This window comes from Burkholderia multivorans ATCC BAA-247 (assembly GCF_000959525.1).
Lineage (GTDB): Bacteria > Pseudomonadota > Gammaproteobacteria > Burkholderiales > Burkholderiaceae > Burkholderia > Burkholderia multivorans.
On the sequence record NZ_CP009832.1, the window covers coordinates 2,053,746 to 2,109,633 of the forward strand.

Sequence of the window (55,888 nt, forward strand, 5' to 3'; positions counted from 1 at the left end):
CAATTTTCGATTAACACCAAAGTGAGGATGGTTATGCGGCTTTCAAGCGGAACTCGGGTCGATACAGCGCAAAAAAGTGTCGGCGGCGGCAGGCATGCGCATGCGCGGACTCGGGCCGCGAGCGCGGCGCGCTGCACGGCCGTGTCGGCCGGCGTGCCGAGCGCGGCCCCGGGCTACTCGGTCGAGCCTGCTGCGTGCGGCGCGCGCGCGACCGCGATCGGCCGGATGCCGAGCAGCGACACGAGCGCCGGAGCGGGCTCGGCCAGCTCGGCGAGCGTATGGCGCTCGAGCTCGGCGAAAAAGGCGTCGCGGGCGGCAGCCAGCACACCCTTCAGCCGACACTGCGGCTCGATCACGCAGCCGCGCGTATCGTCGCCGGCTACGAAGCAGCCGACCAGCGCGAAGTCGGTCTCGGTCGCGCGCACGACTTCGCCGACCGTCAGCTTCAGCGACGCGGGAAAGAGCCGCAGCCCGCCGTTGCGGCCGCGGACCGTGTCGACCCAGCCGAGTTCGCCGAGCCGCTGCACGACTTTCATCAGATGATTCTTCGAGATGCCGTAGGCATCCGATATTTCCTGAATCGTCGCCAGCCCCTCGCCGCGGACGGCCAGGTAAAGCATCACGCGCAGCGAATAGTCGGTGTAGTCGGTCAGTCTCATGAGCCAATAGGATGATTGAAGATCGTGCCCCGATTACGCGGGCAGGACGGAAGGCGGCATGCGTCGGACCGGTTCTCCGCGCCGCTTGCGCTCGCCCGGTTGCCGGGATCGCGCGCAAGCAATAAGATGCCTGATGTTTGCACGTTTTTCATGGGTGAATGGACGCTATTTTGCGGCAAAATCGTGCCCGCGTCCCGTGCGCCGTCTTGCGCATCGCCCGGATTTCCGCCCCAGGTTCACATGACTGCCCCATCCGCCTTGCCCGATTCGGCACCCGCGCGCCTGCGCGACGCCGAGCCGACCGAAGACAATATCCGCGACCTCGTCTATGCGTTCTACGATCGTGTGCGCGCCGACCCGCTGCTCGGGCCGGTGTTCGACGCGAAGCTCGCGGGACGCTGGGACGAGCATCTGCCGAAGATGGTCAGCTTCTGGTCGAGCCTCGTGCTCGGCACGAAGCGCTATCGCGGCAACGTGCAGCAGGCGCATCAGCCGCTCGAAGGCATCGAGCCCGCGCACTTCAGCCGCTGGCTGTCGCTGTTTCTGAACACCGTCGACACGCGCTATGCGCCCGCGGCGGCGATCCGCTTCATGGAGCCCGCGCTGCGGATCGCGCAGAGCCTGCAATTGAGTCGATTCGGCTGGGATTACCGGATTCCGCCCGAGCAGCAGGCGCTGCTCGACGCGATCGCACCGCGCCGGCCCGATGCCGGCGACGATCCGCATGCGTTGCCGTCGCGCGCGCGCGGCGAGCCGTTTCCGGCCAAGATCATCGGGCGCGGCGCCGACGACTAACGGCCGTGCGGGCCGATGCCGCCCCGCCGCGTTGGCCATCCGCGCCGCCCTCGTCGGCTTTCGGTGCAGCACCGCCCGCGCAAGGCCGGCCCGGCATCGCGCAGCCGCGGCCGCACAACTGCACTCAGCGCGCCGCGTTGCGCGACTCGATCCCCCAGCGCGCCAGCGCCGCATCGTCGGTGCTGCGCGCGTCGACCCAGCGCTCGCCGTCCGGCGTCGTCTCCTTCTTCCAGAACGGCGCATCGGTCTTCAGGTAATCCATCACGAATTCGCATGACGCGAACGCGTCGCCGCGATGGGCCGCGACCGTCGCCACCATCACGATCTGGTCGAGCGGATACAGCTTGCCGACCCGGTGGACGATCGCCACGTCGATGCCCGGCCAGCGCCGGCCGGCCTCCGCCGCGATCTTCTCGAGCGCCCTCTCCGTCATGCCCGGATAGTGCTCGAGCTCCAGCGCCGCCACCGCGTCGCCTTCGTTCAGGTCGCGCACGGTGCCGACGAAGCACGCGACTGCGCCGATCTTCGGATTGCGCGCGCGCAGCGCCGCCACCTCGGCGTTCAGATCGAAATCGTCGGTCTGCACTCGTACGGTCGCCATCATTCGCTCCCTGCCGGCGCGCCGCCGGCCACCTGTACCGAACGCATCGCTCAGCCGCCCGTGACGGGCGGAAAGAACGCGACTTCGCAGCCGTCGGTGATGCGCGTGCCGGCGTCGGTCATCTCGTGATTGCAGGCCATGCGCAACGCGCGCCCTTCGGCGAGCGTCTCAGCCCAGGCGCCGCCGCGCATGCGCAGCCACGCGCGCACGTCGCCGACCGTCGCGATGCCATCCGGCACGTCGACCTGTTCGTCGGCGACGCCCAGCGCCTCGCGCACGCTCGCAAAGAATTTCAATTGAATCTTCATGTCGGGAAGCGGTCGCGTTACGACAGCAGTTCGGAAAACGGAATGAAGCGCACGGTCTCGCCCGCGCTGATCGCGTGCTGCGGCGGATTGTCGATCAGCCCGTCGCCCCAGACGGTCGAGGTCAGCACCGCAGAGCTCTGGTTCGGGAACAGATCGAGACCGCCCGCCGCGTTGACGCGCGCGCGCAGGAATTCGTTGCGCCGGTCGCCCTTGCTCTGCGAGAAGTCCGCGCGCAGCGACAGCGCGCGCGGCGCGACGTCGCGCACGCCGGACAGACGCAGCAGGAACGGCCGCACGAACAGCAGGAACGTGACGAAGCTCGACACCGGGTTGCCGGGCAGCCCGATGAAATGCGCGTCGGGCAGATCGTCGCCGCGCCGCACCGCGCCGAACGCGAGCGGCTTGCCGGGTTTCATCGCGATCTGCCACAGCGCGAGCCGCCCTTCCGCCTCGACGGCCGGTTTCACGTGATCCTCGTCGCCGACCGACACGCCGCCGCTCGTCAGGATCACGTCGTGATCGCGCGCGGCTGCGCGCAGCGTGTCGCGCGTCGCCGCGAGCGAGTCGGGCACGATCCCGTAGTCGGTCACCTGGCAGCCGAGCCGCTGCAGCAGGCCGCGCAGCGTGAAGCGGTTCGAGTTGTAGATCGCGCCCGGCTTCAGCGGCTCGCCGGGCATCGTCAGTTCGTCGCCGGTGAAAAACACCGCGACACGCACGGGCCGTGCGACCGACAGCGTGGCGCAGCCGACCGACGCGGCGAGGCCGAGCGCCTGCGGCGTGAGCCGCGTACCGGCCGGCAGGATCACCGCACCGCGGCGGATGTCGGCGCCCTGCGCGGTGATCCATTCGCCGGGCTTCGGCGTATGCAGGATCTCGACCGCGTCGCCGTCGGCCGCGGCCTGCTCCTGCATCACGACCGCGTCGGCGCCGGGCGGCACCGGCGCGCCGGTGAAGATCCGCGCGGCGGTGCCGGCGGCCAGCGGCGCAGCCGGATGGCCGGCCGGAATCCGCTGCGACACCGGCAGCCGCCGCTCGCCGTGCAGCAGATCGGCGACGCGCACCGCGTAGCCGTCCATCGCGCTCGTGTGCATCGGCGGCACGTCGAGCGGCGAGCTCACGTCCGCCGCGAGCACGCGTCCGAGCGCGTCGAGCGTCTCGACCGTTTCGGTTCCGGGCAGCGGCTTCGCGGCATCGAGCAGCGCGGCGAGCGCCTCGGCCGTCGACAGCATCGGCGCGCGCGGCGCCGCGGGGTTCGGATTCGACATCGTGAAATCGGGGGATTGAACGCAATACGTCATTGTAGCGACGCCGTCGCGCGCACGCGCGATATGGCCGGCATGCGGAAACTGTGATCGGCGCCGGCGCGCCGCACTGATGCTGCACTGAAGCGCCGGTGGCTATCGATCGAGCGGCGCCGCCAAACGAAACGGCCGGAACGCGATCCGTTGGACGAATCGGCGTTCCGGCCGTGCCGCGCTGCCCGGGCGTCGCGCCCGGCCGCCCGTCAGGCGCGCGTGTGCGCGGCGATGAAGTCCTTGACCTGCTGCGCGTCGGCCTTCACGACCTCGAAGCGCTGCGGCAGCGACTCGAGCCCGTCGAACGCCGCGGGCCGCTCGGGTTCGCGTTCGAGCGCCTCGCGGATCGTCTCGCCGAACTTGATCGGCTGCGCGGTCTCGAGCACGATCATCGGCACGCCGGCATCGAGATGCTCGCGCGCGACCTTCACGCCGTCGGCCGTATGCGTATCGATCGTCGTGCCGTAGCGCGAGAACACGTCGCGGATCGTCGCAATACGGTCGGCGTGGCTGCTGCGGCCCGACACGAAGCCGAACTCCGCGACGCGCGTGAAATCGCCGCTCGCCGCGAGATCGAAGCCGCCCTTCTCCTCGACGTCGCGGAACAGCTGCATCACGCGCGCCGGATCGCGGCCGAGCAGGTCGAACACGAAGCGCTCGAAATTCGACGCCTTCGAGATGTCCATGCTCGGGCTGCTCGTGTGATAGGTGTTCTCCGCGCTGCGCACGCGGTACGCGCCGGTGCGGAAGAACTCGTCGAGCACGTCGTTCTCGTTGGTCGCGACGACGAGCTTCGCGATCGGCAGCCCCATCATGCGCGCGATGTGGCCCGCGCAGACGTTGCCGAAGTTGCCCGACGGTACCGTGAACGACACGCGCTCGTCGTTCGAGCGCGTGGCCGCGAAATAGCCCTTGAAGTAGTAGACGACCTGCGCGACGACGCGTGCCCAGTTGATCGAGTTCACCGTGCCGATCTTGTGCTGCGCCTTGAACGCGTGATCGTTCGACACGGCCTTCACGATGTCCTGGCAGTCGTCGAACACGCCCTCGACCGCGAGGTTGAAGATATTCGGATCCTGCAGGCTGTACATCTGCGCCGTCTGGAACGCGCTCATCTTCTTGTGCGGCGACAGCATGAACACGCGCACGCCGGCCTTGCCGCGCATCGCGTATTCGGCCGCGCTGCCCGTGTCGCCGGACGTCGCGCCGAGGATGTTCAGCGTCTCGCCGTGCTTCGCGAGCGTGTACTCGAACAGATTGCCGAGCAGTTGCATCGCCATGTCCTTGAACGCGAGCGTCGGCCCGTTCGACAGCTCCAGCAGCGCGAGCGGCGCACCGTGCTCGGTGCCGAGCGTCTTCAGCGGCGTGATGTCGTGCGCGTTCTCGCCGTGGCGCGTGTGGCGGTAGACGTCGGCCGTATACGTGCGGCGCGCGATCGCACGCAGATCGTCGGCCGGCACGTCGTCGCAGAACTTCGACAGGATCTCGAACGCGAGATCCGCGTACGGCAGCGCGCGCCAGCGCGCGAGCTCGTCGGCCGACACCTGCGGATACTCGGCCGGCAGATAGAGCCCGCCGTCCTTCGCGAGACCGGCGAGCAGGATGTCGGAGAACGTGTGGCGCTCGCCGATGCCGGCGCCGCGCGTGGAGATGTAGTTCATTGCGTCGTCCTCAGTTCAGCGCTTCCATGCGCAGCTTCGTCACCTTCGACACGACCGTCGACAGGCTCTCGATACGCGCGATCGCCGCATTGACGTTCTTCTCGAGCGTCTCGTGCGTGATCAGGATGATGTCGGTTTCGCCGTTCGCGTCGTCGACCTGCTCGGATTCCTTCTGCAGCAGCGCGTCGATCGAGATGCCCGAATCGGCGAGGATGCGCGTGATGTCGGCGAGCACGCCGGTTTCGTCGGCAACGCGCAGACGCAGGTAGTAGCCGCTCGTCACTTCGTCGATCGGCAGGATCGGCGTGTTCGACAGGCTGTCCGGCTGGAACGCGAGATGCGGCACGCGATGCTCGGGATCGGCCGTATGCAGGCGCGTGACGTCGACCAGATCGGCGACGACCGCCGACGCGGTCGGCTCCGCGCCCGCACCCTTGCCGTAGTACAGCGTCGTACCGACTGCGTCGCCGTGCACGACGACCGCGTTCATCGCGCCCTCGACGTTCGCGAGCAGACGCTTCTCCGGAATCAGCGTCGGATGCACGCGCAACTCGATGCCGCGCTCGGTGCGGCGCGCGATGCCGAGCAGCTTGATCCGGTAGCCGAGCTCTTCCGCATAGCGGATGTCGGTCGCGTCGAGCTTGCTGATGCCTTCGACGTACGCGCGGTCGAACTGCACCGGCACGCCGAACGCGATCGCGCTCATGATCGTCGCCTTGTGCGCGGCGTCGACGCCTTCGATGTCGAAGGTCGGATCGGCTTCCGCGTAGCCGAGTTCCTGCGCGGCCTTCAGCGCGGTCGCGAAGTCGAGCCCGCGGTCGCGCATTTCCGACAGGATGTAGTTCGTCGTGCCGTTGATGATGCCGGCGATGTACTGGATGCGGTTGGCGGTCAGCCCTTCGCGCAGCGCCTTGATGATCGGGATGCCGCCCGCGACGGCCGCTTCGAACGCGACCATCACGCCCTTCTCGCGCGCGGCCTCGAAGATCTCGGTGCCGTGCACCGCGAGCAGCGCCTTGTTCGCCGTCACGACGTGCTTGCCGTTCGCGATCGCGCGCAGCACGAGCTCGCGCGCGATGCCGGTGCCGCCGATCATCTCGGCGACGATCGCGATCGACGGATCGTCGACGACCGCGTTGAAGTCGTCGGTGATCTGCGCGCCGCCGGCATCGCCGGCGAGCGCGGCCTGCGCCTTGGCCGGGTTGCGCACGGCGATGCGCGCAACCTCGATGCCGCGTCCTGCGCGTCGCTTGATTTCTTCCTGGTTGCGGCGCAGCACCGTGAAGGTGCCGCTGCCTACCGTGCCGAAGCCCAACAGGCCAACTTTGATCGGTTCCATGCTGCGTGTGGTCGATGAATGAAAAGTAATGAATGCCGTGCGATGGCGCCGCTCAGACCGAATGGCGCTTGCGATAGCCGTCGAGGAAGCGCGCGATCCGGTTGATCGAATCGGTCAGGTCGTCGAGGTTCGGCAGGAACACCACGCGGAAGTGATCCGGCGCGGGCCAGTTGAAGCCCGTCCCCTGCACGAGCAGCACGCGCTCCTCGAGCAGCAGGTCGAGAATGAACTGCTGGTCGTTCTGGATCGGATACAGCTTCGGATCGAGGCGCGGGAACATGTAGAGCGCGGCCTGCGGCTTCACGCAGGTGACGCCCGGGATCGACGTGAGCATGTCGTACGCGAGTTCGCGCTGCTTGTACAGGCGCCCGCTCGGCACGATCAGTTCGTTGATGCTCTGGTAGCCGCCGAGCGCCGTCTGGATCGCGAACTGGCCGGGCACGTTCGCGCAGAGCCGCATCGACGACAGGATGCCGAGCCCTTCGAGATAGTCCTTCGCGCGCCGGCGGTTGTCGCCGCCGAGGCCCGACACGGCCATCCAGCCCGCGCGGTAGCCGCACGACCGGTAGCTCTTCGACAGGCTGTTGAACGTGACCGTGATCACGTCCTCGGAGAGCGCGCCCATCGCCGTGTGCTCGAGACCGTCGTAGACGATCTTGTCGTACACCTCGTCGGCGAACACGATCAGCCCGTGCTGGCGCGCGATCGCGAGCAGCTCGAGCAGCAATTCGTCGGAATAGAGCGCGCCCGTCGGGTTGTTCGGGTTGATCACGACGATCGCCTTCGTGTTCGGCGTGATCTTGCGGCGGATGTCGTCGAGATCGGGCATCCAGGCGTTCTGCTCGTCGCAGATATAGTGCACGGGCGTGCCGCCCGACAGGCTCACCGCGGCCGTCCAGAGCGGATAGTCGGGCGCGGGCAGCAGCACTTCGTCGCCGTCGTTCAGCAGCGCCTGGGTCGCCATCACGATCAGCTCGGACGCGCCGTTGCCGATGTAGATGTCGTCGAGACCGACGCCGACGACGCCCTTTTCCTGCGTGTAGTGCATCACCGCCTTGCGCGCGGAGAACACGCCCTTCGAGTCCGAATAGCCGGACGACGTGGGCAGGTTGCGGATCATGTCCTGGATGATCTCGTCCGGCGCGTCGAACCCGAACGGCGCAAGGTTGCCGATGTTCAGCTTGATGATGCGGTGGCCTTCTTCCTCGAGGCGCTTCGCGTGCTCGAGCACCGGGCCACGGATGTCGTAGCAGACGTTGAGCAGCTTGTTCGACTTCTGAATCGGTTTCACGACGACACGGTTCCTGGGTTGGCCTCGCGGCCGGGGGGACGGGATCAAAACTGGAGAGCGGCCGGTCTGTGCGCGCTGTCTAGGCTGGGAAAAAGCGGCGGTCCGGACGCGGCTTGTGGCGGCGCACGACGCAAGTGGCGCCCGCAGGCGACCAAAAAGTTATAATTTAGCGGATTTTGGCCGACTTTCGCAATGCACCAAAGCCGCGCCGGGCCCGCGCCGTCAGGCGTCCCGCGCGCGTCGGGCGCGAAACCGGCTGCCCGGGCCCGCGCGGCCCGACCCCATTCCCACTACGGAAACCGCGGAATACCGATTTGAAACTGCACCAGGACGCGAGCGGCGCGCTCAACACCGTCACGGGCTACGGCCCCGATTATGTCGACGTCAACCTCGAACGCCACGAAACGAGCGTCATCGTGCTGCCCGGCGCACCGGTCCGCGCCTGGCCGGTGTCGTCGTTCGACGCGCTCACGCCCGAGCATTTCGCGATGCTGCTCGACCCGGCGCCCGAGGTCGTGATCTTCGGCAGCGGCGCCCGGCTGCGCTTTCCGCACCCGCGGCTCGTCGCCGCACTCGCCGCACAGCGCATCGGCGTCGAGACGATGGACTTCCAGGCCGCGTGCCGCACCTACAACATCCTGATGGCCGAAGGCCGCAAAGTCGCGGCCGCGCTCTTAATTGAACGTTAAGCGCCGATGCGGTAAAACTCCGGCCGGTACGCCGGCCACCCCGGCAAGCCGCCTGCCGCGGCGCCACCCGCCGGCGGCCCATCACAACAACCAACAGGCTGAAACTCCATGAACGATACGCCGTCGAGGCTACCGCTCAATCGCATCGTGCTCGTCCTACTGCTCGTCGTATTCGCGGTGATCTGGTTCACGCCGCTCGGCATGCGCCATCTGATCCCGAGCGACGAGGGCCGCTACGCCGAAATGGCGCGCGAGATGTTCGTGACCGGCGACTGGATCACGCCGCGCTACAACGGCTACAAGTACTTCGAGAAGCCGCCGCTGCAGACCTGGCTCAACGCGCTGACGTTCGCGTGGTTCGGTATCGGCGAATGGCAGGCACGCCTCTACACGGCGCTCGCGAGCTTCGCGGGCGTGCTGCTCGTCGGCTTCACCGGCGCGCGCCTGTTCAACCCGCTGTCCGGCTTCCTCGCCGCCGTCGTGCTCGCATGCTCGCCGTACTGGAACCTGATGGGGCACTTCAACGCGCTCGACATGGGGCTCGCGTTCTGGATGGCGCTGTCGCTCTGCGCGCTGCTGCTCGCGCAGCGGCCCGGGCTGCGCCCCGCCGCCGTGCGCGGCTGGATGTGGGTGTGCTGGGCCGCGATGGCGTTCGCGGTGCTGTCGAAGGGGCTGGTCGGCGTAATCCTGCCCGGCGCGGTGCTCGTGCTCTATACGCTGATCGCACGCGACTGGGCGCTGTGGAAGCGCCTCTATCTGGTGAGCGGCCTCGTGATCTTCTTCGCGATCGCGACGCCGTGGTTCGTGCTCGTCCAGCAGCGCAACCCGGAATTCTTCAATTTCTTCTTCATCGTCCAGCAGTTCCGCCGCTACCTGACACCGGAGCAGAACCGGCCGGGCCCGTTCTACTATTTCGTGCCGGTGCTGCTGGTCGGCTTCCTGCCGTGGCTGTCGGTTGCGTGGCAGAGCGTGCGCCACGCGCTGCGCATGCCGCGCCAGCCGAACGGCTTCTCGCCGATGCTCGTGCTGCTGATCTGGAGCGCATTCATCTTCCTGTTCTTCAGCGCGTCGCATTCGAAGCTGATCTCGTACGTGCTGCCGGTCGCGCCGGCGCTCGCGCTGATCATCGGCGCCTATCTGCCGCTGCTCGGCGCCGACCGGTTCCGGCGCCACCTGCTCGGCTATCTCGTGTTCTTCGTCGCCGCCGCGTTCGGAATCATCTTCCTCGCATACCAGGGCGACGCGCGCACGCCGAACGCGCTGTATCGCGCGTTCCAGATCTGGCTCTACGTCGGCCTCGCGATCGCCGCCGTGCTGACGCTCGTCGCCGCATGGCTGAACCGCCGCGCCGGCGTGACGGCCGCGCTCGCGGCGTTCGGCGCCGCGTGGCTGATCTTCGGCACGATCGGCGGCACGGGCCACGACGAGTTCGGCCGCTATAGCTCCGGGGCGCTGCTCGCGCCCGCCGTGCGCGCCGAGCTCGCGAAGCTGCCGCCCGACACGCCGTTCTACTCAATCGAGATGCTCGACCACACGTTCCCGTTCTACGTCGGTCACACGACGATCATGGTGCATCGCCAGGACGAGCTGGCGTTCGGCATCTCGGTCGAGCCGAACAAATGGGTTCCGACCGTCGACGAGTGGATCGCGCGCTGGAAGCAGGACACGCACGCGCTCGCGATCATGCCGCCCGGCGAATACGACGCGCTCGTCAAGCAGCAGGTGCCGATGCGCGTGATCGCGCGCGACAACCGCCGCGTGATCGTCGAGAAACCGCAATCGTAAGGACGCCCGCCGCATGAACCCGATTTCGTTCGTCTGCATCATCACCGGCGTGCTGCTCAACGCGTGCGCGCAACTTCTGCTGAAGGCCGGCGTCAACGCCGTTGGACACTTCGAATTCAGCCGTGCGAACATCATCCCGGTCGGTCTGAAGATCGCGACGCAGCTGCCGATCATCGGCGGCCTCGGCTGCTACGTGCTGAGCGTCGTCGTCTGGATCGTCGGGCTGTCGCGCGTCGACGTGTCGATCGCGTATCCGATGCTGTCGCTCGGCTACGTCGTCAACGCGTTCGCGGCCTGGTATCTGTTCGGCGAGGTGCTGTCCGTCCAGCGGCTCGTCGGCATCGGCATCATCCTGGTCGGCGTGCTCGTGCTCGCGCGCAGCTGAGCGCGGCGGCGTTAAGCGCCCGCCTACAAAAAATCACGCTACGAATCCGCCAACCGGTGTTTAATGCCGGTTTCGGACGGATCGCCCGACCCTTTTATTACACGCCATTACAGGCTATGCGTTCATGAGCCAGACTACCGCTCCGTTTCTGCCGTTCACCCGCCCCGAGATCGACGAGGAAACCATTCAGGGCGTCGTCGAGGTGCTGCGCTCGGGCTGGATCACCACGGGCCCGCAGTGCCAGAAGTTCGAGGCCGCGCTCTCCGAGTACTGCGGCGGCCGCCCGGTGCGCGCGTTCAACTCCGGCACCTGCACGCTCGAGATCGGCCTGCGCATCGCGGGCGTCGGCCCCGGTGACGAAGTGATCACGACGCCCGCGTCGTGGGTGTCGACGAGCAACGTGATCCTCGAGACCGGCGCGACGCCCGTCTTCGCCGACATCGACCCCGTCACGCGCAACATCGATCTCGACAAGCTCGAACAGGCGATCACGCCGCGCACGAAGGCGCTCATCCCCGTCTATCTGGCCGGCCTGCCGGTCGACATGGACCGGCTGTACGCGATCGCGCGCGCACACGGGCTGCGCGTCGTCGAGGATGCCGCGCAGGCGCTCGGCTCGACGTGGAACGGCAAGCGCATCGGCGCGATCGGCGACATCGTGTCGTTCAGCTTCCACGCGAACAAGAACCTGACGACGATCGAAGGCGGCGCGCTCGTGCTGAACGACGAGGCCGAGGCGACGCTCGCGCAGAAATACCGGCTGCAGGGCATCACGCGCAGCGGCTTCGACGGCATGGACTGCGACGTGCTCGGCGGCAAGTACAACCTGACCGACGTCGCCGCGCGCGTCGGCCTCGGCCAGCTGCCGCACCTCGAGCGCTTCACCGCGCAGCGCCGCGCGCTCGCGCGCGCCTACTTCGCGGCATTCGACGGCGGCGCGGCGGTGCGGCTCGGCGTCGGGCTGCCGGTCGCCGATTTCACGAACAGCAACTGGCACATGTTCCAGATCACGCTGCCGCTCGACCGGCTGTCGATCTCGCGCGCCGACTTCATGGCGCAGATGAAGGAACGCGGCATCGCCACGGGCGTCCATTACCCGGCGATCCATCTGTTCACGCTGTACCGCGCACGCGGTTTCCGCGAAGGCATGTTCCCGCATGCGGAGCGCTACGGCGCATCGACCGTCACGCTGCCGCTGTTTACGCAGATGACGGAAGACGACGTGCGCCGCGTCGTCGATGCCACCAACCAGATTTGCGAACAATACGGAAAGTAAGCGTACATGAATCACCTTGAAGCACGCGCCGGCCATCCGGGCGCGACGAGTCCGGAAGTGTCGGTCGTGATCCCCGTGTATAACGAGGAAGACGGCCTCGCCGCGCTGTTCGCGCGGCTCTATCCGGCGCTCGACGCGCTCGGCACGTCATACGAAGTGATCCTGGTCAACGACGGCAGCCGCGACCGCTCGGCCGCGATGCTCGCCGACCAGTTCCACGTGCGTCCCGACACGACGCGCGTCGTGCTGCTCAACGGCAACTACGGCCAGCACATGGCGATCCTTGCCGGCTTCGCGCAGTCGCGCGGCGAGATCGTCGTCACGCTCGACGCCGATCTGCAGAATCCGCCCGAAGAAATCGGCAAGCTGATCGCGAAGATGCGCGAGGGCTACGACTACGTCGGCTCGATCCGCAAGCAGCGTCAGGACAGCCTCTGGCGCCGCAAGGCCTCGCAGATGATGAACCGTCTGCGCGAACGCATCACGCGGATCAAGATGACCGACCAGGGCTGCATGCTGCGCGCGTACAGCCGCCGCATCATCGACACGATCAACGTCTGCGGCGAAGTCAACACGTTCATCCCGGCGCTCGCATATACGTTCGCGCAGAACCCGACCGAAATCGAAGTCGCGCACGAGGAACGCTTCGCGGGCCAGTCGAAGTATTCGCTGTACAGCCTGATCCGCCTGAATTTCGATCTCGTGACCGGCTTCTCGGTCGTGCCGCTGCAATGGCTGTCGTTCATCGGCGTGATCCTGTCGCTCGGCTCCGCGGCGCTGTTCGTGCTGCTGCTCGTGCGGCGCTTCATCGTCGGCGCGGAAGTGCAAGGCGTGTTCACGCTGTTCGCGATCACGTTCTTCCTGCTCGGCGTGATCATCTTCGCGCTCGGGCTGCTCGGCGAATACGTCGGCCGCATCTATCAGCAAGTGCGGGCGCGGCCGCGCTACCTGATCCAGGCCGTGCTCGAGCAGCACGACGGCGTGCCGGCCGTGCCGGCCGGCGCGAAGGCGCGCACGGAGGCGAGCTCATGAAGCCGCGCGCGGTCGTTTTCGCGTATCACAACGTCGGCGTGCGCTGCCTGCAGGTCCTGCTCGCGCGCGGTGTCGACGTCGCGCTCGTCGTCACGCACGAAGACAATCCGAACGAGAACATCTGGTTCGGCAGCGTCGCGTCGGTCGCGGCCGAGCACGGCATTCCGGTCGTCACGCCGTCCGACCCCGCCGATCCGGCGCTGCGCCGCGCGGTATCGGACGCGCAGCCCGATTTCATCTTCTCGTTCTACTACCGGCACATGCTGCCGACCGACCTGCTCGCGATCGCGCCGCGCGGCGCGTACAACATGCACGGCTCGCTGCTGCCGAAGTACCGGGGTCGCGTACCGACGAACTGGGCCGTGCTGAACGGCGAAACGGAAACGGGCGCGACGCTGCACGAAATGGCCGCGAAGCCCGACGCCGGCGCGATCGTCGGCCAGACCGCGGTGCCGATCCTGCCCGACGACACGGCCGCGCAGGTGTTCGACAAGGTCACGGTGGCGGCAGAGCAGACGCTCTGGCGCGTGCTGCCCGCGCTGCTGGCCGGCGAGGCGCCGCATCTGCCGAACGATCTGGCCGCCGGCAGCTACTACGGCGGGCGCAAGCCCGAGGACGGCCGCATCGACTGGACGCAGCCGGCCGCACAGGTCTACAACCTCGTGCGCGCGGTCGCGCCGCCGTATCCGGGCGCGTTCACCGAGCTCGCCGGCACGCGCTTTATCGTCGCGCGCGCGCGCCCGGCGGCGCCCGGCAGCGCAGCCGCCGCGGCTGCGGCGAATTTGCCGCCCGGCCTGCACGTAAGCGATAATGCGCTATTCGGCGTCTGCGGCGACAGCCGCGCGCTATCCATTCTCGAACTGCGGCAACAGCGCGACGGCCGCGAAACCGTCGTGACGCCCGCGGAATTCGCGCAGTTCATTCATTCTTCCCGTCATTCATGAAAGCAAAAAAAGTCCTGATCCTGGGTGTGAACGGCTTCATCGGTCACCACCTGTCGAAGCGCATTCTTGAAACCACCGATTGGGAAGTGTTCGGCATGGACATGCAGACCGATCGGCTCGGCGATCTCGTCAAGCACGAGCGGATGCATTTCTTCGAAGGCGACATCACGATCAACAAGGAGTGGGTCGAGTATCACGTGAAGAAGTGCGACGTGATCCTGCCGCTCGTCGCGATCGCGACGCCCGCGACCTACGTCCAGCAGCCGCTGCGCGTGTTCGAACTCGACTTCGAGGCGAACCTGCCGATCGTGCGTTCGGCCGTCAAGTACGGCAAGCACCTCGTGTTCCCGTCGACGTCGGAAGTCTACGGGATGTGCTCGGACGAGCAGTTCGACCCGGACGCGTCCGCCCTCACCTACGGCCCGATCAACAAGCCGCGCTGGATCTACGCCTGCTCGAAGCAGCTGATGGACCGCGTGATCTGGGGCTACGGGATGGAAGGCCTGAACTTCACGCTGTTCCGTCCGTTCAACTGGATCGGCCCGGGCCTCGACTCGATCTACACGCCGAAGGAAGGCAGCTCGCGCGTCGTCACGCAGTTCCTCGGCCACATCGTGCGCGGCGAAAACATCAGCCTCGTCGACGGCGGCTCGCAGAAGCGCGCGTTCACCGACATCGACGACGGCATCAGCGCGCTGATGAAGATCATCGAGAATCCGAACGGCATCGCCTCGGGCAAGATCTACAACATCGGGAATCCGAACAACAACTTCTCGGTGCGCGAACTCGCGAACAAGATGCTCGAGCTGGCCGCCGAATTCCCCGAGTATGCGGATTCCGCGAAGCAGGTGCGACTCGTCGAGACCACGTCGGGCGCGTACTACGGCAACGGCTACCAGGACGTGCAGAACCGCGTGCCGAAGATCGACAACACGATGCAGGAGCTCGGCTGGGCGCCGCAATCGACATTCGACGACGCGCTGCGCAAGATCTTCGAAGCGTATCGCGGCCATGTCGCCGACGCGCGCGCACTCGTCGAGCAACAAGGCTGACGGGACGCTCGCTTGGCTCGCATCGTTCTCAAGATCGACGTCGACACGCTGCGCGGCACGCGCGAAGGCGTGCCGAATCTCGCGCGCATCTTCGACCGCTTCAACGCGCGCGCGACCTTCCTGTTCAGCCTCGGCCCCGATCACACGGGCTGGGCGCTGCGCCGCGTGTTTCGGCCCGGCTTCCTGAAGAAGGTGTCGCGCACGTCGGTGGTCGAGCACTACGGCGTGAAGCAGCTGATGTACGGCGTGCTGCTGCCCGGCCCCGACATCGGCCGCCGCGCGATCGCCGACATGCGCGCGATCCACGAGGCCGGCTTCGAATGCGGCATCCATACGTGGGACCACGTGTACTGGCAGGACAACGTCCGCATGCGCGACCGCGACTGGACGGTACGCGAGATGCAGAAGAGTCACGCGCGCTTCGCCGAGATCTTCGGCGCGCCGCCCGTCACGCACGGCGCGGCCGGCTGGCAGATGAACGATGCGGCGTTCGAGCAGATCGACGCATGGGGCATGCGTTATGCGTCCGACGGGCGCGGCCACTCGCCGTATCTGCCGGTCGTCCGCGGCCGCACGCTGTCGCACGTGCAGATGCCGACCACGCTGCCGACGCTCGATGAAGTGCTCGGCGTCGACGGCGTCGACACGCACAACGTCGCGGCGCACATTCTGCAGTTCACCGAAACCAATCCGCACGACCAGGTGTTCACGCTGCACGCGGAGCTCGAAGGCCAGAAGCTCGCGCCCGTGTTCGAACAGCTGCTCGCCGGCTGGCGTGCGCAGGGCCATACGTTTGCGACGATGGGCGACTACCACGCGACGCTGGACCGCGACTCGCTGCCATCGTACCCTGTCACGTGGGGCGAAATCCCCGGCCGCTCCGGCGAACTGATCGTCCAGCCCGACTGAGTTCGCGCGCGAGCCCGCGCTGCGTGCGGTGCGCGGCGCGCTCCGAATCGCGCCGCCGCGGCGGCGCCTTTCCATAACAACAGGAGAAACACGTGTCCGTCGAAGTAGACCGTCAAGTTCCCGATTTCACCGCGCCGGCCACGGGCGGCGATATTTCGCTGTCCGACCTGCGGGGCAAGAAGCTCGTGCTGTATTTCTATCCGAAGGACAATACGCCGGGCTGCACGACCGAAGGGTTGCAGTTTCGCGATCTCTATCCGAAGTTCAAGAAGGCCGGCGCGGAAATCGTCGGCGTGTCGCGCGACAGCCTGCGCTCGCACGACAATTTCAAGGCGAAGCTCGAACTGCCGTTCCCGCTGATTTCCGATGCCGACGAAGCGCTGTGCACGCTGTTCGATGTCATCAAGATGAAGAAAATGTATGGCAAGGAAGTGCGCGGCATCGAGCGCTCGACGTTCCTGATCGACGCCGACGGCGTGCTTCGTCAGGCATGGCGCGGCATCAAGGTACCCGGTCACGTGGACGACGTGCTAAGTGCTGTACAAGCGCTTTGAGGCGCGTTATATTGGGCCGCAATGAATGCCAGTTCGCCCCATATTTCTCGTAGCTGCGCCGGTGCTTTCCGGCATCTGACGCGCATCACGACGGTATCAGCCGAGCCGCATGTCCCTGTCCACGGGGCAGCGGCTTTTTTTATGGACTGCGCGCCGGCACTCGGTCCGGCCCCTACCCCGTCAAGGAGTTGATCGACACTTAGGCGAACCGGCTAGACGAAATTCCTGTGCGCCACCGCGCGCAAACTGCATGCGTCATCACGCAGGATGCGATCAGCGGCGCACGTCATGCGACACGATTCCTCCCGAGGGACACCATGCCTTTGCCTACTGCCCCCAGCAAGCTCGGCAGCCTGCTGCCGCCCGATGAATACAAGGCGAAAGCGCGGCCCGCGAAAGCCGCGAAGAAAACCGCCGAAGGGGACGCATCCACATCCGCAGACTACGGCGCGGCCAGCGTGGCCCAGCCGATGACCGAAGCCGCGAACACCGCCGCGCCGCTGCGAGCCGTCGCGTCGGCGCAGGAAGCCGCGAGCGCGACCGCGCGCACGCGCAAGACGCGCCAGACCGCCGCGCTGCTGCAGCCGATGCCGGCCGCCGCGGAACCGGCGGCACCGGTCGTCGCACGCGACGAGCGGCCCGCCGCCGCCAAACCTGCTGCCGCACCGGCGCGCGACACGGGCGCGACGACCAAGGCGCGCGGGCGCAAGACCGCCGAAGCCGAACTGCAGAAGCTGTTCGTCCTCGACACGAACGTGCTGATGCACGATCCGAGCAGCCTGTTCCGGTTCGAGGAACACGACGTCTATCTGCCGATGATGACGCTCGAGGAACTCGACAACCACAAGAAAGGAATGTCCGAAGTCGCGCGCAACGCGCGTCAGGTGAGCCGCACGCTCGATGCGCTCGTCGCCGACGCCGGGCCGATCTCGGCCGGCATTCCGCTGTCGCGCCTCGGCAATCGCGATGCGCTTGGCCGCCTGTACTTCCAGACCAAGCTCGCCGATATCGCGCCCGTCGAAGGGCTGCCGGAAGGCAAGGCCGACAACCAGATCCTCGGCGTCGTGCGCGCGCTGCAGCGCGACCGGCCCGATCGTCAGGTCGTGCTGGTGTCGAAAGACATCAACATGCGGATCAAGGCGCATGCGCTCGGCCTGCCCGCGGAAGACTACTTCAACGACCAGGTGCTCGAGGACAAGGATCTCCTCTACACCGGCGTACGCGAACTGCCGCAGGACTTCTGGACCCGCCATGCGAAAGGCATGGAGAGCTGGCAGGACACGAAGACGGGCACCACGTACTACCGCGTGACGGGCCCGCTCGTCGCGTCGATGCTCGTCAACGAGTTCGTCTATCTCGAGCCGCAGAACGGCGAGCCGACGTTCCATGCGATCGTGCGCGAGCTGAACGGCAAGACGGCGCTGCTGCAGACGCTGCGCGACTACAGCCACCACAAGAACAACGTGTGGGGCATCACGGCGCGCAACCGCGAGCAGAACTTCGCGCTGAACCTGCTGATGAACCCCGACATCGACTTCGTCACGCTGCTCGGCCAGGCCGGCACCGGCAAGACGCTCGTCGCGCTCGCGGCCGGCCTCGCGCAGGTGCTCGACGACAAGCGCTACAACGAGATCATCGTCACGCGCGCGACCGTGCCGGTCGGCGAGGACATCGGCTTTCTGCCGGGCACCGAGGAAGAGAAGATGCAACCGTGGATGGGCGCCTTCGACGACAACCTCGAAGTGCTGCAGAAGACCGACGACGCAGCCGGCGAATGGGGTCGCGCCGCGACGCAGGAGCTGATCCGCTCGCGCCTGAAGGTCAAGAGCATGAACTTCATGCGCGGCCGCACGTTCGTCGACAAGTATCTGATCATCGACGAAGCGCAGAACCTGACGCCGAAACAGATGAAGACGCTCGTCACGCGCGCGGGCCCCGGCACGAAGATCGTGTGCCTCGGCAACATCGCGCAGATCGACACGCCTTATCTGACCGAAGGCAGCTCGGGCCTCACCTACGTCGTCGATCGCTTCAAGGGCTGGGGCCACAGCGGCCACGTGACGCTCGCGCGCGGCGAACGCTCACGCCTCGCCGACTACGCGTCCGACATCCTCTGACGCACGGCGCCGGCCGCTCGGCCGGTTTCCGACGCCTGACGGCGCTCCGCTTCCGGAGCGCCGTTTTGTTTCGAGGGTCGGATTCGTCGATAACGCGCCGTTACGAAAACGAGGACGATTTACGTGCGAAACTTCAAGTAAATTCTCAGGAATGGTTGCGCAAGCCCCGTCGGAGCGTCTACCATCGGGCCTATCCGTTGTCATACGAATCAGGGCGCGCCGCGCCCGTTGCGTCTTTCATGCTTCGAATCTGGGTTCCCGTCGCCGTCGTTTCGCTGCTTGCGGCCTGCTCCGGCGTGCCGCCGCAGACGGCATCGCGCTCGTCCGGCATGACGATCAAGACGCCGCGCGCGTTCCCGCCGCCCGCCAACTTCCCGAAATTCGTCGATCACAGCGTCGGCCAGGAAGAAATCTCGATCCAGGCGATGAGCCTCGTCGGCGTACCGTATCGCTGGGGCGGCAACACGCCCGCGAGCGGCTTCGACTGCAGCGGGCTCGTGCGCTACGTGATGGACCGCGCGGCCGACGTGAACCTGCCGCGCACGACGGCCGACATGAGCAGCCGCGGCGTGTCGATCGAACCCGACCAGATCGCGCCCGGCGACCTGATCTTCTTCAACACGACCGGCCGCCCGCATTCGCATGTCGGCATCTATGTCGGCAAGCTGCGCTTCGTGAATGCGCCGTCGACGGGCGGCACCGTGCGGCTCGATTACCTGACCAATCCGTATTGGGCGAAGCGCTTCGACGGCATTCGCCGCGTCGCGCCCCCGCGCGCGAAGCCGACGCCGTTCGATGCGCCGACGTACGAAGCGCGGCGCGACGAGTCGCGCACGCCGGCGGCCGCTGTATCGGCGCCGACGCCGGCCGCCCCCGCACCCGTCGTGACGGCTGCGGCATCGCAGCCGCCGGCTTATGCGGCGACGCAAGCACCACGCGTATCGGCAGCACCGTCCGCGGCCGTCGCCGCGGCAGCCGCGCCCGTCTCGACGGTATCGACTGTATCGACTGCGGCGGCCGCGTCTGCGGATCCGTACGAGCCGCCGCCGGCCCGCTTGTCCGCGGCCCGGCAACAGGCGGCGTCCGCAGGCAGCGATGCGATCGCCGCGACGTCGAACCCGATGCCGGCCGGCACACCGGAAGTCGGCACGCCGATTCCGACGACGGCGCTGACCGCCGCAGAAGCCGCCGCATTCGATGCCGAACCGCCGGCCGCCGCCGCGCCGTCGCGCAACAGCGAGCCGGCCGCGGTTCAGGTGCTGCGCGCGTCGACGCAGTCCGCGCCGGTCGGCGCCCGCACCGGCACGGCCGACGACCCGATCGCCCGCTTCGCGAACGGCAGCTACTGACGCCCTCGGGCCAGCACGCTGGGTTCACGTACGTCGAGGGATCCCCACACCATCGTGGCGCGCTGTCCGCATTGAGCGGCTTAAGCCGCCATCGTTTCACCTGCTTCCCGATCGCATCGGTGACCGGCTTCCCTGCCGATTCATCGTCTACGACCACGGACCGCTATGCTTCGCAGACACGCGCTGCCGCACGCAAAAAAAAAGCGCCGCAGCCTGTTCGGCATGCGGCGCCCTTTTCTCGAAGCGGCGACCGGATCGCGCGCCGGAATCAGAAGATCCGGTGCCCGAGCCACCAGCCGCCGGCGGCGATCAGCGCGGATGCGGGAATCGTCAGCACCCAGGCCCACACGATGTTGCCGGCGACACCCCAGCGCACGGCCGACAGCTTCTGCGTCGCGCCGACACCGACGATCGCGCCGGTGATCGTGTGCGTCGTCGACACCGGAATGCCGAGGAACGACGCGACGAACAGCGTGATCGCACCGCCGCTCTCCGCACAGAAGCCGCCGACCGGCTTCAGCTTCGTGATCTTCTGGCCCATCGTACGCACGATGCGCCAGCCGCCGAACAGCGTGCCGAGGCCCATCGACAGATAGCAGGCGCCGATCACCCAGGCAGGCGGCGCATCGGACGTCGCCGACGCGTAGCCGGACGCGATCAGCAGCATCCAGATGATGCCGATCGTCTTCTGCGCGTCGTTGCCGCCGTGGCCGAGGCTATAGAGCCCGGCCGACAGCAGCTGCAGCCGGCGGAAGCGCCGGTCGACCTTGCTCGGTGCGGTACGGAAATACAGCCACGACACGCCGAGCATGAACAGCGAGCCGAGAATGAAGCCGAGCAGCGGCGAAATGAAGATGAACGCGACGGTCTTCATCAGCCCGTCGACATTCAGTGCGCTCCAGCCCGATTTCGCGAGCGCGGAGCCGACCAGCCCCCCGATCAGCGCGTGCGACGAGCTCGACGGAATCCCGTAGTACCACGTGATCACGTTCCAGCCGATCGCACCGACCAGCGCGCCGAACACGACGTAGTGATCGACGATCTCCGGATCGATCGTGCCTTTGCCGACGGTCTGCGCGACTTTCAGGTGGAAGATGAAATACGCGATCACGTTGAAGGCCGCCGCGAACACGACGGCCTGCTGCGGCTTCAGCACCCCGGTCGACACGACGGTGGCGATCGAGTTCGCCGCGTCGTGGAAGCCGTTCATGAAGTCGAATACGAGCGCGACGAGCACCAGCGTCGCGACCATCCATAGGGCGAGTTGTATCGAATGCATCGTGATCCGCTCAGGCGTTTTCCAGCACGATGCCTTCGATGATGTTCGCGACGTCCTCGCACTTGTCGGTGATCTCCTCGAGCAGTTCGTAGATCGCCTTCAGCTTGATGAGCGTCTTCACGTCGTCTTCCTCGCGGAACAGCTTCGACATCGCCGCACGCAGCACGCGGTCGGCCTCGGACTCCCAGCGGTCGATTTCCTCGCACTGCTTGAGGATCTGCGCGGACTGCTTCATGTCGGACAGCAGCGCGACGGCCTGCTGAACGTGCTGCGCCGACTGCGTGACGATGTGCGCGAGCTGGCTCGCTTCCGACGTGACGGACTGCACGTCGTACAGCGACACGGCCGTCGCGACGTCTTCCATCAGGTCGAGGATGTCGTCCATCGTCGTGATCAGCTTGTGGATCTCGTCGCGATCGAGCGGCGTGATGAAGGTCTTGTGCAGCAGATCGATCGCTTCGTGCGTCAGCTTGTCGGCGGCTTTCTCCGCCGTCTGCACGTTTTGCTTGTGAATCTCGGCGTCGGCGAGATTGTCGATCAGCAGTTCGAGCTCGCGGCCACCGGAAACGATGTGCTTCGCGTGCGCATTGAAGAGTTCAAAGAACTTGCCCTCGGTGGGCATGAATCGACCGAACATGGGATTCCTGAGAGATTGTCAAACGACTGTCACGAAAACGGGCGACATTGTACCGTTTCCGCTGACGGCGCGACGCGCGCATGCGCGCGCGCCGGACGGGATACAACGTTTGGCTAAATAGGGGTTTACATCCGGCGTTACTCGCCGTAGAAGTTCTGCGCCCCTGCAAAGTTGTCGAACTTCGTGTATTGGCCCAGGAACGTGAGCCGAACGGGACCGATCGGGCCGTTACGCTGCTTGCCGATGATGATCTCGGCCGTCCCCTTGTCCGGGCTGTCCGGATTGTAGACTTCGTCGCGATAAATGAACAGGATTACGTCCGCGTCCTGTTCGATAGCGCCCGATTCGCGCAGGTCGGACATCACCGGGCGCTTGTTCGGACGCTGTTCGAGGCCGCGGTTCAGCTGCGACAGCGCGATCACCGGCACGTCGAGTTCCTTCGCGAGACTCTTCAGCGAGCGCGAGATTTCCGAGATTTCGGTGGCGCGGTTTTCGCCCTGCGACGAGCCCGACATCAGCTGCAGATAGTCGACGATGATCAGCCCGAGCTTGCCGCACTGCCGCGCGAGACGCCGCGCGCGCGAACGCAGTTCCATCGGGTTCAGGCCACCCGTCTCGTCGATGAACAGCTGCGCTTCGCTCATCTTCTGCACCGCGTGCGTCAGCTTCGGCCAATCCTCGTCGGTGAGGCGGCCCGTACGCATGCGGTGCTGATCGAGCCGGCCGATCGAGCCGAGCATCCGCATCACGAGCTGCGTGCCCGGCATTTCCATCGAGAACACCGCGACCGGCAGCCCGTACTCGACCGCGACGTATTCGCCGATGTTCATCGAGAACGCGGTCTTGCCCATCGACGGCCGCCCGGCGACGATGATCAGCTCGCCGCCGTGCATGCCCGACGTCATCCGGTCGAGATCGACGAAGCCGGTCGGCGTGCCGGTGACGTCGCTCGGGTTCGCGGTGTGATAGAGCGTGTCGATCCGCTCGACGACCTGCGTGAGCAGCGGACCGATCTCGAGAAAGCCCTGATTGCCGCGTGCGCCCTCTTCGGCGATCGAGAACACCTTCGCTTCGGCTTCGTCGAGCAGCTGGCGGACTTCCTTGCCCTGCGGATTGAACGCATCGGCCGAGATTTCGTCGGCGACCGACACGAGCCGGCGCAGCACCGCACGGTCGCGCACGATCTCCGCATAGCGGCGGATGTTCGCCGCACTCGGCGTGTTCTGCGCGAGCGCGTTCAGATAGGCGAGGCCGCCGACTTCGTCGGCCTTGCCGGACGTCGTCAGCGCTTCGAACACCGTCACGACGTCGGCCGGACGCGTGGCGGCGATCAGCCGGCCGATATGCTCGAAGATGATCCGGTGGTCGTAACGATAGAAGTCGCTCTGCGACAGGAAATCGGCAATCCGGTCCCATGCCGCGTTGTCGAGCAACAGGCCGCCCAGCACCGACTGCTCGGCTTCGACCGAGTGCGGCGGGACTTTCAGCGATTCGATTTGTGGATCTTGCGGCGCGTTCATGGGTTGGGATTATCGCGAATTGCGGGCCGCGACGCCAGTTCGTCGCCGGCGATCGGCCAACAAAAAAGGCAGGCCCCGGTTGCCCGGGCGCCTGCCCCTGTCCGGGCGGCGTGTGCCGCCCGGCAAGTGTTGCGTACGCTTACGCGTGGTCGCCGATCACGTTGATCGTGACGTCGACGACGACGTCCGTATGCAGCGCGACCTGAACGCCGTGCTCGCCGATCATCTTCAGCGGGCCTTCCGGCATGCGAACCTGCGACTTCTCGACGTCGAAGCCGGCCTTCTTCAGCAGTTCCGCGACGTCCGCGTTCGTGACCGAGCCGAACAGACGGCCGTCCACGCCCGACTTCTGCGTGATTTCGAACGACTGGCCGTTCAGCTTCTCGCCGACAGCCTGCGAAGCCGCCAGCTTTTCAGCGGCGATCTTCTCGAGCTCTGCACGGCGCACTTCGAATTCGGCGATCGCTTCCTTCGTCGCACGGCGAGCCTTGCGGTTCGGGATCAGGAAGTTGCGAGCGTAACCGTCCTTGACCTTGACGATATCGCCGAGGTTGCCCAGATTGGCGACTTTTTCCAACAGAATGATTTGCATTCGAATTCTCCTTATTGCGTCGCCTGATTACGCCTTGTGCTGATCGGTGTACGGCAGCAGCGCGAGGAAGCGTGCGCGCTTGATTGCCGTGTCCAGCTGACGCTGATAGTGCGCCTTCGTACCCGTCAGACGCGCCGGCGTGATCTTGCCGTTTTCGCCGATGAAGTCCTTCAGCGTTTCCGTGTCCTTGTAGTCGATCTGCTCGACGCCGGCTGCCGTGAAGCGGCAGAACTTCTTGCGCTTGAAGAGCGGGTTTTGTTGCTGACGACGCTTGTCGAATTTCTTACCAGTGGGGCGGGCCATGTTCAGTCCTTTCCAATGTCCTGCAATGCTGTGATGTGAAACACCAAGGTTCGCGCGTTGCGGCTTTTCTTTGCCAGGAAGCCCGTGAACAGCGTCTCGACGCCGAGTTCACATTGCTCCAGCCTGCCGCTCGCGTCGCCGGCCGCCACCGCCTCGATCGTCATTTCGACCTGGCGGGGAATGCCTGCTTCGACGACTTCCGTGCGGTGCTGCAACGTCGCGCTCGCGATCGGAACGCCGGCGGGCGTGTATCGCACCGCTGCGCGCTCGACGACGCTTGCCGTCAATTGCAACCTGTTCACGTGAGTGGCGTGCTCCTTGGTGGCTTAATCGAGACGAGCTTAAGCCTGCGCTTCGGTCGGCTGAGCGGCAGCCGCCTTCTTGGCTTCTTCGCGCTGAACTTCCTTCATCATCGGCGACGGGCCGGTTTCGGCCTTCTTCATCTTGACGATGAGGTGACGCAGCACGGCGTCGTTGAACTTGAATGCGTGTTCGAGTTCGTCGAGCGTCGTCTGGTCGCACTCGATGTTCATGCAGACGTAGTGAGCCTTCGCGAGTTTCTCGATCATGTAGGCCAGCTGGCGACGGCCCCAGTCTTCGACACGGTGGATCTGGCCGCCGTGCGAGGTGATCGTGGTCTTGTAACGCTCGATCATCGCGGGCACTTGCTCGCTCTGATCGGGGTGCACGATGAAGACGATTTCGTAATGACGCATTACACACTCCTTGTGGATAGAAGCCACCCGGGCGTCTGAACCGGTGTGGCAAGTGAGAAGCCGAAGATTCTAACCCGGATACGCGCCGCGTGCAATGCCGATCGACGATTTGCCGCCTGATTCGGCCGTATTTTCAATCACTTGAGCGGCTGCCGTGCCGCGCGGCGCTCGCGGCGCGCGTGCGTTCTGGAATATCGCGACGGAACGCGGCGTGCGTCGGTGCCGGGCTGCGTCGGCGCCGGGCTGCGGCGGTGCCGGGCTCCGGCGGTGCCGGGCTCCGGCGCGGGCGGGATGGTCGGGTGTCCGTCGTTCACCGCCCCGCCGCCTCGCCAACCGGCGTCATTGTTCGCCGCCGGCCGCGCCGATGCGCGCCGATAGCGCTGCCCGGAACGCCGCGAGCGCCGACGGCTCCGCGTCCGTCACGGCCCACCAGGTCATGCCGGCCGCCGTCCAGCGATCGACCGCGTAGCCCTGCGACACGGTCGCGTACGGCGCGGCGCGTCCGTCGCCCGCCGGCGACACGTAGATGTCGATCACGTGCTGCCGGTAGCGGTACACGAGCACGGCGACGCGCCGTCGGTCGACATAGTCGAGCCGACCGCCGACGAGCACGAAGCCGTTCGCACTGAGATCCTCGACCGGCGGCGCGTAGTCGAGCCGCCCATTGAACCACGGCTTGACCGTGTGCCGATCGGTCGAGATCACGTCGATATCGCGCGCCGACAACCCCGCGCGCACGTGGCTCGCGACCAGTTCGTCGACCGTGCGGTCGGTCGCTGCGCGATGCGCGGACATCGCGATGCCGCCCGCTGCCGCCAGCGCGACGACGAGCGCAACGCCCCAGCCGCGCCCCGGCAGCGCCGGCGCGCGCGTGCCGGATGCCGCGGCAGCCGGGCGCGCGGACGCACCGCGACCGCCGCGCCATGAAAACCGCCGGCGGACGCGCGGCTGCGGCTGGGGCGGCGCCTGAAATTCGCCGTCGCGCGCCCGTTCCGCCCCCGTTCGCTCGCCCATCGGCGCAGTCGCGGCCTCCGGCTGCAGCGCGGCGATCCGCGCGCGCAGCGCGTCCGGCGCGCGATGATAGTCGGCTGCCCGCACGGCATGCGAGAGCGCGACGATCCGCTCGCGCTCTCGCCGGCACAGCTCGCATTCGTCGACGTGCTGCTGGACCCGCAGCGCATCCGGCGGCGACAGCTCGCGGTCGACGTCCGCATCCAGCAGCGCGCGCGCTTCGTTACAGTCCATCGATAGCCTCCGATGCCGATCCGCCGGCCGGCGTGCGCGCCGCCCGCTCGCCGCGCGCCGGCACGGCTTCCTCGCCGAGCAGCGCGGCGAGCCGCCGACGGCCGCGCGCGAGCCGCGACATCACGGTGCCGATCGGCACGTCCGCGATCGCCGCGATTTCGCGATAGCTGAGATCCTCCATCTCGCGCAGCACGAGCACCTCGCGGTACTCGGCAGGCAGCTTCGCGAGCGCCGCGTTGACGAGCCGGACGTTTTCGCCGCGCAGCAGCTGCGCGAGCGGATCGGTCGTCGCCGGCTGCCAGTCGTCGGGCACGTCGGCGTCCTCCAGCGTGTCGGGCGCGGCGACTTCGTGCGCATGCGTGCGCCGCCGCCATTCGCTGTACCACGTGTGCCGCACGATCGTCAGCAGCCACGGCCGCGCGTTGTCGCCGCGGCACGAATCGACGAAGCGCAGCGCACGCATGCACGCCTCCTGCACGACGTCGTCCGCGTCGCTCGCGCTGCCGCTCAGCCAGCGCGCGAGGTTGTACGCGGCATCGAGGTGCGGCAGCACGAGCGCGCGAAACCGCTCGCCGCGCGCCGCCGCATCGCCTGCTGTCTGCCCATCGACCGGCTGTCCGGCTTGCCCCACATGGCCTCCCTGATCCCGGCGGCCGAAGCCGCGCCCGCTGCGCGTGCGATGCCGGCCGCCCGAGGCCCGAGGCCAAACCCGAGCCCAGACCCGAGTCCCCGAAACCGGAGTCCCGAAGCCCAAAGCCAGCCGTCCGCCGCCGCACGCTCGACCACCTTACCGGCGTTGCGTCGAGTTTATTCCCGCCGCACGGGCCCGAAACGAAAAAAACCGCGACCGGCGCGCCCGGCGGTTACGGCGATGTGCTCCAGTACCCCGGCTGCGCGTACGCATCGCGCAAGTAGTCGATGAAGTAGCGCACGCGCGCCGGCACGTAGCGCTGCTGCGGATAGACGGCGAGGATGTCGTAGTCGGGCAGCGCATACTCGTCGAGCACCGTTTCGAGCTCGCCCGTCTCGAGTTGCGCGGCGATTTCCCATGTCGAGCGCCAGCCGAGCCCGAGCCCCTCGGCAACCCAGCGGTGCAGCAGCTCGCCGTCGTTGCAGTCGAGATTGCCGGTCACGCGCATCGTGACGATCTTGCCGTGACGCTGAAAGTACCAGCCGCGGTTCTGCCCGCCCTGCAGGTTGAACGCGAGGCAGTTGTGCTTGAGCAGATCGTCGAGCGACTTCGGCCGGCCGTGCCGGCGGAAATAGTCGGGCGTGCCGCACACGACGCGCCGGTTCGATGCGAGCTTCACCGCGACGAAGTTCGGATCCACCGCCCCGCCGATCCGGATCGACAGGTCGTAGCCTTCGCGCACGAGATCGACCACGCGATCGGTCAGGTTGAACGACAGCTGCATCTCGGGCTTGTCGGCGAGAAAGCCCGGCGCGTGCGGCGCGACGTGCTTGCGGCCGAACGCGGCCGGCGCCGATACGATCAGGTGACCGCTGACCGCGCGCCGCCCGGCGGCCAGCTCGTTCTCGGCCTGATCCCATTCGGACAGCAGCCCGCGGCAACGCTCGAGGAACGCGGCGCCCTCCTCGCTGACGACGAGCCGCCGCGTCGACCGGTACATCAGCTTGACGCCGAGCCGCTTCTCGAGTGCGTCGATGCGCCGGCCCAGCACGACCGGCGACACGCCCTCCTCGAGCGCCGCCGCCGCGAGGCTGCCGGCGTCCGCGACGCGCACGAACGTCTCGATCTGCTTGAAGCGATCCATCTCCCGTCTCCGTTCCGACGCCGGCGGAATGCCCGTCCGGCCGTCATTCCATACTTTTAGTTTCGAAATAAGCGACTTCGGCTGATCTTATCAAACCTTTCCTGCATCCCTAAAGTGTCCTCAACAGACCGATTACCGAGATTCACCCCATTTCAGGTTCAAGGAGACATTCATGGCCAAAATGAGAGCTGTCGACGCCGCCGTGCTCGTGCTCGAGAAGGAAGGCATCCAGACCGCGTTCGGCGTGCCCGGCGCCGCGATCAACCCGTTCTACTCGGCGATGCGCAAGTCGGGCGGCATCAGCCACGTGCTGGCGCGCCACGTCGAAGGCGCGTCGCACATGGCCGAAGGCTTTACGCGCGCGGCACCGGGCAACATCGGCGTGTGCATCGGCACGTCGGGCCCGGCCGGCACCGACATGATCACGGGCCTCTACTCCGCCTCGGCCGACTCGATTCCGATTCTCGCGATCACGGGCCAGGCGCCGCGCGCGCGGCTCTACAAGGAAGACTTCCAGGCCGTCGACATCGAATCGATCGCCAAGCCCGTGACGAAGTGGGCCGTCACCGTGCGCGAGCCGGCACTCGTGCCGCGCGTGTTCCAGCAGGCGTTCCACCTGATGCGCTCGGGCCGTCCGGGCCCGGTGCTGATCGACCTGCCGATCGACGTGCAGCTCGCGGAAATCGAATTCGACATCGACACGTACGAACCGCTGCCGGTCTACAAGCCCGCGGCGACCCGCGCGCAGATCGAGAAGGCGCTCGCGATGCTCAACGACGCGGACAAGCCGCTGATCGTGTCGGGCGGCGGCGTGCTCAACGCGGCGGCCGAAGACCTGCTCGTGCAGTTCGCGGAAACCGTCGGCGTGCCGGTGATTCCGACGCTGATGTCGTGGGGCGCGATTCCGGACGACCATCCGCTGATGGCCGGCATGGTCGGCCTGCAGACGTCGCACCGCTACGGCAACGCGACGATGCTCGCGTCCGACTTCGTGCTCGGCATCGGCAATCGCTGGGCGAATCGCCACACCGGCAGCGTCGAGGTCTACACGAAGGGTCGCAAGTTCGTGCACGTCGACATCGAGCCGACGCAGATCGGTCGCGTGTTCGGCCCGGATCTCGGCATCGTGTCCGACGCCAAGGCCGCGCTCGAGCTGTTCGTCGCGGTTGCGCAGGAATGGAAGGCCGCCGGCAAGCTGAAGGACCGCAGCGCGTGGGTCGCCGAATGCCAGGAACGCAAGCGCACGCTGCAGCGCAAGACGCACTTCGATAACGTGCCGGTCAAGCCGCAGCGCGTGTACGAGGAAATGAACAAGGTGTTCGGCCGCGATACCTGCTACGTGAGCACGATCGGCCTGTCGCAGATCGCCGCCGCGCAGTTCCTGCACGTGTTCAAGGCGCGCAACTGGATCAACTGCGGCCAGGCCGGCCCGCTCGGCTGGACGATTCCCGCCGCGCTCGGCGTGCGTGCGGCCGATCCGGCACGCCCGATCGTCGCGCTGTCCGGCGACTACGACTTCCAGTTCATGATCGAGGAGCTGGCGGCCGGCGCGCAGTTCAAGCTGCCGTACGTGCACGTGGTCGTGAACAACTCGTACCTCGGGCTGATCCGTCAGGCGCAGCGCGCGTTCGACATGGACTACTGCGTGCAGCTCGCGTTCGACAACGTGAACGCACCGGAGCTGAACGGCTATGGCGTCGATCACGTGGCCGTGGCCGAAGGCCTCGGCTGCAAGGCGCTGCGCGTGTTCAAGCCGGAAGAGATCGAACCGGCGCTGAAGCAGGCGCAATCGCTCGCGGAAGAGTTCAGCGTGCCGGTGATCGTCGAAGTGATCCTCGAGCGCGTCACGAACATCTCGATGGGCACCGAGATCGACGCGATCAACGAGTTCGAGGAGCTTGCCGAGAAGGCCGAGCACGCACCGACCGCGATCTCGATGCTCGACTGACGCGCGATATTTTTTGACTGACCGACCGAAGAGGCTTAGCTCATGCCGAAGTTTGCTGCAAACCTGACCATGCTGTTCAACGAAGTGCCGTTCCTCGACCGCTTCAAGGCGGCCGCGGACGCGGGCTTCGATGCCGTCGAGTTCCTGTTTCCGTATCCGTATGCGAAGGAGGAACTCGCCGAACGGCTCGACGCGCATCGCCTGCGCCTCGTGCTGCACAACCTGCCCGCCGGCAACTGGGATCAGGGCGAGCGCGGGATCGCGTGCCTGCCCGATCGCGTCGGCGAATTCCAGGAAGGCGTCGGCCGCGCGATCGAATACGCGAAGGCGTTGAAGGTGCCGCAGCTGAACTGTCTCGTCGGCATTCCGTCGGCGAGCACGCCGCGCGACAAGACGTTCGTCACGATCGTCGACAACCTGCGCTTCGCGGCCGATGCGCTCAAGCGCGAAGGCATCCGCCTGCTCGTCGAGCCGTGCAACAGCTTCGACATTCCGGGCTTCGCGCTGAACCGTTCGGCCGAAGGGCTCGACGTGATCCGCGCGGTCGGTTCGGACAACCTGTTCCTGCAGTACGACATCTATCACATGCAGCGCATGGAAGGCGAACTCGCCGCGACGATCGAACGCAACCTCGCCTCGATCGGCCACGTGCAGCTCGCGGACAACCCGGGCCGCCACGAGCCGGGCACCGGCGAGATCAACTACGCGTTCCTGTTCGCGCTGCTCGACCGGCTCGGTTACACCGGCTACGTCGGTTGCGAATACAAGCCCCGCACCACCACGACCGAAGGGCTCGGCTGGCTGCAAAGCGTCGCCGGCTGCACGTCGGGCGCCGCGCGCCGCGCCGCCTGAGCGCCCCTTCCGTCATTCGCCCCTATAGGAGACTTTCACATGGCAACCATCGGTTTCATCGGCCTCGGCATCATGGGCGCGCACATGGCGCGCAACCTGCTCAAGGCCGATCATCAGCTCGTCGTGAACGGCGCGTATCCGGTGCCCGACGATCTGCGCGCGAGCGCGAAGGTCGTCGCGAACTCGAGCGAAGTCGCGAAGAACGCGGACATCATCATCTCGATGGTTCCGGACACGCCCGACGTGCGCAACGTGCTGTTCGCCGACGACGGCGTCGCGAAGGGCCTGACGCCGGGCAAGCTCGTGATCGACATGAGCTCGATCTCGCCGCTCGACACGCAGGAATTCGCGAAGCAGATCAACGCGCTCGGCTGCGACTATCTCGATGCACCGGTCTCCGGCGGTGAAGTCGGCGCGCGCGAAGCGTCGCTGACGATCATGGTCGGCGGCCCGGAGCAGGCGTTCGAGCGCGCCAAGCCGCTGTTCGAGAAGATGGGCAAGAACATCACGCTCGTCGGCGACAACGGCGCGGGCCAGACCTGCAAGGTCGCGAACCAGATCATCGTCGCGCTGAACATCGAGGCCGTCGGCGAAGCATTGCTGTTCGCCGCGCGCTCGGGCGCGGACCCGGAGCGCGTGCGTCAGGCACTGATGGGCGGCTTCGCGGCATCGCGCATCCTCGAAGTGCACGGCGCGCGGATGACCAAGCGCACGTTCGATCCGGGCTTCCGCATCGAGCTGCACCAGAAGGATCTGAACCTCGCGCTCGAAGGCGCACGCAAGCTCGGCCTCGCGCTGCCGCACACCGCGAGCGCGCAGCAGCTGTTCAGCGTGTGCGCATCGCACGGCGGCAAGGCATGGGATCACTCGGCGCTCGTGCGTGCGCTCGAGATCATGTCGAACTTCGAGATCGAGAAGTCGGCAAGCTGAACGCGGGCCGCGTCGGGCGGCTGCCATGACGCACTATCCGTCGCGATCGCGGCGGATGGTGCGCGAAATTCACGTGCGCCGGCCGCTGCCGGTGCATCGATGTGCGCGACACGCGCGCATCACGGTGGGGCGCCCCGCCGCGCATCGCGTCGATGCGTGCGCGGCGGGGCGAAAAACGCCGCTCTGGGCTGAGAGCGGCGTGGTGGGGTCCGCAGCGGCACCCGGCGACGCCGGGGAAGCCTTGGTCGGTCAGACGTCGTCGTCGGGTGTCCGCCTGTCGGATTTCGCGTATTACATTTCTTTACGTTCGTACCGTCGATTTTTCATGCAATCGTCGCGACGAACGCCTACACTTTCGCCACGCCTTTCGAGAAAGCCGCCGCGCTCGCGTTCACCTTCGGTGGCCGCCCCCAGCGCGGTGTTTTTTTCGCCACTTCACGGCGCGTTTTCGTTTCAACCACCTAAGGAGTGCAACGATGGGTCTTCTTTCGTTTATCAAAGAGGCGGGTGAAAAACTGCTGGGTCATGCCGACGCGCAAGCGGCGGAAAATCCGAATGCCGCGAACCAGACCGCGGCCGATGCAATCAAGAACTACATCAACACGCAGGGCCTCGACACGTCGAACCTGACCGTCGCGTTCGACGGCGCGTCGCGCACCGTGTCGCTGTCGGGCAGCGTGCCCGATCTCGACACGAAGGCGAAGGTCAAGGTCGCGGCCGGCAACGTGCAAGGCGTCGCGGGCGTCAACGACGACGGCCTGCAGCCCGACGATCCGGAAGTCCGGTACCACGACGTGAAGCCGGGCGACACGCTGTCCGCGATCGCGAAGGAAGTGTACGGCGACGCGAACAAGTACCCGGTGATCTTCGAGGCGAACAAGCCGATGCTGTCGAGCCCCGATCGCATCTATCCGGGTCAGAAGCTCGTGATTCCGCCGCAAGCCTGAGCGTTTGCACACGTCGACAATGAGAAAAGGCAGGCCGCTCGGCCTGCCTTTGTCGTTTACGGCATCGATTCGGCCGGCACGCGGCCGCGTGTGGGTCAGCAGCGATCGAACAGCCGCTGCAACGCGTCGCGCTCGCGAATGCCGTTCGCCAGCGCGAGCATCAGCAGTACGCGCGCCTTGAACGGGCTCAGCGAGCCGGCGCTGACGAAGCCGAACGCATCGTCGTTCGCGGCGCCGTTGCGCATCACGTGACCGGAACCGACGCGCGACGCGCGCACCACCGCAACCCCGGCGTTCACCGCGTCGGCCAGCGCCGTCTGCAGCGTCGCATGGATCGAGCCGTTGCCCGTGCCCGCGACGACGAGGCCGCGCACGCCGGCCGCGACGAGCGCATCGACGGCCGTGCGCGTGACGCCCGCATAGCTGATCACCACGTCGACCGGCGGCCACGTCTCGGGAATCGTCAGTTGCGCATCGCGCGCACGCGTGACGCGGCGCGCGAATTCGACGCGGCCGTCCTGCACCCAGCCGAGCGCGCCGAGCTCCGGCGACTGGAACGCGTCGACCGCGTAGGTGCTCGTCTTCACGACGTCGCGCGCCGCATGGATCCGGTTGTTGAACGCGACGAGCACGCCCTGCCCGCGCGCGGCCGGATGTCCGGCGAGCGTCACCGCGTTCAGCAGGTTCAGCGGCCCGTCCGACGACAGCGCGGTGGCCGGCCGCATCGCGGCAGTCAGCACGACCGGCTTGTCGCCGGTCACGACCAGATGCAGCGCATAGGCGGTTTCCTCGAGCGTGTCGGTGCCATGCGTGATGACGATGCCGTCGACGGCCGGATCGGCCATCAGCGCGTCGATCCGCGCGGCGAGCGTGTTCCAGAGCGGCAGCGCGAGATCCTTGCTGTCGATGCTGGCGACCTGCTCGGCATGAATGCGCGCGACCGACGCGAGCGCCGGTACCGCGTCGAGCAGGAAATTGACGCCGAGCGCGCCGGCCTGATAGCCGGCCGTGCTCGTCGCGTCGGGCGCGGCGCCGGCGATCGTGCCGCCGGTCGCGAGGACGGCAATGCGCGGCAGGTGCGCCGCGGAGGAAGAAGAAGCGGGAGTCAGCGTATTCATGGCCGCGATTGTAATGGCTCGCGGCCCGGATTCGAGCGATTCGGTGCGAACAAACGCGCGCGACGCGCGCCGCTCATGGTTTATCCCGATCGCCGGCGCGTGTGCGACGTCAACGCACGGTGGCGCGACGGCGTTATAGGAAGTGCCGTTTTGGTGTTTTCACATTGGTTTGCCATAATCGGAACGCGGCGCGATGCGACCCTACTCCGTATCGTGCTGCATCGGCTTCGTGACGGCGTCGATAAAACGCAATTCACCCCATGGGAGTGTCAAAATGAAAATCCAATCGCTCGTGGCCGCAGTGCTTCTCGGCGGCATGCTGGCTTCCCCCGCGTTCGCGGCGAACAGCCAGCAGGACAAGATGAAGGCCTGCAACACCCAGGCCGCCGGCAAGACGGGCGACGAACGCAAGGCGTTCATGAAGGACTGCCTGTCGGCGAAGCCTGCCAAGAAGATGACGCAGCAGGAAAAGATGAAGGCCTGCAACACGCAAGCCGCCGACAAGAAAGGCGACGACCGCAAGGCGTTCATGAAGAGCTGCCTGAGCAGCCAGCCGGCCGCCTGATTCCGGCACACCGGCCGCGAATGCCGCGCTCCGCTTCGGCGGGCGCGGCATTTTTGCTTTCGTTGTACGCGCATCGACGCCGGCGCCGCGCGCGCCGCCCGGCGCGGCCGCCCGCGCGCGCACGCGGTGCGGCAATTCGCCGCGTTTTCTTCTATGATGGCTGCAACGCGGCCCATCCAAGTACAAGAAGCGCCATCGGGCCGCCCTCGACACGGACGCGCATGCCGCGTCAAACGGAGGCATGGATGGCATGGAGACAACACCGCTGGTTCCGCCGCTGGGTGATCGTGGTCGCATTCTGGGCCGTGCCCGTCGCGATCGTCGCGGTGCGCGAGATTCGCGAGGAGATGGCCTACAACAAGGCCGATCTGCAGCTTGCGCTGACCACCTGGCAACTGACCGATGCGCAGCAGGCCGCCGGCGCGGCCGCGAAGTGCCACGGCGACGCCGATGAAGCGCGTGCAGCCGGCTGCCCGGCCGAGGTGCTGGCCGCCAACGCGCCGCGCCAGCAGGCCGCGCGCGACGAATACGTGGTGCGCCGCAATACGCTCGCAAGCTATCTGTGGCATGCGTTCGTCGGCTACTGGGTCGTGCCGGCCGTGTTCCTGTTCGGCTGCGGCGTCGTGATCGCGCTGATCCGCCGCGCGCTGCGGCGGCCGCCGATCAAGCCGCCCGTCAAGCCACCGATGGAGCCGCCGGTTCCGCCCGTTGCGCGCTGACGCCCCGCCCTTTTCCCCAGCCGCGCCCCGACGCCGCACGCGACATCGGTGCCGCGTTGGCATGCCGCGACATCGGCACGCGATTTGACGCTTTTTCACGTCCGAACGAAAAGCCGCTGCATGTCGCTGTGATATAACTGCCGACGTGGGCCGCTCTCTGAGCGAGACTCACTCCGAACATCATCCGATGGAGAAGAACGATGCAAAAACGGACTCTCGCGCTGAAACTGGCCGCTGCGCTCGTCGTCGGTAGCCTCGCGCTCACCGGCTGCACCACTACCCCCGACAAACCCGACAACGCCGCGACCAACGCGTCGAAGCGTCAGGCGATCGATTCGAGTGTCGACGCGACGCTGTCGCGCCTGTATTCGACGGTCAAGGGCTCGCGCGAACTCGTCGCGAAGTCGCGCGGCGTGCTGGTGTTCCCTGAGGTGCTGCAGGCCGGCTTCATCGTCGGCGGCCAGTCCGGCAACGGCGCGCTGCGCGTCGGCGGCAGCACCGTCGGCTACTACAACACGTCGTCGCTGTCGGTCGGCCTGCAGGCCGGCGCGCAGTCGAAGGCGATCGTGTTCCTGTTCATGACGCAGCAGGCGCTCGACGAATTCCGCAACTCCGAGGGCTGGGCCGCCGGCGCGGGCGCGTCGGTCGCGCTCGTGAAGATGGGCGCGAACGGCGCGGTCGACACGAACACGGCGACCGCACCGGTTCAGGTCATCGTGCTGACCAACGCCGGCCTGATGGGCGACGTGTCGATCAACGGCACGAAGGTCACGAAGCTCAAGCTCTGACGCTGCGGCGTCCTGCCCGTCCGCGCGTGCTGCGCGGACGATGTGCAAACGGCGATGTCCTTGCGGAGCATCGCCGTTTTTTTATGCGCGTCGCGCGCATGCGTCATGTCGTCGAGTCGATCACCTTGAAGCGCGAGCGCTTCTGCGCGCGGATCATCGACTGATAGATGTCGACGTACTGCTGCGCCATCCGGCGCGACGTGAAACGCTCCTCGAAGCGCCGCCGCACGCGTGCACGCGGCAGCAGGTGCAGCCGGTTCACGGCCGCCACCGCGCTGATCTCGTCCTCGACGATGAAGCCCGACACGCCTTCGTCGATCACTTCCGGCACCGCGCCGCGATTGAACGCGATCACGGGCGTGCCGCACGACATCGCCTCGATCATCACGAGCCCGAACGGCTCCGGCCAGTCGATCGGAAACAGCAGCGCATGCGCGCCCGACAGGAATTCGGCCTTCTGATGATCGGCGATCTCGCCGATGTACTCGACGTTCGGCAGCGCGAACAGCGGCTTGATCTCGCGCTCGAAGTACTCCTGATCGGCCGAATCGATCTTTGCGGCGATCCGGATCGGCAGCCCGCACTGCTGCGCGATGCGAATCGCGGTATCGACGCGCTTTTCCGGCGAGATGCGGCCGAGAAACGCGAGGTAGCGCGGCTCGACCGGCTGCGGCATGTACAGCGTCTCGGGCAGCCCGTGATAGACGGTCGTCATCCACTTCGCCTGAGGCAGCGGCTGCCGCTGCGCGTTCGAGATCGACACGACGGGCGCGCGGCTGAACGTGTCGAACACCGGCTGCTGTTCGGGCAGATCGAGCCGGCCGTGCAGCGTCGTCACGTACGGCGTCTCCTGCCGGTCGAACACCGAAAACGAGTAGTAGTCCATGTGGAAATGAAGCACGTCGAAGTCTTTCGCACGACGCGCGACGGTTTCCATCAGCAGCATGTGCGGCGCGACGCGGTCGCGGATCGACGTGTCGAGCCGCAACGCGCGCGGCCACACGGGCTCGAGCGTCGCACGCGTCGTCGAATCGCCGCTCGCGAACAGCGTCACGTCGTGTCCGAGGTCGACGAGCGCCTCGGTGATGTAGGACACGACGCGCTCCGTACCGCCGTACAGTTTCGGCGGCACCGATTCGGTCAGCGGGGCGATCTGGGCAATCCTCATGGTCCACGTCTCCTTGGTCGGCGTGCGTGAGCGCGTCGGTGCGCGGCGGCTGCCGAGGCGGCGTGCAGGCGGCACGCGCGGCCCGGTCCGTCCCCCGGTGCGGGGCGACCGTCGCCGGTGCGCGGCGCTGCCCCGGCGTGGCACAGCGCCGGCGCGCTATCCCGCCATTATTAGCGATTCCGCCGCCCGGCACGGCGCGGTCTTGCATTTTATGGGCGATGTTACAGACCGATACACTCGTCGCGCGCAAGCGAGCGCCGCGCGCCGCCGCGCAGCGGCATCCGCCGGCAGCGGCCGCGTCCGCATCAGCGCGACGGCCATTTCCATGCGGGCAGATCGCGCGTATCGGCATCGACGAGCGTCGTCGCGCCGAGCTGCTTGTCGAGCACCAGCGATTCGCACTGCCCGTCGCGCTCGAGCGTTGCGATCAGCCGCGCCGCATGCGACACGACGATCACCTGCGTGCGCTGCGCGGCCTGCACGATCAGCCGCCCGAGCGCGGGCAGCAGGTCGGGATGCAGGCTCGTCTCCGGTTCGTTCAGCACCATCAGCGCGGGCGGACGCGGCGTCAGCAGCGCGGCCGCGAGCAGCAGGTAGCGCAGCGTGCCGTCCGACAGCTCGGCCGCCGCGAGCGGCCGCAACAATCCCGGCTGGCGCATCAGCACGTCGAGACGGCCGCGGCCGCCCGGGCTGTCGATTTCGATCGACGCGCCGGGAAACGCGTCGTCGATCGTCGCGTCGAGCGCCGCGCCGTCGCCGATCTCGCGGATCGTCTGCAGCGCGGCGGCCAGATCGGCGCCGTCGTCGGCGAGCACCGGCGTGTGCGTGCCGATCTGCGATTGCCGCGCGGGCGCCTGCGCGTCGGTCCGGAAGTGATCGTAGAAGCGCCACGAGCGGATTCGCTCGCGCACCGCGATCATCTCCGGCGCGCCGGCCGGATCGGCGAACTCGGTCATCATGCTGTCGAAGCTCGCGACGGGCTGCGGAATCGTGCGCCAGTCGCCCGATGCCGCGCGGGCGCGGATCTGCACGCCGTGCCGGTCGACCAGCAGCGTCGACGGACGCAGCACGGGGCCGCCCCAGATGCATTCGCGCTTGACGACCGGATCGAGCCCGAACATCGACGTGCCGGTCTTCATCGGCAGCCCGAGATCGATCGCATAGCCGAAATCGTCGCACGCGAAGCCGAGCTTCAGGCTGACCGGCCCGCTGCGCACCGTGCCCGTCACCGGCGCCTCGCCGGCCAGCATCGCGCGCGAGAAGCGCTCGGGGCCTGCCCACAGCGTCGACGGCAGCCCGCCTTCGCGCGCGAGCGACGGGATCACGCGGCCCTGCGCGGTATCGGCCAGCAGCCGTAGCGCGCGGTAGACGCTCGACTTGCCGCTACCGTTCGGGCCGGTCACGACGGTCAGCGCCGCGAGCGGCACGATCAGCTCGCGCAACGAGCGGTAGTTGGCAATCGCGAGCGTGGTGAGGGCGGTCATGATGGGATCGTCGCGCGCGCGGCGCTCAGTGGCGGCCGTCGTTGGCCTTCGGGTCAGCCGCGGTGTTCGCGGCGGTGCTGCCGGCCGGCGCCCGCGCATGCGGACGTTCGGGGCTCGGCTCCTTCGGCGCCGCGTCGTGCGGATACAGCTCCATCCGGCTGCGCGGCAGGCACTGCGGATAGTGCGTCTGCAGATACGCGATCAGGCCTTCGCGCACGCGGCAGCGCAGGTCCCAGCACAGCGACGAATCGGCCGCGCTGACGAGTGCGCGCAGCTGCATCGTGCGCTCGGTCGCGTCGGTGACCTGCAGCACCTGCACGCGGCCGTCCCATTCCGGCGCCGCGTGCACGAGGCGCGCCAGTTCCTCGCGCAGCGGCGCGAGCGGCGTGCGGTAATCGACCGACAGAAACACGGTGCCGATGATCTCGGAGCTGCTGCGCGTCCAGTTCGCGAACGGGTTCTCGATGATCCACTGCAGCGGCACGACGAGACGCCGCTGATCCCAGAGCCGCACCGACACGAACGAGCCCGTGATCTCCTCGATGCGGCCCCACTCGCCCTGGATCACGACGACGTCGTCCAGCCGGATCGGCTGCGTGAGCGCGATCTGCAGCCCCGCGATCAGGTTGCCGAGCACGGGCCGCGCGGCGATACCGGCGACGAGGCCCGCGACGCCGGCCGACGCGAGCAGGCTCGCGCCGATCTGCCGCACGTTCGGGAACGTCATCAGCGCGGCACCGGTGCCGATGATCACGATCAGCACCATCACGGTCCGCACGAGGACCTTCGCCTGCGTGTGGACGCGGCGTGCGTGCAGGTTGTTTGCGGTATCGAGCGGATGCGCGCGGATGATCGCGTCCCCGACGCCGGCCGCGAGCCGCACGAGCAGCCACGTCAGCGAGGCGATCGAGCCGACCGCAGCCGCCGTGCGCATGCCGCGTACGAAGGCCATGCCGTCGTCGGCCTGCAGCCACACGAATTCGAGCGCGAGCAGCACGAGCGCGACGAGCGACGGCTTGTCGATGTAGCGCAGGATCGCGCTCGTCAGCGGATACGGCTGCGCGATGCGCTTGACGATCCGCGCGCCGAGACGATGCCCGATGGTGACGACGAACACGACGGCAATCGACACGAACAGCGTGCCGAGCCATGAATGCAGCGGCGCATCGGCGATGCGCTGAAACTCCTCGATTGAAATCATCGGCGCCCGGGATGCTTCGGTTAGGAGGCGCGTGCGCCTCGTCCTGAATGCGTCGGGAACGTCCGGGCGCCGCGCGGCACACGCGCAGGCCCGAACACGGTCCGGTCGGTCAGTTGCCGCCCCGGCACGGGAAGGCCTTGCCGAGACCGAGCGACACGGCGGTGCTCGCGTTGTAGTCGGCGAGCTTCGGATTTTCGGCGATGTACTTGCGCACCGCGTCGGTCATCTGCTGCGCCTTGATGTCGGGCGGCAGGCAGAAATACTGGCCGACACGCGGCCCCGTCGTGCCGCCGATCGCGTCGATGGTGTTGTAGACGCCGTCGGCGGCGCCTTCGATGTAGGCCGCGCACGACGCTCGCGACTTGATGTCCGTCTTCGCGCACAGACGGTCGAGATCCGCGCCCGTGAAAGCCGCCGCCGACAACGGCACGGCAAACGCCGCGGCACAAAACATAGCCCGCAACATGGTGTTCCTTATGTCAATGCGGCCCGCAACGGCCCACTGCCGTGACGGGCCAGACACGGCCGGGCTGGCCGGCCGCGCCGAAAACCGTCATTTTGCACTCTTTTGCGCGTCTGCCGGTGCCGATGCGCCGACGCGCACCGTACGCTTGCTGAGGATGTCGATCGCGTCCGGCGCCTTGTAGTGCTTCGCGAAGTCGAGCGCGGTCAGCCCGAGCTGGTTCTTCACCTGCGGATCGGCGCCCTGGTCGAGCAGCAGATTGACGGTCGTCGCGTGGTTGCCGCGCGCGGCCATCATCAGCGGCGTCGTGCCGTTCGGCGAGGCGGTGTCGATGTACGCGTCATGATCGAGCAGCACCTTGACGACCGCGTCCTGACCGTTCGTCGCCGCGTAGTGCAGCGGCGCCCAGCCCTTCTTGCTGACTTCCGCGCCCTTGTCGATCAGCAGCTTCACGAGCGCGACGTCGCCGTTCAGCGACGCGAGCATCAGCGCGTTTTCGCCGGCCTTGTCTTCCTTCTCGAGATCGACGTTCGCGGCCGACGCCAGCGCCGCCGCGACCTTGTCGGACTTCTCGCGCGCGGCGATCACGAGCAGCGGATCGCCGTTCGGCGCGACCGTGTTCGGATCGAGGCCGTTCTTCAGCTGCTTGCCGATGTCGGCGATGTCGTCGAACTTGACCGCCTTCACGATCGCGTCCAGCGACTCGGCGTGCGCGCCGGCGGCGCCGAGCAGGCCGCTCGCGACGAGCACGGCGGCGGCGAGCGCGCGTTTCGGCAAATGTTTGGTCGGCTTCGTCATTGTTGTGGGCTCCTTCCCTGGGTTGTCGGCTGTGCGGCGCGTCAGCGGGCGATCTTGAACAGCCGGAAAAAGTTTTGTGTCGTTGCGTCGGCAAGCGTCTCGACCGCGATGCCGCGCTCCGATGCGATAAAGCGTCCGACATGGCTCACGTACGCAGGTTCATTCGGCTTGCCGCGATACGGCACCGGCGCGAGGTACGGCGAGTCGGTCTCGATCAGCAGCCGGTCGAGCGGCACGCGGCGCGCGACGTCCTGCACGTCGGTCGCGTTCTTGAACGTGACGATGCCCGACAGCGAGATGTGGAAATTCTGCGCGAGCGCCTGCTCGGCGACGGCCCACGGCTCGGTGAAGCAGTGCATCACGCCGCCGGGCACGTCTGCGCGCTCCTCGGCCATGATCCGCAGCGTGTCCTCCGACGACGCCCGCGTATGGACGATCAGCGGCTTCATCGTCGCGGCCGCGGCCCGGATGTGCGTGCGAAAGCGCTCGCGCTGCCACTCCATGTCGGCAATCGAGCGGCCTTCGAGGCGGTAGTAGTCGAGGCCCGTCTCGCCGATCGCGACGACCTTCGGATGCGCGGCCAGTTCGACGAGTTCGGCGAGCGTCGGTTCCCGCGCCTCCTCGTGATCGGGATGCACGCCGACCGACGCATAGACGTTGTCGTGCGCCTCGGCGATCGCGAGCACGTCGGGCAGCGTCTCGAAATCGACGGACACGCACAGCGCGTGCGTGACGTCGTGCTCGCGCATGTTCTCGAGCACCGCCGGCAGGCGATCCGCGAGACCCTTGAAATTGATGTGGCAATGAGAGTCGACGAACATCGTGGTTCCTGAATACGTAAAGCCGGCCGCGACGCGCGCGTCGCCTCGCGGCAGGTGTCGGTCATCGTTTCGCAACCCGACGGAAACAATCGAGGATCATGCGAACATTTCGCGATAACCGAGAAACAATTCCTCGAAGACGAGCCGCGCATTGAGCGGATGGTTCTCGACCGTGCGCTGCCGCGTGACGGCCTTCATGAAGCGCGCGAACGTGTTCGCGTCGACCGTCTGCGCGCAGCGCGCGAGTGCCGCCGCGTGCGCGGGGAAATAGCGCGGCGCGCCCGCCATCCGCTGCGCCAGCAGATCGTACAGCCAGCGCTGCAGCCAGCCGAGCACGAGCGGCACCGGCAGCTTCTGCAGCGTCTCGCCGCACGCGAACGGATCGCAGGCCGCGCCGGCCGCGAGCTGGTTCAGCGTGAAGTCGCGCAACGGGCGGTTCTCGTCGCTCGCGAGCGCCAGCGCGGCGAGCGGCGCGCCGCCGGCTTCGGCGAGCAGCGCGCGCGCGTCGTCGACGCCCTGCGTCGCGAGCCACGCGGCGGCCGCCTCGGGCGCCGGCACGCTCATCGGCCACTGCCGGCAGCGGCTGACGATGGTCGGCAGCAGACGGTCGATGCGCGCCGACACGAGCAGGAACACGACGCCCGGCGGCGGCTCCTCGAGCGTCTTCAGCAACGCGTTGGACGCGGCGACGTTCAGCGCTTCGGCCGGATACAGCACGACGACGCGCAGGCCGCCGCGATGCGAGCCGACGCCGCAGAAATCGAGCAGCGCACGCACCTGCTCGATCTTGATCTCCTTGCTCGGCGTGCGCGTCTTCTTGCCGCTGTCGTCCGCGTCGGCCGGCTTCGCATCGTCCGCGGCGCCCGGCGCTTCGCCGGCGAGCGCTTCGGGCAGCACGATCCGGTAGTCCGGATGGTTGCCCTGCGCGAACCACGTGCAAGCCGCGCAGGTGCCGCACGGCTCGCCGTTCGGCTGCGGCGACTCGCAGAGGAAACCCCGCGCCAGATGCTGCGCGAACTGCAGCTTGCCGATGCCGGCCTGCCCGTGCAGCAGCAGCGCATGCGGCCATTGCGCGCGCAACTGCTGCAGGCGGTTCCAGTCGTCGGTCTGCCACGGATAGATCATGAGGTGCGTTCCTTGCGGGTTACAGCGCGGCGAGTACGCGCTCGAGCTGCTGACGGATCTCGTCGATCGACTGCGTCGCGTCGACGATCGCGAAGCGATGCGGCGCTTCTTCCGCACGCCGCAGATATTCGCCGCGCGTGCGCGTGAAAAACGCGTCCGACTCGCTCTCGAACTTGTCCGGCATGCGCACGGCGCCGCGGCGCTCGCTCGCGACGTGCGGCGCAACGTCGAACAGCACGGTCAGGTCCGGCTGAAAGCCGCCCTGCACCCAGCGTTCGAGCGTCTCGAGCTTGTCGCGCGGCAGCCCGCGGCCGCCGCCCTGATACGCGAAGGTCGCGTCGGTGAAGCGGTCCGACACGACCCAGTCGCCGCGCGCGAGCGCCGGCTCGATCACGAGCGCGAGATGCTCGCGGCGCGCGGCGAACATCAGCAGCGCCTCGGTTTCCAGATCCATCGGCTGGTTCAGCAGGATCTCGCGCAGTTTCTCGCCGAGCTGCGTGCCGCCCGGCTCGCGCGTCACGACGACCTGCCGGCCGGCGCCGGCCAGCTTGTGCTGCAGGCGTTCGCAGAACCATTGCAGGTGCGTCGTCTTGCCCGCCCCGTCGATGCCCTCGAACGTGATGAATTTACCGCTCGCCATCATTGACCTCGTATGTACTTGTCCACGGCCTTGTTGTGATCGCCGAGCGTATCCGAGAACACGCTCGTGCCGTCGCCCTTCGCGACGAAATAGAGCGCGTTCGTCTGCGCCGGATTGATCGCCGCCTGCAGTGCGGCGACGCCCGGCAACGCGATCGGCGTCGGCGGCAGCCCGCGTCGCGTGTAAGTATTGTAAGGAGTGTCGGCCTGCAGGTCGCGCTTGCGCAGACGGCCGTCGTACGCGTCGCCGAGCCCGTAGATCACCGACGGATCGGTCTGCAGCGGCATGCCGATGCGCAGCCGGTTCGCGAATACGGCCGCGACGAAGGCGCGATCGGCCGCATGCCCGGTTTCCTTTTCGACGATTGACGCGATCGTCAGCGCTTCGTAAGGCGTCTTGTACGGCAGGCCGGGCGCACGCGCGGCCCACGCCTCGTCGAGGCGCGTCTGCATCAGCCGGTAGGCGCGCCGGTAGATGTTCACGTCGCTCGTGCCCTTGTCGAACAGATAGGTATCGGGAAAGAACAGCCCTTCGCCGCTGCCGCGCTCGATCGCGCTGTCGGACGCGCCGATCGCGCGCAGCAGTTCGGCGTCGCTCATCCCGGCCGTCGTGTGGACCAGATCGGGGTTCGCATCGAGTTCCGCGCGCATCCGCTTGAAGGTCCAGCCCTCGATCACCGTCGCGACGTACTCGTTCACGTCGCCGCGCGCGATCTTCTGCAGCACTTCGTACGGCGTGACGCCCGTCTTGAATTCGTAGTTGCCGGACTTCAGCCGGCTCGACAGGCCGAGCAGCCGCGTCATCGCGACGAAGCCGAACGGCTCGACCGGTACGCCGCCGCGCTTCAGTTGCAGCGCGACACTCTTCACGCTGCTGCGCGGCTTGATCGTGACGTCGAGCGACGCCGCACCGAGCAGCAGCGGGCGGGTCGCCCAGTAATACGCGCCGCCCGCGCCGGCAGCGGCCACAACGACGGCCAGCGCCGCCACCGTCGCGGCGCATTTCTTCAGTAGGGACATGGAACGTGACTCAGGTAAGACCCATATAATACTTGCTCGCCTCCGTCAAAGTCAGGGTTGACTGTTCCCTCATTCCATGAGCACACCGTTCGCTTCACCGGCTGCCCAGGCTGCCGCATCCGCCCCGCTCCCCGTTTTTCCCCGTCCGTCCGCCGCCGATTTCGATGCGCCGGGCGCGTGCATGCCGCTCGCGCAGTTCGGCGTGATCGACGTGGCCGGCGACGATGCGGCAACGTTCCTGCACAGCCAGCTCACCAACGACATCGAGCATCTGGACGCCGCCAGTGCGCGGCTCAGCGGCTACTGCTCGCCGAAGGGCCGGCTGCTCGCGTCGTTCCTCGCGTGGCGCGCGGGCCACGACGTGCGCCTGCTGGTGTCGAAGGACATTCAGGCCGCGGTGCAGAAGCGGCTGTCGATGTTCGTGCTGCGTGCGAAGGCGAAACTGACCGACGCGAGCGAGGCGCTTGCGGTGGTGGGCTTCGCCGGCGACGTGCGCGACGCGCTGTCGGGCATCTTCGATGCGCTGCCGGACGGCGTCCACGTGAAGGTCGACGGCCCTGCCGGTGCGCTGATCCGCGTGCCGGACGCGGCCGGGCGCAAGCGTTACCTGTGGATCGGCCCGCGCGCGGAAGTCGACGCGCGCCTCGCCGCGCTTGGCGGCAAGCTCCCGGTCGTGTCGCCGGCCGTGTGGGACTGGCTCGACGTGCGTGCCGGCGAGCCGCGTATCACGCAGCCGGTCGTCGAACAGTTCGTCCCGCAGATGGTGAATTTCGACGTGATCGGCGCGGTCAACTTCCGCAAGGGCTGCTATCCGGGCCAGGAAGTCGTCGCGCGCAGCCAGTATCGCGGCACGATCAAGCGCCGCACCGCGCTCGCGCACGTCGCGGCCGACACCGACACCGTGCGTGCCGGCGCCGAGCTGTTCCACAGCGACGATCCGGGCCAGCCCTGCGGCATGATCGTCAATGCGGCGGCGGCGCCCGCGGGCGGCGTCGACGCGCTCGTCGAGATCAAGCTCGCCGCGCTCGACAGCGGCAGCGTGCACGTCGGCTCGGCCGCCGGGCCCGCGCTCGCGTTCGACGCACTGCCGTACGCGTGGCCGACCGACGCATGACGCACTGACAACCCGTTCGCGCGCCGCAGCGCCTTGTGCGCCGGCCGCGCGACGTTTCCTGCGAGAGATTCGCCCGATGTGTCTGATTGCCTTCGACTGGCAGCCCGATGCCGCCGCCGGTCCCGTATTTACGCTGGCCGCCAACCGCGACGAATTCTTTCGCCGCACGAGCGCGCCGCTGTCGTGGTGGGAAGACGTGCCGGGCGTGCTCGCCGGCCGCGATCTCGAGGCGGGCGGCACCTGGCTCGGCGTGTCGCGCGACGGCCGCTTCGCCGCGCTGACCAATTACCGCGCGCCGTTCGACATCCGTGCCGGCGCGCCGACGCGCGGCAAGCTCGTGTCCGACTATCTCGGCGGCCCGGCCGTCGCGCCGCTCGACTATCTCGCGCAGCTCGCCGAGCATGCGGCCGTCTACAACGGCTTCAACCTGCTCGTCGGCGACTGGAAACGGCGCGAACTCGCATGGTTCTGCAATCGCGCGCCCGAAGGCGAAAGCCGCGCGGCGCCGCCGGTCGCGGTCGGCGCCGGCGTGCACGCGCTGTCGAACGCGCGGCTCGATACGCCCTGGCCGAAAGTCGTGCGCAAGCGCGCCGAGCTCGGCACGCTGCTGACCGACAACCCGACACCGTCGCTCGACGAGCTGATCGCGCTGATGCGCGATACGCGCGTGGCCGACGACGACGCGCTGCCGCACACCGGCATTCCGCTCGAGCGCGAGCGCGCGCTGTCCGCCGCGTTCATCGAGACGCCCGAATACGGCACGCGCGGCACGACCGCGCTGCGCGTCACGATGAAGGAAGGCGTGCGGCTCACCGTCGAGATCAAGGAGCGCAGCGACGACGACGGCTCGCATCGCACCGTGCGGCCCGGCGAGTTCGAGCGCGCGTTCGCCTTCGACATCGACGTCACGACGCCGCGCTGACGCGCCGCGTCACGGCACGCGCGTCATCTCGACGTGCGGCACGCCGGCCTCGACGAACGGCGCGCCGGCTGCCGAGAACCCGTGCCGCAGATAGAACGGCACCGCCGCCTCCTGGGCATAAAGCCGTACGAGCGGTTCGCCGCGCCGGCGCGCGGCATCGAGCAGCGCGTTCAGCACGGCCGAGCCGATGCCGCGGTTGCGTGCCTCGGCCAGCACGGCGACGCGGCCGATCGTGCCGGACGGCAGCAGCCGCCCCGTCGCGACCGCGCGGCGCGCGCCGGTCGTCGCGTCGATCCGGTACGCGACCGCATGCAACGCGAGCGGATCGTCGTCGTCGAGTTCCCATTCGGGCGGGATGCGCTGCTCGCGCACGAACACCGCGTCGCGAATGCGCGCCGCATCGCCGCCCAGCGTCGTCCAGTCGCCGGTTTCCACCACGCCGTCCGTCATCGCTGCCCTCCTCGCGCGCGGCGCCGTCGCCGCCCGCCGTCAAACGTCGTCGAACGCGGCCCTCAGCGCCGCGACCGCATCGGCATGCGCGGCCTTCACCTCGGGCACGTAGCCGCCCATCTTGAAGAATTCGTGGATCATGCCCGGATAGCAGACCAGCGTGACCGCGTTGCCGGCCGCGCGCAGCTTGTCCGCATAGGCGGCGCCTTCGTCGCTGAGCGGGTCGTACTCGGCCGTCGCGATCCACGCGGGCGCGACGCCCGCGAACGACGGCGCGCCGCGCCGGCCGTCGAGCGGCGCGAAGCGCCAGTCGTCGCGATCCGCCGCGTCGCGCACGTATTGCGCGAAGAACCACTGGATCGTGTCGCGCGACAGCAGGTAGCCGTTCGCGAGCCGCGCATGCGAGGCGGTGTCCTGATGGCCCGTGACGCCCGGGTAAATCAGCAGCTGCAGCGCAAGATCGATGCCCGCATCGCGTGCGAGCACCGCGCAGACCGTCGCGAGCGTGCCGCCCGCGCTGTCGCCGCCGACCGCGAGCCGCGACGCGTCGAGGCCCAATGCGGGCGCCTCGCGATGCAGCCAGCGCAATGCATCCTCGGCATCGTCGACGGCGGTCGGGAACCGGTGCTCGGGCGCGAGCCGGTAGCCCACCGACAGCACCGCGCAGCGCGCGTCGCGCGCGAACATCCGGCACAGCGCGTCGTGCGTGTCGATGCTGCCGACCGTGAAGCCGCCGCCGTGATAGTAGACGAGCGCGGGCAGCGGCTCGGCGAGGCTCGGTTCGACCGGCAGATACAGCCGCGCGGCAATCGCATGGCCGTCGCGCGTCGGAATCGTGCACGCGTCGACCGCATGCATCGGCGCGGGCGGCACGTCGAGGATCGGCGCGCTCTTCTCGTAGGCGGCGCGCGCCTGCTGCGGCGTCTGGCGATGATAAGGCGGGCGTTTCGCGCGCTCGACCATGTCGAGCACCTGGGCGATCTTCGGATTCAGCGGCATCGGGGTGAACGGCGCGTGCGTGGCGCCGGGAACGAACAAGCGCCACATGATGCCACGCCTGCGTCACACGAGCTGGACGAGCTGCTTGCCGAAATTACGGCCCTTCAGCATCCCGATGAACGCTTCCGGCGCACGCTCGAGCCCGTAGGCGATCGTCTCGCGGTAGTGCAGCTGCTTCGTCGCGACGAGCTCGGCCAGTTCGGCGAGCGCCGGCGGCCACGCGTCCGCGTGCTCGAACACGATGAAGCCCTGCATCGTCAGCCGCGAGCGCAGGATCAGCGCCGGATTCGCGAGCGGCGCCGCGGCGCCGTCGTAGGCGGCGATCATCCCGCACACCGCGATCCGGCCGAACGCGTTCATCCGCGCCATCGTCGCATCGAGCACCGCGCCGCCGACGTTCTCGAAGCAGCCGTCGACGCCGTCGGGCGTCGCGGCCGCGAGATCGTCGACGAGCCGGCCGGCCTTGTAGTCGACGCACGCATCGAAGCCGAGCGTATCGACCACGTAGCGGCATTTGTCGGGGCCGCCCGCGATGCCGACCGCGCGGCATCCGGCGCGCTTCGCGAGCTGGCCGACGACGCTGCCGACCGCCCCGCTCGCCGCACTGACGACGATCGTGTCGCCGGCCTTCGGCTTGATGATGCGGTTCAGCCCGACCCACGCCGTCACGCCCGGCATGCCGGTCACGCCGAGCCACGCGGACAGCGGCACGCGCGACGTGTCGACCTTGCGCAGCCCGGCGCCATTCGACGTGCCGTATTCCTGCCAGCCGAACTGGCCGACCACGCGATCGCCGACGGCGAAGTCCGGATGGCGCGACTCGATCACCTCGCCCGCCGTCCCGCCGATCATCACTTCGTCGAGCGGCTGCGGCGGCGCATACGATTTCGCGTCGTTCATGCGGCCGCGCATGTACGGATCGAGCGACAGAAAATGATTGCGCACGCGCAGTTCGCCGTCGGCCAGCGGCGCGAGCGGCGTCTCGACGAGCCTGAAATTGTCGACGCTCGCCGCCTGCTGCGGGCGCGACACGAGCAGCACCTGACGGTTGATCGTATTCATCGCTGTCTCCGGTTCGCGGCCACCGCGTAACGCGGCGCCGCCGGCGCGGCTGCGCGCCGTCCTGCAAAGGAAACGGCCCTGCCGTCGCCGACAGGGCCGCGCGTGCGCCGCTTACGCGTCGCTCGGGCCGGGCTGCGCGTCCGGCGCCGTGCGTGTGCGTTGCCGCTTGATGTCGCGGCCGACCGCGAGCCGCCGCATGTACTTGAACGTGCCGAGCGCCTTCGCGACGAAATTGCCGTCGCTGTCGCGCACCTCGCCTTCGCAATACGCCATCGTGGTCGAGCGGTGCATCACGCGGCCGTAAGCGCGCAGCTCGCCGCGGCCCGGCTGCATGAAGTTGACCTTCATCTCGACCGTGACGACGCCGACGCCGTCGTCGGTCAGGCTGCGCGCGGCCATCGCGAGCGCGATGTCCGACAGCGTCATCGTCACGCCGCCGTGCGCGATGCTCCAGGTGTTCATGTGCCGCTCGTCGAGCGCGAGCGCGATCTCGCTCGCACCGTCCTTCGCGGACACGAGGCGCACGCCGAGCAAGTCGACGAACGGGCTCTCGATCGACGGGCCGTCCGTCCGGGTTCCCGCGTCGCTCATCGCGTACCGTCGACCAGATAGTCGAGGCATTGCCGCCCTTCGACCACGTTGACGACGAACTTCTTCACTTCCTGGTGAACCGGATGCACCTGGTACGCATCGAGCGCCGCCTGATCCGCGAAATCGGACACGAGCACGACGTCGCAGGTGGCTTCGAGACCCGGCGTCGCCACGCCGACGTCGAGCTGCAGGATGCCCGGCACGATGTCGCGGCAGCCTTCGAGCTTTTCCTTCAGCTTCAGCGCGTTCTGCGCGCGCGTCGCGCCCTCCGCCGATTCCTTCAGCTTCCACATGACAATATGTCTAATCACTTCGTTCGCTCCGGTTCGTGAGAATCGCAAAGCCGGCGTCGGTGCGCCGGCTCGTCATGTCGGTCTGCCTGCCGCGCGCGCATCGCGGATCGCGCGCGATCCGCGGCCGGCGCAGGCAGACTCCAAGCCTACCAAACTTGCCGCATGCGGGTGCGCGCATGCGCGGTGATGCGGCGCGATGGCCGAGCCGCGCGGTCGAGCGCGGGTATGCCGATTGCTCGCGACGGCGCTTCATCGGGACGCGCTGCGAGCGGGGCACGCGCAGACTTCAATGAAGCATCGACACCATTGCATGTCGCCCTGACATCGAATCGGCGATACCGGCGTTCATTGCCGTTCCATTTTTCCCAAATCGCATCGCTGCGCGCGGATCGGTTCCGTCAAATTTTCGTATTTTGCCGATTCGTCAGGAAATAATTACAGGAATTTTTTAACCACCATTATTCGAATTCATTCGAAACCGATATTGACTGCCGCTTTATCCGACTCCTAGAATTCGTACGACGGATTACATTCCGTTATCGGCTGCATTGGCTTGGCGTGTACGTTGCGCCCGCAACGTTTATTCGAACAACCGCATTTGCGCATTCTGAATCATCTCGTTCTACCGATCCATTAAAAGGCCTCCCGTCATTCTCATTCGATTTCCATCGCTTCTCCTATCGCCCGATTAACGTAAAGACGCAATTTCGCACCCGACAAAAAACAAGCCGCGCGCCGATCGCCCCATAACAACGACGTCAGTCATCAGGAGGGATATGACATGCATCGCTTCGCGAAGTCGCTCTGCATCGGTGTCGTCTGCGCCGCGCTGCTCGCCGCGTGCAACGACGACATTCAGCCCGCCACCGCGCCGTCGAATCAGGCCGCGCTGTCGTTCCGGATGGACACCGGCGGACAGATCAACGCATTCTTCCGCCAGGACAAGGTGGCCGCGCATCTACTGATGCGCTCGTCGACGAAGCCGCGCCTGCTCGTCGTCTTCCCGGCCGGCAACAGCGGCACCGGGCTGTGGTTCGACGATACCGCGCAAGCGGTGAACTGGAGCCTCGATACGCCGCCGGCCGCGCTGTCGGCGCCCGACGCGCGCGGCCGTCCGCTGTACGGCATCGGCGCGGACGTCTCGGTCGATACGGACACGCTGACGATCCGCGAGGCCTTGCTCAGCAACGTGCGCTTTCTGCGCGACTTCAACGGCGGCGCATCGATTCCGCCGGACATCGTCGTCGCGCCCGCCGTGCAGGGCGGCACCGCGCAATGGCAGCGCGACCGGATCGACGGCGCGCCCGGCTACGCGCTGCGCATCACGCTGCGCGACGGCGGCAGCATCGCGACCGCGTCGGGCGGCAAGCTGGTGCTGCGCGCGGCCGCCGGCTCGCACGTGCTGAAGCTGCACATCGATGCGCTGTCGGGCGAGACCCCGCTGTCGCCGATCACGCACGCCGATCTGCTGACCTCGTCCGCGAACCCCGATCCGGTGAGCCAGAACGTCCTCGAGTTCCTGAGCTTCCACGACAAGCTGCTCGCCGGCTCGTGGCAATACGACACCTACTTCGGCCGCGACACGCTGATCTCCGTGCGCATGTTGATGCCGGTGCTCGAAGCGCCGGCAATCGAGGCCGGGCTGTCGTCGGTGCTCGAGCGGCTGTCGAGCGACGGCAAGGTCGCACACGAGGAAGGCATCGGCGAATTCGCGCTAATCGACAACCGGAAGAACGGCCGCCCCGACGATGCGACGCCGACCTACGACTACAAGATGATCGACAGCGACTATCTGCTCGCGCCGATCGCCGCGGCATGGCTGATCGACGATCCGCGCGGCCAGGCGCGCGCGGCCGCGTATCTCGCGCAGCGCGGCAGCGACGGACGGACGAACGGCAGCCGTCTCGTCGCCAACCTGCTGCACGTCGCCGACACCGCGCGGCCGTTCGCGCAGCAGCCCGCGGTCGCGAACCTGATTCATCTGCGACCGGGCGAGATCGTCGGCAACTGGCGCGACAGTACCGACGGGCTCGGCGGCGGCGTGTACCCGTACGACGTCAACGCGGTGCTCGTGCCGGCCGCGCTGCGCGCGGCGAACGCGTTCCTCGCGCGCGGGCTGCTCGATCCGTATCTCGATGCGAACCAGCGCGCTTCGCTCGCGGACACCGCGAACGAAGCGGCGGTATGGGAGCAGCAAGCGCCGCCGCTGTTCGAAGTCGGCGTACCGGCCGCGCAGGCGGCGGCCGACGTAGCCGCGTATGCGCCGACGGCCGGCGTGCCGGCCGGCACCGCGCCGAGCGCGCCGCTCGCGTTCTACGCGCTGTCGCTCGACGAACAGGGCCATCCGATTCCGGTGATGAACTCGGACGGCGGCTTCGCGCTGCTGTTCGGCACACCGCCCGAGGCGCAACTGCAGCGGATCGTCGCCGACGCGATCCGGCCGTTCCCGACCGGCCTCGTCACCGACGTCGGGATGCTGATCGCCAACCCCGCGTATGCGAATCCGTCGCTGTGGCCGAAGTTCACGAGTTCCGCGTATCACGGCACCGTGATCTGGTCGTGGCAACAGGCGATGTGGGTGGCCGGACTCGATCGGCAGCTCGCGCGCCAGGACCTCTCCGATACGACACGTGCGCTGCTCACGCAGGCGCGGCAGACCGTGTGGCAGGTCATCGCGAACGGCCGGGACATGCGCACCTCGGAGATGTGGACGTGGTCCTACGCGAACGGGCAGTACCACGCCGACGCATTCGGCACGCGCAGCGCCGATGCGACCGAGGCGAACGCCGCGCAGCTCTGGAGCACGACGTATCTCGCGATCCGCGATCCGCAGCTGCGCGCGGGCAGGTACTGGTGGCAGGCGTCGCAGCGGCTGCAGGATGATGGCGCGACGCACATCGCAGCGGCCGCGTCGCGCTAGCGCAGCGCGCGTCGATTACGCGGCGGTCGACCACGCGATGGCGCCCCGGCACGGCTTCGCCGTCCGGGGCGACGCACGGGACGGCACGCTCTCGCAGCGGTCCGCGCCAACGTATTGCCCCGCAAAGCGTCACCGCGCGACGACGCGATTGCGTCCTTCCCGCTTGGCCTGATACAGCCGTTCGTCGACGACGCGCAACAGCGCGTCCACCGTGCTGCCGTCGACGCCGTACTGCGCCACACCGACACTGACCGTGACCTGCACGCGCTTGAAGTCGAGGCCGAACGGCGCAGTGGCGATCGACGAACGCACGCGCTCGGCCGTCATCCGTGCCCCCTCGAGCGGCATCTCGGGCAGCAAGGCCATGAACTCCTCGCCGCCGACGCGCGCAAGCGCGCCGCTCGGCCGGATCGCGTCGAGGCACTGGCGCACGACGCCACGCAGCACCTCGTCGCCGATCTGATGGCCGTACGCATCGTTGATGTGCTTGAAATTGTCGAGGTCGAGCGCGAGCAGGCAGAACGGCATGCCGTCGCGCTCGGCGCGACCGATCTCGCGTTCGACCTGCGCGATGAATTGCCGGCGGTTCGACGCGCCCGTCATCGGATCGGTCGCGGCCATGTATTCGAGCTTCTGGTTCGTGCGTCGCAGTTCGAGCAGCGCGCTCTCGGTGCGCGCCATCGATTCCGCGAGGCGGCTCATCAGATCCTGCTGGCTGTAGATCGCCGAGAACGAGCGCGTCGTCTGCAGCGCCTGCACGACGCCGTAGCTGAGCAGAAAGAAGCCGCCGGCGAAGATCGCGTGCGCGAGCCACCACATGTGGTTCCACGGCTTGCCGAGCAGGAACGCGAGCGACGACAGCGCGAACGCCGTGATCGACACGCCGTAGATCACCATCAGAGGCGAGCGGATGCGTCGCGCGAGCAGTACGGCGACGTTCAGCAGCGAGAATACGAGCGCGCCGCCCTCCATCGCGAGCCGCGTGCCGAGCGCGCCCGCGATCGGCGAATAGGCGAGATACGCGACCGCGACGTCGACGAGCGCGAAGCCGACGAGCCACGACAGCCACGTGCGCGCGCTCGTGCGCTTGTCGGCGCGGTCGGGCGGGCGCGAATACGACAGCAGGCCGGTCAGCAGCAGGATCGCCATCACGAGCCGCGACGCGGGCCCGTAGAGCAGAAACAGCCAGATGTTGTGATGCGCGGCGCCGGTAAACACGCCGTGCAGCGCGTAGATCGTCGCGAAGCCGAGAAAGCCGAGCGTCAGCCAGCGCAACAGCGGTTCGCCCGACGATCGATAGCAGACCCAGGTGACGTACGTGACGAACGCGCCCTCGACGGTCGCGGCCGCAATCGCGATTTCATGGAACGCGTGGTTTTCGAAGATCGCGCGCGGATCGGCGAAGAACCACAGGTAGGCGATCAGATAGGCCGGCAGCAGCGCGAATCCGACCAGCAGGCATTTCGCGTAAATCCGCGCAGCCGCGCTCACGACGCGGGGCGGTTCCCCGGCTGCAAAGGTCGTACTCAATTCGTTCCCCGATCGATTTGCCGCCGATTCGCGTGTCGCAGCCGCATGCGCGCGACCCGGCCATGGCGCGCGCGTCGGCCCCTCTGTTCCGAAAGGCAAATGTCAGAGCAAGTATAGGAGCGGCGATTCGTTTGACAAGTGAGGGGAAACGGCATTACGGCCGGCATGCCGCATGCAGGCGGCGGCCGTCGTGAAGAGCGCCGTGCCGCGCGCGCCGCAGTCGCGCGGCGGCCGGCACGGCAGGCGAAACGTCAGACGATTTCGAACAGGCCGGCCGCGCCCTGCCCGCCGCCGATGCACATCGTGACGACCGCGTACTTGACGCCGCGCCGTTTGCCTTCGATCAGCGCGTGGCCGGTCAGCCGCGTGCCCGACACGCCGTACGGGTGGCCGACCGCGATCGCGCCGCCGTTCACGTTCAGGCGATCGTCAGGGATCCCGAGCGTGTCGCGGCAATAGAGCACCTGCACCGCAAATGCTTCGTTCAGCTCCCAGAGCCCGATGTCGTCGACGCTCAGCCCTGCCTGCTTCAGCAGCTTCGGCACCGCGAACACGGGGCCGATGCCCATCTCGTCCGGCTCGCAGCCGGCCACCGCGAAGCCGCGGAACACGCCGAGCGGCTGCAGCCCTTCGCGCTGCGCGGCCGCGGCGCTCATCACGACGCACGCGGCCGCGCCGTCGGAAAACTGGCTCGCATTGCCGGCCGTGATCACGCCGCCCGGCACGGCCGGACGAATCTTCGACACGCCGTCGAGCGTCGTGTCCGGACGGATCCCCTCGTCGGCCGACACCGTCACTTCCTTCGTGAACAGGCGGCCGGTGGCCTTGTCCGCGATGCCGGCGCGCACGGTGATCGGCACGATCTCGTCGCGAAAGCGCCCCGCTTCCTGCGCGGCGGCGGCCTTGAGCTGCGAGTTCACGCCGTATTCGTCCTGACGCTCCTTCGAGATCCCGTAGCGCTTCGCGACGTTCTCGGCCGTCTGCAGCATCGTCCAGTAGATTTCCGGCTTGTGTTCGAGCAGCCAGCCCTCGTACGCCATGTGCCGGTTCATTTCATTCTGCACGCACGAGATCGATTCGACGCCGCCCGCGACGTAGACGTCGCCCTCGCCCGCGATGATCCGCTGGGCGGCGAGTGCGATCGTCTGCAACCCCGACGAGCAGAAGCGGTTCACCGTCATGCCCGGCACGCTGACCGGCAGCCCCGCGCGCAACGCGATCTGCCGCGCGATGTTGCCGCCTGTCGCGCCTTCCGGATTCGCACAGCCGATGATCACGTCCTCGACGCGCGCCGGGTCGAGCTTCGCGCGCTC

General features: G+C 67.5%; 56 protein-coding genes and 1 pseudogene (1 of these 57 running past the window's edge). 22 read left to right on the forward strand and 35 right to left on the reverse strand.

Translation table 11 applies throughout. The features are described 5' to 3' along the window. Positions 1-173 precede the first annotated feature (173 nt). On the reverse strand, positions 174-659 hold the full coding sequence (locus NP80_RS21905; RefSeq protein WP_006402323.1) for an Rrf2 family transcriptional regulator: 486 nt from the start codon (positions 657-659) through the stop codon (positions 174-176). A gap of 240 nt (positions 660-899) precedes the next feature. On the opposite strand from NP80_RS21905, the gene NP80_RS21910 reads away from it, so the two are divergent. Further along, positions 900-1,454, forward strand: a complete 555-nt coding sequence (locus NP80_RS21910; protein ID WP_035488248.1) for a group III truncated hemoglobin — start codon at positions 900-902, stop codon at positions 1,452-1,454. Between the two features lie 124 nt (positions 1,455-1,578). On the opposite strand, the gene moaE is transcribed toward NP80_RS21910, so the two are convergent. From moaE to NP80_RS21940, 6 genes are all read right to left on the reverse strand, one after another. Further along, positions 1,579-2,055: a molybdopterin synthase catalytic subunit MoaE gene (gene moaE, locus NP80_RS21915; protein WP_006407806.1), complete on the reverse strand. Its 477-nt coding sequence runs from the start codon at positions 2,053-2,055 to the stop codon at positions 1,579-1,581. A 50-nt stretch (positions 2,056-2,105) separates the two neighbouring features. Continuing rightward, entirely contained in the window at positions 2,106-2,363 is a 258-nt protein-coding gene (moaD, locus tag NP80_RS21920) for a molybdopterin converting factor subunit 1 (RefSeq protein ID WP_006408894.1), read from the reverse strand. 17 nt (positions 2,364-2,380) lie between these two features. Continuing rightward, on the reverse strand, positions 2,381-3,628 hold the full coding sequence (locus NP80_RS21925; RefSeq protein ID WP_035945802.1) for a molybdopterin molybdotransferase MoeA: 1,248 nt from the start codon (positions 3,626-3,628) through the stop codon (positions 2,381-2,383). Between the two features lie 239 nt (positions 3,629-3,867). Further along, positions 3,868-5,319 (reverse strand): threonine synthase, encoded by a 1,452-nt coding sequence (gene thrC, locus NP80_RS21930; RefSeq protein ID WP_006408891.1) that lies wholly within the window; start codon positions 5,317-5,319, stop codon positions 3,868-3,870. 10 nt (positions 5,320-5,329) lie between these two features. Then, positions 5,330-6,658: a homoserine dehydrogenase gene (locus NP80_RS21935; RefSeq protein ID WP_006407802.1), complete on the reverse strand. Its 1,329-nt coding sequence runs from the start codon at positions 6,656-6,658 to the stop codon at positions 5,330-5,332. 52 nt (positions 6,659-6,710) lie between these two features. Beyond that, positions 6,711-7,949, reverse strand: a complete 1,239-nt coding sequence (locus NP80_RS21940; protein WP_006402314.1) for a pyridoxal phosphate-dependent aminotransferase — start codon at positions 7,947-7,949, stop codon at positions 6,711-6,713. Between the two features lie 314 nt (positions 7,950-8,263). On the opposite strand from NP80_RS21940, the gene NP80_RS21945 reads away from it, so the two are divergent. From NP80_RS21945 to NP80_RS21985, 9 genes are all read left to right on the forward strand, one after another. Next, entirely contained in the window at positions 8,264-8,638 is a 375-nt protein-coding gene (locus NP80_RS21945; protein ID WP_006402313.1) for an Mth938-like domain-containing protein, read from the forward strand. 108 nt (positions 8,639-8,746) lie between these two features. Continuing rightward, positions 8,747-10,423 carry a glycosyltransferase family 39 protein gene (locus NP80_RS21950; RefSeq protein ID WP_006408896.1) on the forward strand — a complete coding sequence of 559 codons (1,677 nt, stop codon included), beginning with the start codon at positions 8,747-8,749 and terminating at the stop codon, positions 10,421-10,423. 13 nt (positions 10,424-10,436) lie between these two features. Beyond that, a complete protein-coding gene (locus NP80_RS21955) occupies positions 10,437-10,808 on the forward strand; it encodes an EamA family transporter (RefSeq protein WP_006407798.1) in 372 nt (123 codons plus the stop codon). Between the two features lie 124 nt (positions 10,809-10,932). Beyond that, the gene (locus NP80_RS21960) at positions 10,933-12,084 is read left to right on the forward strand and encodes a DegT/DnrJ/EryC1/StrS family aminotransferase (protein ID WP_006407797.1); all 1,152 of its coding nucleotides are present in this window, start codon (positions 10,933-10,935) and stop codon (positions 12,082-12,084) included. Positions 12,085-12,090: 6 nt separating this feature from the next. Next, a complete protein-coding gene (locus tag NP80_RS21965; protein WP_006402309.1) occupies positions 12,091-13,116 on the forward strand; it encodes a glycosyltransferase in 1,026 nt (341 codons plus the stop codon). After that, positions 13,113-14,060: a formyltransferase gene (locus NP80_RS21970; RefSeq protein WP_006407796.1), complete on the forward strand. Its 948-nt coding sequence runs from the start codon at positions 13,113-13,115 to the stop codon at positions 14,058-14,060. The genes NP80_RS21965 and NP80_RS21970 overlap by 4 nt, the downstream gene beginning before the upstream one ends. Then, entirely contained in the window at positions 14,057-15,112 is a 1,056-nt protein-coding gene (locus tag NP80_RS21975; RefSeq protein WP_006402307.1) for a bifunctional UDP-4-keto-pentose/UDP-xylose synthase, read from the forward strand. Before NP80_RS21970 ends, NP80_RS21975 begins: the two co-directional genes overlap by 4 nt. A 12-nt stretch (positions 15,113-15,124) precedes the next feature. Beyond that, on the forward strand, positions 15,125-16,021 hold the full coding sequence (locus NP80_RS21980) for a polysaccharide deacetylase family protein (protein ID WP_006408893.1): 897 nt from the start codon (positions 15,125-15,127) through the stop codon (positions 16,019-16,021). A 92-nt stretch (positions 16,022-16,113) separates the two neighbouring features. Then, positions 16,114-16,575, forward strand: coding sequence for a peroxiredoxin (locus NP80_RS21985; protein ID WP_006407794.1), 462 nt, complete (start codon positions 16,114-16,116; stop codon positions 16,573-16,575). 180 nt (positions 16,576-16,755) lie between these two features. Here the strand turns inward: NP80_RS21985 and NP80_RS31950 are convergent. Further along, positions 16,756-16,943: pseudogene (locus NP80_RS31950) on the reverse strand (hypothetical protein). Between NP80_RS31950 and NP80_RS21990 the strand changes: the two are divergent. Next, positions 16,893-18,692, forward strand: a complete 1,800-nt coding sequence (locus NP80_RS21990) for a PhoH family protein (protein ID WP_006407793.1) — start codon at positions 16,893-16,895, stop codon at positions 18,690-18,692. The pseudogene NP80_RS31950 and the gene NP80_RS21990 sit on opposite strands and share 51 nt — an antisense overlap. A gap of 239 nt (positions 18,693-18,931) precedes the next feature. Continuing rightward, entirely contained in the window at positions 18,932-20,041 is a 1,110-nt protein-coding gene (locus tag NP80_RS21995) for a C40 family peptidase (RefSeq protein WP_045594150.1), read from the forward strand. Between the two features lie 268 nt (positions 20,042-20,309). Here NP80_RS21995 and NP80_RS22000 read toward each other — a convergent pair whose 3' ends face one another. From NP80_RS22000 to NP80_RS22045, 10 genes are all read right to left on the reverse strand, one after another. Next, the gene (locus NP80_RS22000; RefSeq protein WP_006402301.1) at positions 20,310-21,320 is read right to left on the reverse strand and encodes an inorganic phosphate transporter; all 1,011 of its coding nucleotides are present in this window, start codon (positions 21,318-21,320) and stop codon (positions 20,310-20,312) included. 10 nt (positions 21,321-21,330) lie between these two features. Further along, positions 21,331-21,957 (reverse strand): DUF47 domain-containing protein, encoded by a 627-nt coding sequence (locus tag NP80_RS22005; protein ID WP_006402300.1) that lies wholly within the window; start codon positions 21,955-21,957, stop codon positions 21,331-21,333. A gap of 137 nt (positions 21,958-22,094) precedes the next feature. Continuing rightward, the gene (locus NP80_RS22010; protein ID WP_006402298.1) at positions 22,095-23,477 is read right to left on the reverse strand and encodes a replicative DNA helicase; all 1,383 of its coding nucleotides are present in this window, start codon (positions 23,475-23,477) and stop codon (positions 22,095-22,097) included. Between the two features lie 139 nt (positions 23,478-23,616). After that, positions 23,617-24,069 (reverse strand): 50S ribosomal protein L9, encoded by a 453-nt coding sequence (rplI, locus tag NP80_RS22015; RefSeq protein WP_006402297.1) that lies wholly within the window; start codon positions 24,067-24,069, stop codon positions 23,617-23,619. Between the two features lie 27 nt (positions 24,070-24,096). Further along, positions 24,097-24,372 (reverse strand): 30S ribosomal protein S18, encoded by a 276-nt coding sequence (gene rpsR, locus NP80_RS22020; RefSeq protein WP_004193360.1) that lies wholly within the window; start codon positions 24,370-24,372, stop codon positions 24,097-24,099. Between the two features lie 2 nt (positions 24,373-24,374). Further along, positions 24,375-24,674: a primosomal replication protein N gene (gene priB, locus NP80_RS22025; RefSeq protein WP_006402296.1), complete on the reverse strand. Its 300-nt coding sequence runs from the start codon at positions 24,672-24,674 to the stop codon at positions 24,375-24,377. A 39-nt stretch (positions 24,675-24,713) separates the two neighbouring features. After that, positions 24,714-25,088 carry a 30S ribosomal protein S6 gene (rpsF, locus tag NP80_RS22030; RefSeq protein WP_006402295.1) on the reverse strand — a complete coding sequence of 125 codons (375 nt, stop codon included), beginning with the start codon at positions 25,086-25,088 and terminating at the stop codon, positions 24,714-24,716. Between the two features lie 339 nt (positions 25,089-25,427). Beyond that, complete coding sequence (locus NP80_RS22035; RefSeq protein ID WP_045594151.1) at positions 25,428-26,333, reverse strand: anti-sigma factor family protein; 906 nt, start codon at positions 26,331-26,333, stop codon at positions 25,428-25,430. Continuing rightward, the gene (locus NP80_RS22040; protein ID WP_012213216.1) at positions 26,323-26,964 is read right to left on the reverse strand and encodes an RNA polymerase sigma factor; all 642 of its coding nucleotides are present in this window, start codon (positions 26,962-26,964) and stop codon (positions 26,323-26,325) included. The genes NP80_RS22035 and NP80_RS22040 overlap by 11 nt, the downstream gene beginning before the upstream one ends. Positions 26,965-27,196: 232 nt before the next feature. Continuing rightward, positions 27,197-28,108: a LysR family transcriptional regulator gene (locus tag NP80_RS22045; RefSeq protein WP_006402291.1), complete on the reverse strand. Its 912-nt coding sequence runs from the start codon at positions 28,106-28,108 to the stop codon at positions 27,197-27,199. Between the two features lie 172 nt (positions 28,109-28,280). Here NP80_RS22045 and gcl point away from each other — a divergent pair, with 172 nt between their 5' ends. The 4 genes from gcl to lysM all read left to right on the forward strand — a co-directional run bounded on the left by gcl (position 28,281) and on the right by lysM (position 32,785). Beyond that, complete coding sequence (gene gcl, locus NP80_RS22050; RefSeq protein WP_006411853.1) at positions 28,281-30,056, forward strand: glyoxylate carboligase; 1,776 nt, start codon at positions 28,281-28,283, stop codon at positions 30,054-30,056. 42 nt (positions 30,057-30,098) lie between these two features. Beyond that, positions 30,099-30,908: a hydroxypyruvate isomerase gene (hyi, locus tag NP80_RS22055; protein WP_006402289.1), complete on the forward strand. Its 810-nt coding sequence runs from the start codon at positions 30,099-30,101 to the stop codon at positions 30,906-30,908. 39 nt (positions 30,909-30,947) lie between these two features. Continuing rightward, positions 30,948-31,838, forward strand: a complete 891-nt coding sequence (locus NP80_RS22060) for a 2-hydroxy-3-oxopropionate reductase (RefSeq protein ID WP_006402288.1) — start codon at positions 30,948-30,950, stop codon at positions 31,836-31,838. A 476-nt stretch (positions 31,839-32,314) separates the two neighbouring features. Next, a complete protein-coding gene (lysM, locus tag NP80_RS22065) occupies positions 32,315-32,785 on the forward strand; it encodes a peptidoglycan-binding protein LysM (RefSeq protein WP_006402286.1) in 471 nt (156 codons plus the stop codon). A gap of 95 nt (positions 32,786-32,880) precedes the next feature. On the opposite strand, the gene NP80_RS22070 is transcribed toward lysM, so the two are convergent. Next, positions 32,881-33,903, reverse strand: coding sequence for an asparaginase (locus tag NP80_RS22070; RefSeq protein WP_006411852.1), 1,023 nt, complete (start codon positions 33,901-33,903; stop codon positions 32,881-32,883). A 274-nt stretch (positions 33,904-34,177) separates the two neighbouring features. Here NP80_RS22070 and NP80_RS22075 point away from each other — a divergent pair, with 274 nt between their 5' ends. The 3 genes from NP80_RS22075 (at position 34,178) to NP80_RS22085 (ending at position 35,975) form a co-directional block, all read left to right on the forward strand. After that, entirely contained in the window at positions 34,178-34,468 is a 291-nt protein-coding gene (locus NP80_RS22075) for a PsiF family protein (protein WP_006402283.1), read from the forward strand. A gap of 245 nt (positions 34,469-34,713) precedes the next feature. Further along, a complete protein-coding gene (locus tag NP80_RS22080) occupies positions 34,714-35,187 on the forward strand; it encodes a hypothetical protein (RefSeq protein WP_006407781.1) in 474 nt (157 codons plus the stop codon). A gap of 200 nt (positions 35,188-35,387) precedes the next feature. Further along, on the forward strand, positions 35,388-35,975 hold the full coding sequence (locus tag NP80_RS22085; RefSeq protein ID WP_006402280.1) for a BPSL1445 family SYLF domain-containing lipoprotein: 588 nt from the start codon (positions 35,388-35,390) through the stop codon (positions 35,973-35,975). Positions 35,976-36,078: 103 nt separating this feature from the next. Here NP80_RS22085 and NP80_RS22090 read toward each other — a convergent pair whose 3' ends face one another. The 9 genes from NP80_RS22090 to mltG all read right to left on the reverse strand — a co-directional run bounded on the left by NP80_RS22090 (position 36,079) and on the right by mltG (position 44,694). Further along, positions 36,079-37,143, reverse strand: a complete 1,065-nt coding sequence (locus NP80_RS22090; protein WP_006408525.1) for a glycosyltransferase family 4 protein — start codon at positions 37,141-37,143, stop codon at positions 36,079-36,081. A gap of 305 nt (positions 37,144-37,448) precedes the next feature. After that, positions 37,449-38,627 carry an AAA family ATPase gene (locus tag NP80_RS22095; protein ID WP_006409694.1) on the reverse strand — a complete coding sequence of 393 codons (1,179 nt, stop codon included), beginning with the start codon at positions 38,625-38,627 and terminating at the stop codon, positions 37,449-37,451. Positions 38,628-38,652: 25 nt separating this feature from the next. Then, positions 38,653-39,828, reverse strand: coding sequence for a mechanosensitive ion channel family protein (locus NP80_RS22100; protein WP_006407778.1), 1,176 nt, complete (start codon positions 39,826-39,828; stop codon positions 38,653-38,655). Positions 39,829-39,937: 109 nt separating this feature from the next. Beyond that, positions 39,938-40,294 carry a Rap1a/Tai family immunity protein gene (locus NP80_RS22105; RefSeq protein ID WP_006402276.1) on the reverse strand — a complete coding sequence of 119 codons (357 nt, stop codon included), beginning with the start codon at positions 40,292-40,294 and terminating at the stop codon, positions 39,938-39,940. 87 nt (positions 40,295-40,381) lie between these two features. Then, positions 40,382-41,089: an ankyrin repeat domain-containing protein gene (locus NP80_RS22110; RefSeq protein ID WP_006407777.1), complete on the reverse strand. Its 708-nt coding sequence runs from the start codon at positions 41,087-41,089 to the stop codon at positions 40,382-40,384. A 41-nt stretch (positions 41,090-41,130) separates the two neighbouring features. Continuing rightward, complete coding sequence (locus NP80_RS22115) at positions 41,131-41,910, reverse strand: TatD family hydrolase (protein WP_006409695.1); 780 nt, start codon at positions 41,908-41,910, stop codon at positions 41,131-41,133. Positions 41,911-42,006: 96 nt separating this feature from the next. Further along, positions 42,007-43,035 carry a DNA polymerase III subunit delta' gene (locus NP80_RS22120; RefSeq protein WP_006407775.1) on the reverse strand — a complete coding sequence of 343 codons (1,029 nt, stop codon included), beginning with the start codon at positions 43,033-43,035 and terminating at the stop codon, positions 42,007-42,009. A 19-nt stretch (positions 43,036-43,054) separates the two neighbouring features. Beyond that, the gene (gene tmk / locus NP80_RS22125; RefSeq protein ID WP_012213208.1) at positions 43,055-43,675 is read right to left on the reverse strand and encodes a dTMP kinase; all 621 of its coding nucleotides are present in this window, start codon (positions 43,673-43,675) and stop codon (positions 43,055-43,057) included. After that, positions 43,675-44,694 (reverse strand): endolytic transglycosylase MltG, encoded by a 1,020-nt coding sequence (mltG, locus tag NP80_RS22130; RefSeq protein WP_006407774.1) that lies wholly within the window; start codon positions 44,692-44,694, stop codon positions 43,675-43,677. The genes tmk and mltG overlap by 1 nt, the downstream gene beginning before the upstream one ends. Before the next feature lie 76 nt (positions 44,695-44,770). On the opposite strand from mltG, the gene ygfZ reads away from it, so the two are divergent. Both ygfZ and NP80_RS22140 read left to right on the forward strand, forming a co-directional pair. Further along, complete coding sequence (gene ygfZ, locus NP80_RS22135; protein ID WP_006411889.1) at positions 44,771-45,808, forward strand: CAF17-like 4Fe-4S cluster assembly/insertion protein YgfZ; 1,038 nt, start codon at positions 44,771-44,773, stop codon at positions 45,806-45,808. A gap of 76 nt (positions 45,809-45,884) precedes the next feature. Further along, a complete protein-coding gene (locus NP80_RS22140) occupies positions 45,885-46,730 on the forward strand; it encodes an NRDE family protein (protein ID WP_006411884.1) in 846 nt (281 codons plus the stop codon). Between the two features lie 9 nt (positions 46,731-46,739). Here the strand turns inward: NP80_RS22140 and NP80_RS22145 are convergent, their stop codons facing one another. The 5 genes from NP80_RS22145 to NP80_RS22165 all read right to left on the reverse strand — a co-directional run bounded on the left by NP80_RS22145 (position 46,740) and on the right by NP80_RS22165 (position 50,143). Beyond that, positions 46,740-47,180 (reverse strand): GNAT family N-acetyltransferase, encoded by a 441-nt coding sequence (locus NP80_RS22145; protein WP_006411891.1) that lies wholly within the window; start codon positions 47,178-47,180, stop codon positions 46,740-46,742. Positions 47,181-47,219: 39 nt separating this feature from the next. Beyond that, a complete protein-coding gene (locus NP80_RS22150; RefSeq protein WP_035948269.1) occupies positions 47,220-48,179 on the reverse strand; it encodes an alpha/beta hydrolase in 960 nt (319 codons plus the stop codon). A gap of 63 nt (positions 48,180-48,242) precedes the next feature. Further along, positions 48,243-49,241 carry an NADP-dependent oxidoreductase gene (locus tag NP80_RS22155; protein ID WP_006411882.1) on the reverse strand — a complete coding sequence of 333 codons (999 nt, stop codon included), beginning with the start codon at positions 49,239-49,241 and terminating at the stop codon, positions 48,243-48,245. Between the two features lie 111 nt (positions 49,242-49,352). Further along, a complete protein-coding gene (locus tag NP80_RS22160; protein ID WP_006402265.1) occupies positions 49,353-49,832 on the reverse strand; it encodes a PaaI family thioesterase in 480 nt (159 codons plus the stop codon). Beyond that, positions 49,829-50,143: a Dabb family protein gene (locus NP80_RS22165; RefSeq protein ID WP_012213202.1), complete on the reverse strand. Its 315-nt coding sequence runs from the start codon at positions 50,141-50,143 to the stop codon at positions 49,829-49,831. Before NP80_RS22165 ends, NP80_RS22160 begins: the two co-directional genes overlap by 4 nt. Before the next feature lie 763 nt (positions 50,144-50,906). Between NP80_RS22165 and NP80_RS22170 the strand changes: the two genes are divergently transcribed. After that, positions 50,907-53,045 (forward strand): glucosidase family protein, encoded by a 2,139-nt coding sequence (locus NP80_RS22170; protein WP_006411892.1) that lies wholly within the window; start codon positions 50,907-50,909, stop codon positions 53,043-53,045. A 129-nt stretch (positions 53,046-53,174) separates the two neighbouring features. On the opposite strand, the gene NP80_RS22175 is transcribed toward NP80_RS22170, so the two are convergent. Further along, positions 53,175-54,575 (reverse strand): sensor domain-containing diguanylate cyclase, encoded by a 1,401-nt coding sequence (locus NP80_RS22175; protein WP_035948266.1) that lies wholly within the window; start codon positions 54,573-54,575, stop codon positions 53,175-53,177. A gap of 251 nt (positions 54,576-54,826) precedes the next feature. Next, positions 54,827-55,888, reverse strand: partial view of an acetyl-CoA C-acyltransferase gene (locus NP80_RS22180; protein ID WP_006411887.1) — the 3' portion only. It continues 117 nt past the right edge of the window; 1,062 of the gene's 1,179 nt are visible here — the last part of the coding sequence; the start codon falls outside the window, past its right edge — the gene reads right to left on this strand; the stop codon is at positions 54,827-54,829.

Excerpts from the sequence above, each read along its gene's own strand:
- NP80_RS21905 (WP_006402323.1), bottom strand. The coding sequence starts at position 659 with ATGAGACTGACCGACTACACCGACTATTCGCTGCGCGTGATGCTTTAC.
- NP80_RS21910 (WP_035488248.1), top strand. The coding sequence starts at position 900 with ATGACTGCCCCATCCGCCTTGCCCGATTCGGCACCCGCGCGCCTGCGC.
- moaE (WP_006407806.1), bottom strand. The coding sequence starts at position 2,055 with ATGGCGACCGTACGAGTGCAGACCGACGATTTCGATCTGAACGCCGAG.
- moaD (WP_006408894.1), bottom strand. The coding sequence starts at position 2,363 with ATGAAGATTCAATTGAAATTCTTTGCGAGCGTGCGCGAGGCGCTGGGC.
- NP80_RS21925 (WP_035945802.1), bottom strand. The coding sequence starts at position 3,628 with ATGTCGAATCCGAACCCCGCGGCGCCGCGCGCGCCGATGCTGTCGACG.
- thrC (WP_006408891.1), bottom strand. The coding sequence starts at position 5,319 with ATGAACTACATCTCCACGCGCGGCGCCGGCATCGGCGAGCGCCACACG.
- NP80_RS21935 (WP_006407802.1), bottom strand. The coding sequence starts at position 6,658 with ATGGAACCGATCAAAGTTGGCCTGTTGGGCTTCGGCACGGTAGGCAGC.
- NP80_RS21950 (WP_006408896.1), top strand. The coding sequence starts at position 8,747 with ATGAACGATACGCCGTCGAGGCTACCGCTCAATCGCATCGTGCTCGTC.
- NP80_RS21955 (WP_006407798.1), top strand. The coding sequence starts at position 10,437 with ATGAACCCGATTTCGTTCGTCTGCATCATCACCGGCGTGCTGCTCAAC.
- NP80_RS21960 (WP_006407797.1), top strand. The coding sequence starts at position 10,933 with ATGAGCCAGACTACCGCTCCGTTTCTGCCGTTCACCCGCCCCGAGATC.
- NP80_RS21965 (WP_006402309.1), top strand. The coding sequence starts at position 12,091 with ATGAATCACCTTGAAGCACGCGCCGGCCATCCGGGCGCGACGAGTCCG.
- NP80_RS21970 (WP_006407796.1), top strand. The coding sequence starts at position 13,113 with ATGAAGCCGCGCGCGGTCGTTTTCGCGTATCACAACGTCGGCGTGCGC.
- NP80_RS21975 (WP_006402307.1), top strand. The coding sequence starts at position 14,057 with ATGAAAGCAAAAAAAGTCCTGATCCTGGGTGTGAACGGCTTCATCGGT.
- NP80_RS21990 (WP_006407793.1), top strand. The coding sequence starts at position 16,893 with ATGCCTTTGCCTACTGCCCCCAGCAAGCTCGGCAGCCTGCTGCCGCCC.
- NP80_RS21995 (WP_045594150.1), top strand. The coding sequence starts at position 18,932 with ATGCTTCGAATCTGGGTTCCCGTCGCCGTCGTTTCGCTGCTTGCGGCC.
- NP80_RS22000 (WP_006402301.1), bottom strand. The coding sequence starts at position 21,320 with ATGCATTCGATACAACTCGCCCTATGGATGGTCGCGACGCTGGTGCTC.
- NP80_RS22005 (WP_006402300.1), bottom strand. The coding sequence starts at position 21,957 with ATGTTCGGTCGATTCATGCCCACCGAGGGCAAGTTCTTTGAACTCTTC.
- NP80_RS22010 (WP_006402298.1), bottom strand. The coding sequence starts at position 23,477 with ATGAACGCGCCGCAAGATCCACAAATCGAATCGCTGAAAGTCCCGCCG.
- rplI (WP_006402297.1), bottom strand. The coding sequence starts at position 24,069 with ATGCAAATCATTCTGTTGGAAAAAGTCGCCAATCTGGGCAACCTCGGC.
- rpsR (WP_004193360.1), bottom strand. The coding sequence starts at position 24,372 with ATGGCCCGCCCCACTGGTAAGAAATTCGACAAGCGTCGTCAGCAACAA.
- rpsF (WP_006402295.1), bottom strand. The coding sequence starts at position 25,088 with ATGCGTCATTACGAAATCGTCTTCATCGTGCACCCCGATCAGAGCGAG.
- NP80_RS22035 (WP_045594151.1), bottom strand. The coding sequence starts at position 26,333 with ATGGACTGTAACGAAGCGCGCGCGCTGCTGGATGCGGACGTCGACCGC.
- NP80_RS22045 (WP_006402291.1), bottom strand. The coding sequence starts at position 28,108 with ATGGATCGCTTCAAGCAGATCGAGACGTTCGTGCGCGTCGCGGACGCC.
- gcl (WP_006411853.1), top strand. The coding sequence starts at position 28,281 with ATGGCCAAAATGAGAGCTGTCGACGCCGCCGTGCTCGTGCTCGAGAAG.
- hyi (WP_006402289.1), top strand. The coding sequence starts at position 30,099 with ATGCCGAAGTTTGCTGCAAACCTGACCATGCTGTTCAACGAAGTGCCG.
- NP80_RS22060 (WP_006402288.1), top strand. The coding sequence starts at position 30,948 with ATGGCAACCATCGGTTTCATCGGCCTCGGCATCATGGGCGCGCACATG.
- lysM (WP_006402286.1), top strand. The coding sequence starts at position 32,315 with ATGGGTCTTCTTTCGTTTATCAAAGAGGCGGGTGAAAAACTGCTGGGT.
- NP80_RS22070 (WP_006411852.1), bottom strand. The coding sequence starts at position 33,903 with ATGAATACGCTGACTCCCGCTTCTTCTTCCTCCGCGGCGCACCTGCCG.
- NP80_RS22075 (WP_006402283.1), top strand. The coding sequence starts at position 34,178 with ATGAAAATCCAATCGCTCGTGGCCGCAGTGCTTCTCGGCGGCATGCTG.
- NP80_RS22080 (WP_006407781.1), top strand. The coding sequence starts at position 34,714 with ATGGCATGGAGACAACACCGCTGGTTCCGCCGCTGGGTGATCGTGGTC.
- NP80_RS22085 (WP_006402280.1), top strand. The coding sequence starts at position 35,388 with ATGCAAAAACGGACTCTCGCGCTGAAACTGGCCGCTGCGCTCGTCGTC.
- NP80_RS22090 (WP_006408525.1), bottom strand. The coding sequence starts at position 37,143 with ATGAGGATTGCCCAGATCGCCCCGCTGACCGAATCGGTGCCGCCGAAA.
- NP80_RS22095 (WP_006409694.1), bottom strand. The coding sequence starts at position 38,627 with ATGACCGCCCTCACCACGCTCGCGATTGCCAACTACCGCTCGTTGCGC.
- NP80_RS22100 (WP_006407778.1), bottom strand. The coding sequence starts at position 39,828 with ATGATTTCAATCGAGGAGTTTCAGCGCATCGCCGATGCGCCGCTGCAT.
- NP80_RS22105 (WP_006402276.1), bottom strand. The coding sequence starts at position 40,294 with ATGTTGCGGGCTATGTTTTGTGCCGCGGCGTTTGCCGTGCCGTTGTCG.
- NP80_RS22110 (WP_006407777.1), bottom strand. The coding sequence starts at position 41,089 with ATGACGAAGCCGACCAAACATTTGCCGAAACGCGCGCTCGCCGCCGCC.
- NP80_RS22115 (WP_006409695.1), bottom strand. The coding sequence starts at position 41,910 with ATGTTCGTCGACTCTCATTGCCACATCAATTTCAAGGGTCTCGCGGAT.
- NP80_RS22120 (WP_006407775.1), bottom strand. The coding sequence starts at position 43,035 with ATGATCTATCCGTGGCAGACCGACGACTGGAACCGCCTGCAGCAGTTG.
- tmk (WP_012213208.1), bottom strand. The coding sequence starts at position 43,675 with ATGGCGAGCGGTAAATTCATCACGTTCGAGGGCATCGACGGGGCGGGC.
- mltG (WP_006407774.1), bottom strand. The coding sequence starts at position 44,694 with ATGTCCCTACTGAAGAAATGCGCCGCGACGGTGGCGGCGCTGGCCGTC.
- ygfZ (WP_006411889.1), top strand. The coding sequence starts at position 44,771 with ATGAGCACACCGTTCGCTTCACCGGCTGCCCAGGCTGCCGCATCCGCC.
- NP80_RS22140 (WP_006411884.1), top strand. The coding sequence starts at position 45,885 with ATGTGTCTGATTGCCTTCGACTGGCAGCCCGATGCCGCCGCCGGTCCC.
- NP80_RS22145 (WP_006411891.1), bottom strand. The coding sequence starts at position 47,180 with ATGACGGACGGCGTGGTGGAAACCGGCGACTGGACGACGCTGGGCGGC.
- NP80_RS22150 (WP_035948269.1), bottom strand. The coding sequence starts at position 48,179 with ATGCCGCTGAATCCGAAGATCGCCCAGGTGCTCGACATGGTCGAGCGC.
- NP80_RS22155 (WP_006411882.1), bottom strand. The coding sequence starts at position 49,241 with ATGAATACGATCAACCGTCAGGTGCTGCTCGTGTCGCGCCCGCAGCAG.
- NP80_RS22160 (WP_006402265.1), bottom strand. The coding sequence starts at position 49,832 with ATGAGCGACGCGGGAACCCGGACGGACGGCCCGTCGATCGAGAGCCCG.
- NP80_RS22170 (WP_006411892.1), top strand. The coding sequence starts at position 50,907 with ATGCATCGCTTCGCGAAGTCGCTCTGCATCGGTGTCGTCTGCGCCGCG.